Source organism: Luteimonas yanweni (assembly GCF_039548475.1).
In the GTDB taxonomy this organism is placed as follows: domain Bacteria; phylum Pseudomonadota; class Gammaproteobacteria; order Xanthomonadales; family Xanthomonadaceae; genus Luteimonas.
Map to the genome: position 1 here is coordinate 1 of NZ_JBCLVC010000015.1, position 55,109 is coordinate 55,109.

General features: G+C 68.9%; 53 protein-coding genes and 2 pseudogenes. 28 read left to right on the plus strand and 27 right to left on the minus strand.

Annotated elements, in window-relative coordinates; genetic code table 11:
- The first annotated feature begins 152 nt into the window (after positions 1–152).
- The 8 genes and pseudogenes from WCE39_RS12385 (at position 153) to WCE39_RS12415 (ending at position 5,074) form a co-directional block, all read left to right on the plus strand.
- A complete protein-coding gene (locus WCE39_RS12385; protein WP_343276993.1) occupies positions 153–755 on the plus strand; it encodes a hypothetical protein in 603 nt (200 codons plus the stop codon).
- 85 nt (positions 756–840) lie between these two features.
- Positions 841–1,245 (plus strand): GFA family protein, encoded by a 405-nt coding sequence (locus WCE39_RS12390; protein ID WP_343276994.1) that lies wholly within the window; start codon positions 841–843, stop codon positions 1,243–1,245.
- Positions 1,246–1,318: 73 nt separating this feature from the next.
- Positions 1,319–1,543 (plus strand): annotated as a pseudogene (locus WCE39_RS14325) (transposase); the annotation flags it as partial.
- A 71-nt stretch (positions 1,544–1,614) separates the two neighbouring features.
- Positions 1,615–2,346 (plus strand): annotated as a pseudogene (locus WCE39_RS12395) (IS3 family transposase); the annotation flags it as partial.
- A 592-nt stretch (positions 2,347–2,938) separates the two neighbouring features.
- Positions 2,939–3,382: a hypothetical protein gene (locus WCE39_RS12400; protein WP_343276995.1), complete on the plus strand. Its 444-nt coding sequence runs from the start codon at positions 2,939–2,941 to the stop codon at positions 3,380–3,382.
- A gap of 99 nt (positions 3,383–3,481) precedes the next feature.
- On the plus strand, positions 3,482–3,901 hold the full coding sequence (locus tag WCE39_RS12405) for a hypothetical protein (protein WP_343276996.1): 420 nt from the start codon (positions 3,482–3,484) through the stop codon (positions 3,899–3,901).
- A gap of 289 nt (positions 3,902–4,190) precedes the next feature.
- A complete protein-coding gene (locus WCE39_RS12410; RefSeq protein WP_343277082.1) occupies positions 4,191–4,601 on the plus strand; it encodes a low affinity iron permease family protein in 411 nt (136 codons plus the stop codon).
- A gap of 29 nt (positions 4,602–4,630) precedes the next feature.
- Complete coding sequence (locus WCE39_RS12415) at positions 4,631–5,074, plus strand: hypothetical protein (protein ID WP_343276997.1); 444 nt, start codon at positions 4,631–4,633, stop codon at positions 5,072–5,074.
- Between the two features lie 9 nt (positions 5,075–5,083).
- On the opposite strand, the gene WCE39_RS12420 is transcribed toward WCE39_RS12415, so the two are convergent.
- On the minus strand, positions 5,084–5,647 hold the full coding sequence (locus tag WCE39_RS12420) for a lipocalin family protein (RefSeq protein ID WP_343276998.1): 564 nt from the start codon (positions 5,645–5,647) through the stop codon (positions 5,084–5,086).
- Between the two features lie 164 nt (positions 5,648–5,811).
- On the opposite strand from WCE39_RS12420, the gene WCE39_RS12425 reads away from it, so the two are divergent.
- The 8 genes from WCE39_RS12425 to azu all read left to right on the plus strand — a co-directional run bounded on the left by WCE39_RS12425 (position 5,812) and on the right by azu (position 11,715).
- On the plus strand, positions 5,812–6,420 hold the full coding sequence (locus WCE39_RS12425; protein ID WP_343276999.1) for a cold shock and DUF1294 domain-containing protein: 609 nt from the start codon (positions 5,812–5,814) through the stop codon (positions 6,418–6,420).
- Positions 6,421–6,434: 14 nt separating this feature from the next.
- Positions 6,435–6,797 (plus strand): VOC family protein, encoded by a 363-nt coding sequence (locus WCE39_RS12430; protein WP_343277000.1) that lies wholly within the window; start codon positions 6,435–6,437, stop codon positions 6,795–6,797.
- Entirely contained in the window at positions 6,794–7,177 is a 384-nt protein-coding gene (locus WCE39_RS12435; protein WP_343277001.1) for an MAPEG family protein, read from the plus strand. The genes WCE39_RS12430 and WCE39_RS12435 overlap by 4 nt, the downstream gene beginning before the upstream one ends.
- A gap of 18 nt (positions 7,178–7,195) precedes the next feature.
- A complete protein-coding gene (locus WCE39_RS12440) occupies positions 7,196–7,621 on the plus strand; it encodes a YcxB family protein (protein ID WP_343277002.1) in 426 nt (141 codons plus the stop codon).
- Positions 7,622–7,632: 11 nt separating this feature from the next.
- Entirely contained in the window at positions 7,633–8,058 is a 426-nt protein-coding gene (locus WCE39_RS12445) for a DUF1801 domain-containing protein (protein WP_343277003.1), read from the plus strand.
- A 75-nt stretch (positions 8,059–8,133) separates the two neighbouring features.
- The gene (locus WCE39_RS12450; protein ID WP_343277004.1) at positions 8,134–8,634 is read left to right on the plus strand and encodes a TspO/MBR family protein; all 501 of its coding nucleotides are present in this window, start codon (positions 8,134–8,136) and stop codon (positions 8,632–8,634) included.
- Positions 8,635–8,742: 108 nt separating this feature from the next.
- The gene (gene betT, locus WCE39_RS12455) at positions 8,743–10,998 is read left to right on the plus strand and encodes a choline BCCT transporter BetT (RefSeq protein WP_343277005.1); all 2,256 of its coding nucleotides are present in this window, start codon (positions 8,743–8,745) and stop codon (positions 10,996–10,998) included.
- Positions 10,999–11,112: 114 nt separating this feature from the next.
- Entirely contained in the window at positions 11,113–11,715 is a 603-nt protein-coding gene (gene azu / locus WCE39_RS12460; RefSeq protein WP_343277006.1) for an azurin, read from the plus strand.
- Between the two features lie 60 nt (positions 11,716–11,775).
- Here the strand turns inward: azu and WCE39_RS12465 are convergent, their stop codons facing one another.
- The 7 genes from WCE39_RS12465 to WCE39_RS12495 all read right to left on the minus strand — a co-directional run bounded on the left by WCE39_RS12465 (position 11,776) and on the right by WCE39_RS12495 (position 21,019).
- Positions 11,776–12,807, minus strand: coding sequence for an FAD:protein FMN transferase (locus tag WCE39_RS12465; RefSeq protein WP_343277007.1), 1,032 nt, complete (start codon positions 12,805–12,807; stop codon positions 11,776–11,778).
- Positions 12,808–12,817: 10 nt separating this feature from the next.
- Positions 12,818–13,366: a nitrous oxide reductase accessory protein NosL gene (locus WCE39_RS12470; RefSeq protein WP_343277008.1), complete on the minus strand. Its 549-nt coding sequence runs from the start codon at positions 13,364–13,366 to the stop codon at positions 12,818–12,820.
- Positions 13,363–14,187 (minus strand): ABC transporter permease subunit, encoded by an 825-nt coding sequence (locus WCE39_RS12475; RefSeq protein WP_343277009.1) that lies wholly within the window; start codon positions 14,185–14,187, stop codon positions 13,363–13,365. The genes WCE39_RS12470 and WCE39_RS12475 overlap by 4 nt, the downstream gene beginning before the upstream one ends.
- Complete coding sequence (locus tag WCE39_RS12480; RefSeq protein WP_343277010.1) at positions 14,184–15,110, minus strand: ABC transporter ATP-binding protein; 927 nt, start codon at positions 15,108–15,110, stop codon at positions 14,184–14,186. Before WCE39_RS12480 ends, WCE39_RS12475 begins: the two co-directional genes overlap by 4 nt.
- Positions 15,107–16,306, minus strand: coding sequence for a nitrous oxide reductase family maturation protein NosD (locus tag WCE39_RS12485; RefSeq protein WP_343277011.1), 1,200 nt, complete (start codon positions 16,304–16,306; stop codon positions 15,107–15,109). The genes WCE39_RS12480 and WCE39_RS12485 overlap by 4 nt, the downstream gene beginning before the upstream one ends.
- 137 nt (positions 16,307–16,443) lie before the next feature.
- Positions 16,444–18,432 (minus strand): TAT-dependent nitrous-oxide reductase, encoded by a 1,989-nt coding sequence (nosZ, locus tag WCE39_RS12490; protein ID WP_343277012.1) that lies wholly within the window; start codon positions 18,430–18,432, stop codon positions 16,444–16,446.
- Between the two features lie 37 nt (positions 18,433–18,469).
- Complete coding sequence (locus WCE39_RS12495) at positions 18,470–21,019, minus strand: 4Fe-4S binding protein (protein ID WP_343277013.1); 2,550 nt, start codon at positions 21,017–21,019, stop codon at positions 18,470–18,472.
- Between WCE39_RS12495 and WCE39_RS12500 the strand changes: the two genes are divergently transcribed.
- On the plus strand, positions 20,988–21,869 hold the full coding sequence (locus WCE39_RS12500) for a ferritin-like domain-containing protein (RefSeq protein WP_343277014.1): 882 nt from the start codon (positions 20,988–20,990) through the stop codon (positions 21,867–21,869). The two genes, WCE39_RS12495 and WCE39_RS12500, sit on opposite strands and share 32 nt — an antisense overlap.
- A 41-nt stretch (positions 21,870–21,910) precedes the next feature.
- On the opposite strand, the gene WCE39_RS12505 is transcribed toward WCE39_RS12500, so the two are convergent.
- Complete coding sequence (locus tag WCE39_RS12505; protein WP_343277015.1) at positions 21,911–24,778, minus strand: TonB-dependent receptor plug domain-containing protein; 2,868 nt, start codon at positions 24,776–24,778, stop codon at positions 21,911–21,913.
- Between the two features lie 94 nt (positions 24,779–24,872).
- Positions 24,873–25,685 carry a sulfite exporter TauE/SafE family protein gene (locus WCE39_RS12510; protein ID WP_343277016.1) on the minus strand — a complete coding sequence of 271 codons (813 nt, stop codon included), beginning with the start codon at positions 25,683–25,685 and terminating at the stop codon, positions 24,873–24,875.
- Between the two features lie 48 nt (positions 25,686–25,733).
- On the opposite strand from WCE39_RS12510, the gene WCE39_RS12515 reads away from it, so the two are divergent.
- The gene (locus WCE39_RS12515) at positions 25,734–27,794 is read left to right on the plus strand and encodes a lytic transglycosylase domain-containing protein (RefSeq protein WP_343277017.1); all 2,061 of its coding nucleotides are present in this window, start codon (positions 25,734–25,736) and stop codon (positions 27,792–27,794) included.
- Between the two features lie 10 nt (positions 27,795–27,804).
- On the plus strand, positions 27,805–29,079 hold the full coding sequence (locus tag WCE39_RS12520; RefSeq protein ID WP_343277018.1) for a multifunctional CCA addition/repair protein: 1,275 nt from the start codon (positions 27,805–27,807) through the stop codon (positions 29,077–29,079).
- On the opposite strand, the gene WCE39_RS12525 is transcribed toward WCE39_RS12520, so the two are convergent.
- Both WCE39_RS12525 and WCE39_RS12530 read right to left on the minus strand, forming a co-directional pair.
- On the minus strand, positions 29,039–29,461 hold the full coding sequence (locus tag WCE39_RS12525) for a VanZ family protein (RefSeq protein ID WP_343277019.1): 423 nt from the start codon (positions 29,459–29,461) through the stop codon (positions 29,039–29,041). The two genes, WCE39_RS12520 and WCE39_RS12525, sit on opposite strands and share 41 nt — an antisense overlap.
- Positions 29,458–30,642: a class I SAM-dependent methyltransferase gene (locus WCE39_RS12530; protein ID WP_343277020.1), complete on the minus strand. Its 1,185-nt coding sequence runs from the start codon at positions 30,640–30,642 to the stop codon at positions 29,458–29,460. Before WCE39_RS12530 ends, WCE39_RS12525 begins: the two co-directional genes overlap by 4 nt.
- 69 nt (positions 30,643–30,711) lie before the next feature.
- Here WCE39_RS12530 and WCE39_RS12535 point away from each other — a divergent pair, with 69 nt between their 5' ends.
- Positions 30,712–31,464: a pteridine reductase gene (locus WCE39_RS12535; protein WP_343277021.1), complete on the plus strand. Its 753-nt coding sequence runs from the start codon at positions 30,712–30,714 to the stop codon at positions 31,462–31,464.
- A 9-nt stretch (positions 31,465–31,473) separates the two neighbouring features.
- Here WCE39_RS12535 and WCE39_RS12540 read toward each other — a convergent pair whose 3' ends face one another.
- The 5 genes from WCE39_RS12540 to tsaD form a co-directional block, all read right to left on the minus strand.
- Positions 31,474–32,307, minus strand: a complete 834-nt coding sequence (locus tag WCE39_RS12540) for a DUF6159 family protein (RefSeq protein ID WP_343277022.1) — start codon at positions 32,305–32,307, stop codon at positions 31,474–31,476.
- 140 nt (positions 32,308–32,447) lie between these two features.
- On the minus strand, positions 32,448–32,954 hold the full coding sequence (gene folK, locus WCE39_RS12545; RefSeq protein WP_343277023.1) for a 2-amino-4-hydroxy-6-hydroxymethyldihydropteridine diphosphokinase: 507 nt from the start codon (positions 32,952–32,954) through the stop codon (positions 32,448–32,450).
- A 114-nt stretch (positions 32,955–33,068) separates the two neighbouring features.
- Complete coding sequence (locus WCE39_RS12550; RefSeq protein WP_343277024.1) at positions 33,069–34,343, minus strand: mechanosensitive ion channel family protein; 1,275 nt, start codon at positions 34,341–34,343, stop codon at positions 33,069–33,071.
- A gap of 21 nt (positions 34,344–34,364) precedes the next feature.
- Positions 34,365–34,721 (minus strand): dihydroneopterin aldolase, encoded by a 357-nt coding sequence (gene folB, locus WCE39_RS12555; protein WP_343277025.1) that lies wholly within the window; start codon positions 34,719–34,721, stop codon positions 34,365–34,367.
- Between the two features lie 27 nt (positions 34,722–34,748).
- On the minus strand, positions 34,749–35,834 hold the full coding sequence (gene tsaD / locus WCE39_RS12560) for a tRNA (adenosine(37)-N6)-threonylcarbamoyltransferase complex transferase subunit TsaD (protein WP_343277026.1): 1,086 nt from the start codon (positions 35,832–35,834) through the stop codon (positions 34,749–34,751).
- Positions 35,835–36,059: 225 nt separating this feature from the next.
- Here tsaD and rpsU point away from each other — a divergent pair, with 225 nt between their 5' ends.
- The 6 genes from rpsU to WCE39_RS12590 all read left to right on the plus strand — a co-directional run bounded on the left by rpsU (position 36,060) and on the right by WCE39_RS12590 (position 41,677).
- Complete coding sequence (gene rpsU, locus WCE39_RS12565) at positions 36,060–36,275, plus strand: 30S ribosomal protein S21 (RefSeq protein ID WP_343254595.1); 216 nt, start codon at positions 36,060–36,062, stop codon at positions 36,273–36,275.
- 104 nt (positions 36,276–36,379) lie between these two features.
- On the plus strand, positions 36,380–36,826 hold the full coding sequence (locus WCE39_RS12570; RefSeq protein WP_343277027.1) for a GatB/YqeY domain-containing protein: 447 nt from the start codon (positions 36,380–36,382) through the stop codon (positions 36,824–36,826).
- Positions 36,827–36,999: 173 nt separating this feature from the next.
- Positions 37,000–37,935: a YihY/virulence factor BrkB family protein gene (locus WCE39_RS12575; protein ID WP_343277028.1), complete on the plus strand. Its 936-nt coding sequence runs from the start codon at positions 37,000–37,002 to the stop codon at positions 37,933–37,935.
- Between the two features lie 46 nt (positions 37,936–37,981).
- A complete protein-coding gene (dnaG, locus tag WCE39_RS12580; protein ID WP_343277029.1) occupies positions 37,982–39,712 on the plus strand; it encodes a DNA primase in 1,731 nt (576 codons plus the stop codon).
- A 299-nt stretch (positions 39,713–40,011) separates the two neighbouring features.
- Complete coding sequence (locus WCE39_RS12585) at positions 40,012–41,259, plus strand: DNA/RNA non-specific endonuclease (protein WP_343277030.1); 1,248 nt, start codon at positions 40,012–40,014, stop codon at positions 41,257–41,259.
- A gap of 16 nt (positions 41,260–41,275) precedes the next feature.
- On the plus strand, positions 41,276–41,677 hold the full coding sequence (locus tag WCE39_RS12590; RefSeq protein WP_343277031.1) for a hypothetical protein: 402 nt from the start codon (positions 41,276–41,278) through the stop codon (positions 41,675–41,677).
- A gap of 305 nt (positions 41,678–41,982) precedes the next feature.
- Here the strand turns inward: WCE39_RS12590 and cyoE are convergent, their stop codons facing one another.
- Genes cyoE through WCE39_RS12610 form a run of 4 tightly spaced genes read right to left on the minus strand, consistent with a single transcriptional unit; the run spans position 41,983 to position 45,389 of the window.
- On the minus strand, positions 41,983–42,903 hold the full coding sequence (cyoE, locus tag WCE39_RS12595) for a heme o synthase (RefSeq protein WP_343277032.1): 921 nt from the start codon (positions 42,901–42,903) through the stop codon (positions 41,983–41,985).
- 1 nt (position 42,904) lies between these two features.
- The gene (locus WCE39_RS12600; RefSeq protein WP_343277033.1) at positions 42,905–44,083 is read right to left on the minus strand and encodes a COX15/CtaA family protein; all 1,179 of its coding nucleotides are present in this window, start codon (positions 44,081–44,083) and stop codon (positions 42,905–42,907) included.
- Positions 44,083–44,673 carry a hypothetical protein gene (locus WCE39_RS12605; protein ID WP_343277034.1) on the minus strand — a complete coding sequence of 197 codons (591 nt, stop codon included), beginning with the start codon at positions 44,671–44,673 and terminating at the stop codon, positions 44,083–44,085. The genes WCE39_RS12600 and WCE39_RS12605 overlap by 1 nt, the downstream gene beginning before the upstream one ends.
- Positions 44,670–45,389, minus strand: a complete 720-nt coding sequence (locus WCE39_RS12610) for an SURF1 family protein (protein WP_343277035.1) — start codon at positions 45,387–45,389, stop codon at positions 44,670–44,672. Before WCE39_RS12610 ends, WCE39_RS12605 begins: the two co-directional genes overlap by 4 nt.
- Positions 45,390–45,449: 60 nt before the next feature.
- Here WCE39_RS12610 and WCE39_RS12615 point away from each other — a divergent pair, with 60 nt between their 5' ends.
- Complete coding sequence (locus WCE39_RS12615) at positions 45,450–45,668, plus strand: twin transmembrane helix small protein (protein WP_189498142.1); 219 nt, start codon at positions 45,450–45,452, stop codon at positions 45,666–45,668.
- A 119-nt stretch (positions 45,669–45,787) separates the two neighbouring features.
- On the opposite strand, the gene WCE39_RS12620 is transcribed toward WCE39_RS12615, so the two are convergent.
- From WCE39_RS12620 to coxB, 5 genes are read right to left on the minus strand one after another with little or no spacing between them, the layout of a single operon-like run.
- Positions 45,788–46,672 carry a cytochrome c oxidase subunit 3 gene (locus WCE39_RS12620; RefSeq protein WP_343277036.1) on the minus strand — a complete coding sequence of 295 codons (885 nt, stop codon included), beginning with the start codon at positions 46,670–46,672 and terminating at the stop codon, positions 45,788–45,790.
- Positions 46,673–46,694: 22 nt separating this feature from the next.
- Positions 46,695–47,294 carry a cytochrome c oxidase assembly protein gene (locus WCE39_RS12625; protein ID WP_343277037.1) on the minus strand — a complete coding sequence of 200 codons (600 nt, stop codon included), beginning with the start codon at positions 47,292–47,294 and terminating at the stop codon, positions 46,695–46,697.
- Complete coding sequence (locus WCE39_RS12630) at positions 47,291–47,431, minus strand: hypothetical protein (protein WP_343277038.1); 141 nt, start codon at positions 47,429–47,431, stop codon at positions 47,291–47,293. The genes WCE39_RS12625 and WCE39_RS12630 overlap by 4 nt, the downstream gene beginning before the upstream one ends.
- A complete protein-coding gene (gene ctaD / locus WCE39_RS12635; RefSeq protein ID WP_343277039.1) occupies positions 47,415–49,085 on the minus strand; it encodes a cytochrome c oxidase subunit I in 1,671 nt (556 codons plus the stop codon). The genes WCE39_RS12630 and ctaD overlap by 17 nt, the downstream gene beginning before the upstream one ends.
- Positions 49,086–49,108: 23 nt before the next feature.
- Complete coding sequence (gene coxB, locus WCE39_RS12640; protein WP_343277040.1) at positions 49,109–50,080, minus strand: cytochrome c oxidase subunit II; 972 nt, start codon at positions 50,078–50,080, stop codon at positions 49,109–49,111.
- A 253-nt stretch (positions 50,081–50,333) separates the two neighbouring features.
- Here coxB and putA point away from each other — a divergent pair, with 253 nt between their 5' ends.
- Positions 50,334–53,489 carry a bifunctional proline dehydrogenase/L-glutamate gamma-semialdehyde dehydrogenase PutA gene (putA, locus tag WCE39_RS12645; RefSeq protein WP_343277041.1) on the plus strand — a complete coding sequence of 1,052 codons (3,156 nt, stop codon included), beginning with the start codon at positions 50,334–50,336 and terminating at the stop codon, positions 53,487–53,489.
- A 145-nt stretch (positions 53,490–53,634) separates the two neighbouring features.
- On the opposite strand, the gene WCE39_RS12650 is transcribed toward putA, so the two are convergent.
- Positions 53,635–54,975 (minus strand): OmpP1/FadL family transporter, encoded by a 1,341-nt coding sequence (locus tag WCE39_RS12650; protein ID WP_343277042.1) that lies wholly within the window; start codon positions 54,973–54,975, stop codon positions 53,635–53,637.
- Between the last annotated feature and the right edge of the window lie 134 nt (positions 54,976–55,109).

Consider the following 55,109-nt stretch of genomic DNA (forward strand, 5'->3'; position numbering starts at 1 on the left):
TGTACTGTTCGCCTCAGGGGTTGGGCTGCCGCACGTCGGGCGCAGGTGCCAGGGAACGGCGGCCTAACGAGTCGTTCAAGCCGATGCCGCTTCGCGGCACGGCTTAACTCTGGTGTTAGGCCTCAGGTGAGACATCTGAGCAAGGGGGAAACATGAAGAACGTACTCTTGAGCGTCATGATCTGTTGCTTGGTTACGTCGTGCGCTGAGCTGCAAGTCAAAAGAGACTTGGCTCATGCACAGAACGTGCAAAATTACAGAGCAGCTACCTCTTCGGGTGAAGAGTTCGATCCGAGCACACTATGTACGGCCGCTCCTTCGTTTAAGTCGTGGACTAAATTTGAGTTCACGCCAGGCAATACTATTTACGGACTTCCGAATGATTCAAATGCCGCAGCAAGTTGCATAGCGATTCCTGCAGGGGCCAGCGCAATGGAGATTCATGGTGGCTCGAAAGGCGGAATGACCTATTACGAGGCCACAGCAATTCATCCATCCGTGGTGTTTCTGGATCAGAACCACGAAGTCATTCGCGATCTCCAGAAGCCACGATTGAAGGCCGGCGAAGGGTACTTCAGCGGCCTGGGCGTTTCCGCAATCATTCCGCTTCTTGAAGATCTGGCTACTGCTCGGTACGCAGTCATCTACATCCATCCGCTTAGCACGAGTGGAGAGATAGATGTTTACACTGGCTACCAAACAATCCCGGTTCCATACGGTCCTTATGGCACAGTAAAAGCGCGGTTTTTTGACTAGCATGATGCCTAACAGTTCATTCAAGCCGGTTCCGCTTCACGGCACGGCTTAATTCTGGCGTTAGGCCTCAAGGGAGAGTCTACGGGTGCTGAAAGAGATCGACGGCGTGCCCGTCCTAGCCAAGCATCGTGCTACCTGTCACTGCGGCTCTGTGGAGCTTGAGCTTCACCTGCCACAGGGCATCGTAAATCCGAGACGCTGCGACTGTTCCATCTGCCGCCGAAAGGGCGCCGTGATGGCTTCGGTTTCCTTGAGTGGCATTCGAATTGTGAAAGGGTCGGAGCATCTCAAGCTCTACGAGTTCAACACCCATACTGCCAAGCACTATTTCTGTGGCAATTGCGGCATCTACACGCACCACCAGCGTAGATCCAATCCTGACCAGTACGGCTTCAACGTCGGCTGCCTGGAGGGCATCAACCCTTTTGCCATTCCTGAGGTCCCAGTTAATGACGGGATCAACCATCCAGCGGACCGGGTTAAGGCCTAACAATGCGCTCAAGCCGAAGCGGTAGTTCCTTCGCTTCAGTGGACACCCTGACCTAACGATCAGGAGTGTCTTTATGCCTACGCCAGGCCCCCGAACAACCTATCGCTACACAGACCACTTCAAGGCTACCGCAGTACGCCTGAGTGAGCTTCCCGGCGTCTCCGTCGCCGATGTTGCCGAGTCGCTTTACATCCACCCTTTCATGTTGTCTCGTTGGCGCAAGTTGGCCCGCGAGGGAGTGATCGTGACCAAGGGTACGGAGCTGGACAAGACAGTAGCCGCAGAACTCAAGGCGCTGCGGGAAGTGAAGCGGAAGTACGAAAGGTTGCGACGTCCCCCCGCCTTCAGTAGCGGTCGCCCAGCCAGCGCGATCACGACGACGCGGCGTTGGTCGACCGGATCCGCACCGTGCATGCGCAGAGCCGTGAGACCTATGGCAGCCCACGCGTGCATGCAGTCCTTCAGCAGTCGGGCGAACGAGTCGGCCGGCGCCGCGTCGAGCGGCTGATGCGGGAAACAGGCGTCCGCGCCTGTTCGTCGCGCCAGTACCGCCGACGACCAGGGCTTGCCCGTTTCCTCGGCAGCGTTGAAAGTCGCGCGCATGCGGTGGACGTCAGCGCCATCGACAAGGTCTGGGTAGCCGACGTTACCTATCTCAAGGTGCGAGGCGAATGGCGCTATCTGGCGACTGTCATGGATCGCCACTCGCGGCGCCTGCTCGGCTGGGCACTGGGCAAGGATCGAACGACGACGCTGACGCGCCGTGCGCTTGCTGCGGCACTGCGCACACGCAAGCCTGCCGAGGGCACCTTGTTCCATAGCGATCGCGGGATCGAGTTCATCGCTGGCGACTTCAAGCGCCGGCTGCAGCGCGCCGGCCTCGCCCAGTCGGTCAACCGCCCCAAGCGCATGAACGACAACGCGCACATGGAGTCCTGGAACAAGTCCATGAAGTCCGATCTGTATCACCGGCAGACCTTCGCCAGCGACAAGGACCTGCACAGGGCTATCCGTAGTTACGTCGACTTCTACAACCACCAGCGCCTACACTCGGCTCTGGGTTGCACCGCACCTGCGGACTATGAGCGCACATGCACCTAACCAACGGGTGTCCACTTTATCGAAGGAAGTCCCAGCCGCTTCGTTACGCAAACCACATGGCAGATAAAGCTTGCCATGTGCTTCGCTCCACACGCGTCTCCGCTTAATTCTGGCGTTAGGCCGCTGGGGAGGGCTACGGTGAACTTGAACCAAGTGGCGCTTCCGGCGGTGGACATCGACGCATTCGAGTGCCGACGATTCACGCAATGCGACGCCGCTCGGTGGCTCGTCGCCTGACTGAGGTCTTGAGCCCGTGAGAGTTGTGTGCGGTTTACTCGTTCTCCTCACTGCGTGCGACCCAGTACGTCCCTCCGTAGGAGGGTTCACCTGTGACGCTCCAATCGAAGGACCGGACAGCCGGCTGCTTCTCGTTGGAGAAGTCCACGGAACGCGCGAGTCACCGGAGTTGGTAGGCAGACTCGCCTGCTCGTCCGCGTCGAGGGGGCCGACTTCGATCGGTCTCGAGATTCCTGCGAGCGAACAGGACTCGATTGATGCGTTCCTGAAGTCAGACGGGTCAGAGGAATCTCGAACCAGGCTCCTGTCGGGGCCGTTCTGGCAGACGGGGAAAGACGGTCGTGCCAGTGTCGCGATGGTGGACCTGCTCGACTCCGTCAGGGTGCTCATACGGGACGACGCACCGATCACTGTCTTCGCGTTCGAGGTCCCGTCAGCTTCGAGTCGCGATGCCGCACTGGCGAAGGGGATCCGCGACTTCCGTCTGGCCAAACCGGATGCCACGATCATCGCGCTGATGGGCAATGTCCACGCGAGCCAGGCGGTGTTGCAGCCTGGAGATCGACAGTCCACTCCAACCGGCCTGCTTCTCGCCGATCTCGATCCGACGTCGCTGTTGATCGTCCACCGTTCCGGCACGGTCTGGGCATGCATGCCTGATTGTGGCGTGCACCAGGTCGAGGGCAAACCAGGTGATGCGCGGGCGGAGGGCTACATGGAAGCATCGCCGATGCCCGGTTACACGCGCTCATACGTACTTGCGAGGACCACGGCTTCCCCGCCGGCCGTCATGCCGTAGGGCTTCCGGCGGTCGTGGCGAGGCCCGGCGGCAACGTGATATTCGTTCAAGCAGTAATCCAGTTGCCCTTGGCCGTCACAAGCGAGTCCGGAGAGTCGAATGAAAACGCCCACCTGGTTCAAGATCGTCGCGGTGCTGGCACTGCTCTGGAACCTGCTGGGCTGCCTCGCCTTCTTCTCGGACCTGCGCCTTTCACCGGAAGACATCGCCAGGCTGCCGGAGGCCCAACAGGCCCTGTACGCAGCCCGTCCGGGCTGGGCAGTGGCCGCAACGGCCATCGCGGTGTTCGGCGGTGCGCTCGGCTCCATCGGCCTGCTGCTGCGCAGGAGTTGGGCGTTCCCGGCCTTCGTCCTCTCCCTGCTCGGTATCCTGATGCAGGACGTCGGCCTCTTCGTGCTGGCGGACGGCGCGAGCCTTGCGGGTCCTGTCGCAGTCGCCATGCAAGCGGTGGTGCTCGCCGTCGGCATCGGACTCGTCCTGCTCAGCCGCAAGGGAATCGCACGCGGTTGGCTCGTCTAGCCCCGCCAGCGCCCACCCGCGGCACGGGCATCGCGCTCCTCGACTTCGATGGCACGATCACGACGCACGAGACCATGCCGGACTTCCTGCGCCGGTACGCTATGCGGGGCCACAGTGCGTCCGCCGGGAAAAGGTCCGGCGGGTGCGTGGTCGCTACGACCTGGCGACGTTCACCGAGGTCTACGCGTACGGGGACACCGTCGAGGACCACGACCTGCTTGGCGTCGCGACCAGGAAGTACTATCAAGGACGGGAAGTCCTGCCTCTGGCACCCCTGAGGACCATCACGATGGACAAGGGATCGCTGTACGCCCGGTTCGCCAAGGCCGCGTCCCGCTTCTGCGGACGCCCGCGCACCTTCGCGCTGGCCGTGCTGCTCATCGTCGTCTGGCTGTCGAGCGGCCCGATCTTCGGCTTCAGCGACACGTGGCAGCTGGTGATCAACACGGGCACGACCATCATCACCTTCCTGATGGTGTTCCTGATCCAGAACACGCAGAACCGTGACACGGAGGCCATCCAGATCAAGCTCGACGAGCTGATCCGCGCCACCCGCGGCGCGCACAATGCGCTGCTGGACCTGGAGGACATCGAGGAGCAGAGCCTCGACGCCTTCCGGGCCAGGTACCGTGCGCTGGCCGCTTCGGCGCGCGAGGACCTGGATCTCGGCAACGAGGACACCGGCACCCCCGAACCCTGACCCACCCACCGACTCCCGCAAGGATCCGCATGAGCCGCTGCAAGCCGACCCTGTTCGCCGCCCTCCTGATGCTGGGCGGATGTGCATCGCCACTGCCGACCGGCGACGCGCCGTGGATCGATCCGGGCCAGGCCGTGCTGCGTGCCGCCGCGGCGCCGTACACGGGCGTCACCGGCGTGTTCGCGCTGACGGTCCAGGCCACCGGCCGCACCGACAAGGTGCACCTCAACTCGGAACGCGACTTTCGGGATCCGCGCAACCTGTCGATCGCGGTCATGCCCCGCGCGGCTGCCGAACTCGAGGCGCGCTACGGCGCGCCGCCCGAGGTCGCGCTGCGTGGCAAGCAGGTTCAGGTCGTCGGCACCGCGCGGCGCGTCCGCATCGACTTCAGCCATGACGGCAAGCCGACGGACAAGTACTACTACCAGACCCACGTTCGGGTGACGCGGGCCGCGCAGATCCAGGTGCTCTAGTCCGGCCGATTACTGTTCGGTGCGGACCAGGCGCGCAGTGTCGTAGCCCATCGCGTGGGCCTTGGCGACCAGGGCGTCGAGCTGCTCCGGGTCGATGGCCTTGTCACGCGTCAGGAACCAGAGGTACTTCCGGTCCGGCGAGCCGACGATGGCCCAGCGGTAGTCCGGGTCGAGGTCGATGATCCAGTAGTCGCCCCACACGGCGGGCAGGAACGAGAGGAAGGCCGGTGCGAAGCGCACCTCGAGCTTCGAGGTGCTGCCATCGACTTTCCGTGCGATCGCGCGCGCCTCGATGCGCTCGCCCTTGTCGTTGTCGCACTGGTTGACGACGTCGACGCGCCCGTCGTCTCGCAGGCTATAGCTGGCGGTGGTGTTGGCCACGCAGTTGCGCTGGAAGACCAGCGGCAGGTGGGCCTGCTCGTACCAGGTGCCGGCATAGCGCTCGAGGTCGACCACGGTCACGGCTTCGACGGCCTGGCCCCGGGGATCGGGCCTGTCTTCGGGCTGGGTCAGGGCGACGCCGGGTGCGGCGATCAGCGCGAGGATGGCCAGCAGGCTGGTGCGATGGGACATGGCGGATCCGGGTGAATCGGGTGCTCTGGATCGCACGGCGGCCGTGTCGGGCGGATGAAGTCGGCCGCCGGACGGGCGCGCCGCGCGTTGTGCGTGGCGTCGCTACGGGCCTACCATCGGCAGACGCCGCCGGGGGGCGCGGGCAGCAGCACACGGGGACCACGATGAGACTGGCGGGCCGCATCGCCGACTGGAACGACGACAAGGGCTTCGGCTTCGCCACGCCCAGCGGCGGGGGCACGCGCGCCTTCGTCCACATCCATGCCTTCCAGCGCGGGTCGCGCCGACCGGTGGAAGGCGACCTGGTGTCCTGGCTGCCGGTGGTGGACGCGCGTGGCCGGACCAACGCGACCCAGGTCCGCCATGCCGGCCAGAAGGTCGCGGCCCCGCGGCAGCCCTCGGACGTTCCGCGCGCGGCGCTGGGCACGCTGGCCCTGCTGCTGGTCGCGGTTGCGGGCATCCTGGGTTGGTTGCCACTGGTGCTGGTGGGCGCGTACGCGGCGGCGAGCCTGCTGGCCTTCCTCATGTACCGGAGCGACAAGGTCGCCGCCCAGCGCGAGCGCCAGCGCACGCCGGAAGCCAACCTGCACCTGGTCGGCCTGCTGTGCGGCTGGCCCGGTGCGCTGATCGCGCAGCAGCTGTTCCGGCACAAGACGGTCAAACAGCCGTTCCAGTTGGTGTTCTTGGCCACGGTGGCGCTCAACGTGGCGGCCGTGGCCTGGATGCTCCGTTCCGGATTCGCCCAAGACCTGCTGGCCGCGTTTGCCCACTGAAACGGAGAGGTCCCATGTCGCGGCACGAAAAGATCAACTATGTCGAGTTCCCGTCCCTGGACCTCGACGCCAGCAAGCGCTTCTTCGCCCAGGCCTTTGGCTGGGGCTTCATCGACTACGGCCCGGACTATGCGGCGCTTGCCGATGCGGGCCTGGACGGCGGGTTCTTCCGCGCGGAGGCTGCCGGCCGCACGGACCACGGCAGCGCGCTGGTCGTCCTGTACAGCGATGCGCTCGAGGCGACGCTGGCCAAGGTCGAGGCCGCGGGCGGCGAGATCGTGAAGCCGGTCTTCGCCTTCCCGGGCGGGCGGCGCTTCCACTTCGTCGAGCCGGGCGGCAACGAGCTGGCGGTGTGGACGGAGGCCGACGCGCCATGAACCCGGTCGATCTCGTCGCGCTGCTGGCGGTCGCGCAACTGGTGTTCTTCGCGGTGCTGGTCGGCCGCGCGCGCGGCCGTTACGGCGTCAAGGCGCCGGCGGTCACCGGCCACGAAGGCTTCGAGCGCGCCTACCGCGTGCAGATGAACACGCTGGAGCTGATGGTGGCCTTCCTGCCGGTGCTGTTCATCGCGGCGAAATACTGGCCGCCGGGCTATGTCGCGGGCGTCGGCGCCGTGTACCTCGTGGGCCGGATCCTTTACTGGCGCAGCTACGTCTCGGCACCGGCCAGTCGCGGGCTGGGCTTCGCGCTGTCGATGTTCCCGATCCTGGCGCTGCTGATCGCCGGGATTGCCGGCGCGTTGCGCGGCGCAGGCTGAGCCGGAACGAGCCGCATCATGGACACCGGCCCCATCACCTTCTCGGTCCGCTACCGGCTGGGTGAGTACCTTCGCTTCGTCACCGAGCATGGCTTCGATAGCGAGGCCTCGCTGCGCGACCTTCGCGGCATCCGGCGCCTGCTTGCCCACCTGCTGCTGCGAACGGCTGGCACGGTCGGCTTCGCGTGGAAGGCCGCGCGAGTGGGCCGCTGCCGGTTCGAACTCGATGGCGAAGGCATCCGCCGGCACACCCGGCGCGGGCCGGGGACGCTGCCCTGGTCGCGGGTCAAGGCGCTGCACACCTACACCGCGGGCTTTCTCATCGAACTGGAGGAAGGCGCGCTGCCGATCCCGTTCCGGGTGCTCGGCGCCGGCCAGCGCAACGGCATCCTGCGGCTGGCCACGGCAGCCGGCGTGGCTTGCCCGACTCCTGCCCCACCGTGACCGGAGCCATCATGGCCGCCAACAAGACCGCACCCACCGGCGCCAGCGTCGTGCAGTACCTGGACGCCAAGGCCACCTCCGCTGCGCAGCGCGCCGACGCCGAGGCGCTGATCGCCCTCATGACCCGCATCACCGGCGAGCCGGCCACGCTGTGGGGCCCGAGCATCGTCGGCTTCGGCCGCTATCGCTACACCTATCCAAGCGGGCGCAGTGGCGAAGCGCAGCTGGCGGGCTTCGCCGTCCGCGGGCGCGACCTGGTGGTCTACCTGGACTGCGAGGGCGAAGACGGGGCGCAGCAGTCGCTGCTGGCACGGCTGGGCAAGCACAGGATGGGCAAGTCCTGCCTTTACGTCCGCCAGCTGGCCGAGGTGGACATGGCCGTGCTGGAAGCGCTGGTCCGCGACTCCATTGCACGGGTGCGACAGCGCTACGGCTGAGCGCGCGGCCACCTTGCCGCCCTGTTCACGCACCGCGCCCTTAGCGTGGCGACTTCACCAGCCAGGGGCGCCACCATGCACAGGATCACGGGGAAACAGCAGTTCGTCGGCCTGTTGGCCTGGCTGGCGGTCACCGGCGTCGCTGCCTATGCCGGCAGCATGAGCATGGCCTCGCGGCGCTCGCAGGATTTCTACGGACTGCTGGAGCAACCCGCCTGGGCGCCGCCACCGGAGGTGTTCGGTCCGGTGTGGACGGTGCTCTACATCATGATGGCCGTGGCGGCCTGGCTGGTCTGGCGCGTCGGCGGCTTCGACCACGCACGCACGGCGCTGACGCTGTACCTGGTGCAGCTGGTGGTCAATGCGCTGTGGAGCTGGCTGTTCTTCGCCTGGCAGATGGGCGCCGCCGCGCTGGCCGACATCGCGCTGATGTGGGTGCTGGTGGTGGCGACGATGCTGGCCTTCTGGAAGCACAGCCGGGTGGCCGCGCTCCTGCTGCTGCCCTACCTCGCCTGGATCAGCTTCGCGGCCATGCTCAACCTGCGGCTGTGGCAGCTCAATCCGGGCGTGCTCTGACCGCGGAGCGTCACCGCGGTCGGGGCGCACGCCCAGTCACGTGTCATCGGGTTAAAAAGGTCCGGCGGTCCGTCACCACGTGGCGTGGCCCACTTCAGGAAGGCGCGCATGTCCACGGAAACCCCAGGCGAACCGGCACCGGAGCAACCTGCGCAGCGGCTACCAACGCTGGAGCGCACCCGTTTCGGCGGCAGCGGTCGGCGCCCTGACCGGCACGACGACGACGCGCCGGTCTCGCGCAGCGACCTCAGCAAGGGGCCGCAGGAGCTGATGGAGCACCGCACGGCGCGGATCAACTGGGGCGTGCTGTGGACGGCCTCGGCGGTAATCGTGGCCTTCTCGATCTGGGCGATCCTGCTGCCAGACCAGGCGCGCGTCACCATGAAGGCGATGGTCGATTGGATCGCCTGGAACCTGGGCTGGTACTACGTGCTGACGGTCACGGTGGTCATCGTGTTCGTGCTCTGGGTGGCGCTGTCGAAGGAAGGCAGCGTGCGCCTGGGCCCCGACCATTCGCGGCCCGAGTACGGGCTGGGGACCTGGGTCGCGATGCTGTTCGCCGCCGGCGTCGGCATAGACATGCTGTTCTATTCGGTCACCGGTCCCGTGGTGCAGTACCTCTCGCCGCCGGCGGGCGACCCGGGCTCGGCGGCGGCGCTGCAGGACGCGGTGGTGTGGACGATGTTCCATTACGGCGTGGCCGGCTGGGCGATGTATTCGCTGCTGGGCATGGCGATGGGCTATTTCGCCTACCGCTGGGGCATGCCGCTGTCGATCCGCGCGGCGCTGTACCCGCTGTTCGGCCGCCGCGTGCGCGGGCCGCTGGGCGATGGCATCAGCATGCTGGCTCTGGTCGGCACGGTGTTCGGCGTGGCCACTTCGATGGGCATCGGCGTGGTGCTGCTGAGCGTGGGCTTCTCGCTGATCTTCGGGCTGGAGCAGGGGCTGGCGCTGCAGATCGCGCTGGTGGGCGGCGCCGTGCTGCTGACCATCGCCGCCACCACCTCGGGCGTGGACCGCGGCATCCGCTGGATTTCCGAGCTCAACCTCTGGAGCGCGGTGGCAATGATGGTCTACATCCTGGTCACCGGGCAGACGGCGTTCCTGTTGAACGCGCTGGTGGAGAACATCGGCCGCTTCCTGTTGACCCTGCCGGCGCGCACCCTGCAGACCTTCGCCTACGAACCCGGCGGCGCCGACTGGATGGGCGGCTGGACGCTGTTCTTCTGGGCGTTCTGGATGGCCTGGGGGCCATTCGTGGGCGTGTTCCTGGCGCGCATTTCGCGCGGGCGCACGCTGCGCGAGTTCGTGATCGCGGCGATCACCGCGCCGGTGCTGTGCGATTTCATCATCGTGTCCCTGTTCGGAAACTCGGCGCTGTTCGAGGTACTTCAGGGCAATACAACTTTTGCCGAGCTGGCGGTGCAGAGCCCGGAACAGGGCTGGTACGCGCTGCTCGGCATGTTCCCCGGCGCGATGTTCCTGATCGGGCTCGCGACCCTGTCGGGCCTCCTGTTCTATCTCACCAGCGCCAACTCCGGCGCGATGGTGATGTCGAACTTCTCGGCCTCGATCCCGGAACCCTCGCATGACGGACCCAAGTGGCTGCGCGTGTACTGGGCCGTGCTGACCGCGGTGCTGACGGTGGCGATGCTGCTGGCCGGCGGCGTGACCACGATGGAGTACGCGACGCTGATCTTCGCGCTGCCGGTGACAGTGATCGCGTACCTGGTGATGGCCTCGTTCCACAAGGTGCTGCGCATGGAGCGGGCCGAGCGCGAGGGTCAGGTGCTGCGCCGGCCGACGATCGCGCCGATGGGCGGCGCGATGCCGGAGCGCTCGTGGAAACAGCGCCTGGAGCATCTGCGCGCGTATCCATCGCTGAAACAGGTCACCCAGTTCATGGACCGCACGGCGCGGCCGGCGCTGGACGAGGTCGGGGCCGAGTTCCGCAACCAGGGTTACGACGTCAAGCAGAGCACGATGCCAGACGCGCTGGGCGTGGACGAGCCGCTCTTGCGGGTGTCGATGCAGGGCTTCCGCGACTTCCACTACCAGATCGCGGTGGTGGAGGCGCCGGTGCCGATGTTCAGCGGGCGCATGTCGCGCGAGACCGACGTCTACTACCGGCTGGAGGTGTTCACGCAGACCGGCTCGGGCGGATACGACCTGATGGGCCTGGACCGCCGCCAGGTGATCGACGACGTGCTGGACCGCTACGAGGCCCATCTGGCCTTCCTGACCGTCTCCAGCGAACGCGACACGGCATCGGTGCTGACGCCGGCGATCCTGCCCAGCGAAGAGCACGCCACGGTGCCGCGCGATGCCGGGGACGTGCATGACCTGGGGGATGCCCCACGCTGACAACGAGCGGCTTGACAGGCCGTAACGGCGGCGGGCGTATCATGCGCGATGGCATGCGCCCCCGAAGTGGCGCAGCGTCGTTCCCGGCAGATGCCCCCTTACTGGAGTTTTCGCATGAATATCAAACTGACCGTCCTGACCGCCGCGTGCGCACTGGCCCTGTCCGCCTGTGGCGACAATTCCGCGCCGACGCCGGCTTCGACGGCCACGCCGCCGCCGGCTCCTGCTGACACCACCCCGGCGCAGACCCCGCCGGCCGCTCCGGCCGAAGCCGCCACTCCGGCCGACACCGCCCAGGCGCCCGCGACCGCCGGCACCGACCCGGCCGTCACCGGCTGCGAGATCGTGATCGAGAGCAACGACGCGATGCAGTTCAACACGAAGTCGATCGCCATCCCGTCCTCCTGCAGCGACTTCAAGATCACGATGAACCACGTGGGCAAGATGCCGGTTGCGGCCATGGGTCACAACGTGGTGATCACCACCGCTGGCGACATGGCCGGCGTGGTGGCCGACGGCATGGCCGCCGGCCTCGACGCGGACTTCCTGAAGCCCGACGACGAGCGCATCATTGCGCATACCGAAATGATCGGTGGCGGCGAGACGACCTCGGTCAGCTTCTCGGTCAGCGAGCTGCAGGCGGGCGAATCCTACAAGTTCTTCTGCAGCTTCCCCGGCCATTCGGCGCTCATGAACGGCACCGTTTCCGTCGAGTAACCATCGGCGGGCACGTCGAAAAGGCGGGAGCATGTCTCCCGCCTTTTTCATGCCTGGCCGTCAGGCCTGGTCCGTCGGCTCACCGGCGGGGCCGGTGACGCGGCCCGCGGAATCCACGAACCAGGTGCGCACGGACGGGTAGTGCGCAAGCAGCGGCAAGCGCTGTGCGGGCGCGAGGACCGAAAGCGTCGTGGAGAGGCCGTCGGCGAGCGTGGCCCGCGGGGCCGCCACCGAGACCGCCGCATGATGGTTGGCACTGCGGCCGGTCCGGGGATCGATCAGGTGATGCAGGCCCGGGTCCGGCCCGAAGCGCGTGCCATAGCCGCCGGAGCTCGCCAGCGCGGGATGCTGCCCGCGAGCGCTGCCCAGGGGGAGTTCAAACAGGGTGCGTCCCGGCTCGGCAGGATCGGTGACGGCGGCGCGCCAGGGTCCACCGTCGGGACGCCGGCCAAGCGCGCGACCTTCGCCCAGGTCGATCAGCACATCGTGGAAGCCTTCGGCTTGCAGCAGCTCCGCCACGCGGTCGGTGATGAAGCCCTGAGCTGCGCCGTTGAGCGTGATCGCGGCGCCGGGGCGGCCGAGGCGTATCCGGTCCATGTCCACTTCGACGTCGGCAAAGCCCACCCGCTGCCGGACGCGGGCGATGGCCTCGGCCGAGGGACCCTGCGGCGAGGCGTCCGGCTTCGCGAAATGGTCGAAATACAGCCGCAGCAGCGGCTGCACGCTCGGATCGAAGGCACCGCCGCTGGCCTGCGCCAGGGACAGCGCGAACGCGAGCAGCTCGACCAGTTCGGCCGGCGGATCATCCAGGCGGCCGGCGGCGTTGAGCCTGGAGAGGTCCGAATCCGTCCGATACAGGCTGAAGATCGATTCCAGCCGTTCGACCTCCGACATGCAGCGCGCGATCATCGCCTGGGCATGCGCACGGTCCGGGTGCACCAGCGTCATCGATGCCAGCGCACCCATCGCCACGCCCTTCCAGACGGTGGGCGCCGGCGATGCCGACGACGCGGCGAGTGCAAACCTGCCTGGCGCCGATCCCAGCACGGCAGCGGTGGCGGCGATCGAAAGAAAACGGCGGCGTTTCAGCATGACCGGATCCTCAATGGTCCTGGTGTGCGTCCGGCATCGAGGATGACAGATCCACCGGACCGAGCACGTAGTCGTCGGGAATATCGTCCAGGCGGACAAGCCGGCCGCCGTGGGTGGCGCGGAATTCCTCCGCGCCCGGCTCGGTGGCGAAGGGCACCGCCTCTGGCGCGCCCATGCCGCCGACCATGGAACTCTCCACCACGAACCACGCGTTGCGCGCATCCACCCAGGTCCCGGCTTCGGGCTGGCTCCAGTTCCGGGCCTGGCCCATGTCGTTGACGTAGACCGCGGCCACGTCGCTGGCTTCCTCGGGCAGGCGCAGGAAGGCGATGGTGTCGCGTACCGACGAGAACCAGATCGGGGCGTCCCGGCTCTCGAGGTGGATCTGTCCCTTGGGGCCTTCGTGAGTGGAGAGCAGCATCCCGCAGTAGTAGCCGGTGGCGTCGTCGGGCACCTCGGCGGCGACCGGCGCCGGCGCTGCGGGAGCCGCCCTGTCGCACGCGGTGGCCAGCAGCATCGCCAGGCCGATCGCGGCCCATGCCATCCGTCCAGTCTTCATATCGGCCTTCTCCTGAATGCGAATATCGCGAGCGCCAGGGGAGCCACCACCCAGGCCGCCAGCACCGCGAACAGTACGCCCGGTTGAAGCGGCGCCGCGTTGCCGGGACCGGCCAGGCCACTGTAGATCGCCACGCCGTCGTTGGCTGTCATGTTGAAGATCCGGTAGACGTCCGCGGGATTGAGCAGCAGCAACACGTCCAGTACGCCCTGGGTCACGCGCTGCCCCTGGTCCGCGACCAGGATGCCCAGCAGGGCCGTATCGTAGAGGAGCACGAAGAACAGCCATGCGCCCACGGCCAGGCCGGCCGCGGTCGCACGCTCGCGCACCAGGGTGCTGGCCAGCACGCCCATCGACACGAAGGACGCACCCAGCATGATCGACGTGAGCACCATCATCGCGAAGGCGTTCCACGCCAGGCCACCGGTTTCATTGCCCATCGCCAGCGCGCCCGCCGCGACGCCGTAGCCGAGCAGCGTGGCGATGCCCAGGATGCAGACCTGGCCCAGGGCCTTGCCCACCACCACCTGCCAGCGCGCCACCGGGTAGGACAGCAGCAGCATCAGGGTGCCGCGCTCCTGCTCGCCGACGATCGCGTCGAACGACAGCAACAGCGCGATCAGCGGCACCAGGAAAATCGTGAGGCTGGCCAGGCTGACGACCACCACCGCAAGCGGGTCGGCCTTGACCGCACCGGTGGGTGCGCTGCCCAGCAGCACCAGCGACAGCGACAGCGCCGCCAGCAGCAGCGTGGTCGCGACCACCCAGCGGTTGCGCAGGCCGGCGCGGATCTCCTGCATCGCAAGCTTCAACACGTTCATGCCGCGCCCGCCTCCCGCCCGACCAGGTGCCGGTAGAGGTCCTCGAGGCCGGGCGTCGCGGTGTGGATGTCCTCGACGCCGTCGGTGGCCGCGAGGATCCGCAACGCGGCCATTTTTTTCGAAGCCGGCACGGTGAGCACCAGCGTGTCATCGGTATGTAGCGTGCACCGGCTTCCTGCCGGAAGCCCTGCAAGCAGCTGCGCCGGGTCGCGGCCGCCCTCGCGCATGCGCAGGCGCAGGCGCACATCCGGAACAGCGCCCTCGCGCAGCTGGTCGAGGGTGCCGGCCGCCAGCAGCTGGCCGCGATGCATGACCGCCACCCGGTCCACCCGGTTCTCGACCTCGGCCAGCGCGTGGGTACAGACCAGCACCGTGGCGCCGCTGCCGCGCAGCATGTCGATGGTGTTGAAGACATCGACGCGCGATGCCGGATCCAGGCCACTGGTCGGCTCGTCGAACAGCAGCAGCCGCGGCTCGCCGATCAGGGCCTGGGCGATGCCCAACCGCTGGCGCATGCCCTTGGAGTACGTGGAGACCCGCCGGTTGGCAGCGTCGGCGATCCCGACCATGGCCAACAGTTCATGGTTCCTGCGTGGCGAATGGCGCTTCAGCCTCGCATAGAACGCCATCAGTTCAGTGCCCGTCATCGCGCCGTGGAATGCCACGTTCTCGGGCAGGAAGCCAAGCGTGCGGCGCGCCTCCGCACCGCGCGCACCGGCCGGGTCGACGCCGGACACGCGCACCGTACCGGCGTCAGGGCGCACGAGCCCGAGCAGCAGCTTGATCAGGGTGGTCTTGCCGGCGCCGTTGTGGCCCACCAGCGCGGTGGCTTCACCGGCGTGCAGGGCCAGGGTGACGTCCCGGACCGCGACCACGTCCCCGTATCGCCGGGTCACGTCGCTCCACTGTGCGATGGCGCTCATGGCAGATCGTCCCGCGGCATCCGCGGCGGACGCATGAGCGGCGCACTGTCCACCACGCCGCCCGTGGACAGCGCGGGGAAGCGCGCCTGCGCCCAGCGCACCATCTGCACCGCCGGGCTGCTGACCAGCACCTTGGCCTGCGGCAGGGTCCATAAAATCTCGTCCATCACGTCGTTGGGCCGGTACGGCCGGTCGCCGATGCCGTCGCCATCGAGGTCATAGGCCGGGTTGTCGCTCCAGTAGTTGCCGCGCCCTTCGGACGCCCAGTCCAGGTAGCGCGTGCCCACGTATTTGATCTGCATCCGGTTGGCCACGAATGCGTTGCCGACGAGCGCGTTGCCCTCGGACCCGGCGGTGAAATGGACGCCGATCGGGCAGCCCTCGAACCAGTTCCCATCGAACCGGTTCTGGTTGGCGTTGTAGATGAACACGCACTTCTCCCCGCCGTCGCGGACGGTGTTGCCGACCACCTGCGAATCATTGGTGGCGTTGAGCATCAGGCCGTGGTCGCGGTCGCCGAGGGACACGTTGTCGCGGATCTCCAGCCCCTTGGAAAACATGATCGCCCAGCCGACGTGGTTGCCGCGGGACGTGTTGCCGATGATCCGGCTGTCGTGGGTGTACATGTAATGGATCGCGAAGCGCAGGTCGGAGAAGGTGTTGCGTTCGAACGTGTTCCGGTTGCTGACCCTGACGTAGATGCCATCGCGACCATGGCTGATGGTGTTGCCGATCACCGCCGCGCCGGGAGCATTCCAGATCGAGACGCCGTTGCCGGCCTCGGCCAGGCGCATGTCCTTGCGTCCGGTGATGACGTTGTCCTGGACGACCGAGTCGCCGGCTCCGTGCAGGTAGACGCCGAACAGGTTGTCGACCAGGTGGTTCTCCCGCACGTCGGCCCGCGGCGCGGACTCGCGCACCAGGATCGCCGAATCCATCGCCGCCAGGTCGAAGCCGGACCCGCTGATCTCCAGTCCCTTGATGTGGACATCCGGCGCCGTGACCGTGACCACGCTTCCGCTGCCGGGACCGGTGAGCACCGCGCCAGGCTCGCCAACGAGCGAGAGCGTCCTGTCGACGACGACCGGGCCTGCGTGCCGCCCGGGCGCCAGGCGGATGGTGTCGCCCGGCGCCGCGGCTTCGATGACCGGCTGCAGCATGGTGCCCGGCGCCACCCGGTGTTCGGCGGCAGGCACCCCGATCGACGCCACGAGGCAGACCGTCGCCAGGCCACAGACAAGCGCCCGCCGGAACGCCGGGACGGAATGCCCGCCCCGGCCGAACGGGCGCCACCGGCTGCGTCGAGGCGCCGGATGGGCACTACGCGGCACGCTTACGCCTCGACCAGCATCCGCCCCTTCATTTCCATGTGCATCGCATGGCAGAACCACTGGCAGTAGTACCAGTAGACGCCGGCGCGGTCGGCGGTGAAGGTGACCGACGCCGTTGCCTGCGGGCCGACTTCCATGGCCACGCCGTAGTTGACGATCGTGAAGCCGTGGGTCAGGTCTTCCACGGTGTCGTTGTTGGTCACGTAAACGGTGACTTCATCGCCACGCTTGACGGTGAAGTCGGTCAGGCTGAATGCCGGGGCCACCGAGGTCATGTAGACGCGCACCTTGTTGCCGTCGCGGATCACCTGCGCCGCGGCCTCGAGGGTGACGCCGTCCGCCTCGGCCTGCCGGCGCGCGTCTTCCCACATCGGGTCGTTGCGGTCCCAGACGTTGACCGGATTGACCTTCGAGCGATGGATGATCTCGATGTCGTGCGGCTCGGCGAAGGACGGGCCGTCGTGCACCAGGACCATCTCGTCACCGGAGATGTCGATCAGCTGGTCGTTCTCGGGCTTCAGCGGGCCGACGTTGAGGAACCGGTCCTTTGAGAACTTGTTCAGCGACATCAGCCACTTGCCGTCGGCCTCCTTGCTCTCGCCCATCGAGGTGTGGTTGTGGCCGGGCTGGTACTGCACGTCGAGCTTCTGGATGATCGGGTCGACGTCTTCGCCGTTGTACAGCTGCACGGCCTTGGCGATATCCCACTTGACGATCTGGCTGTCGATGAAGAGGGTGGTGTAGGCATTGCCCCGGCCATCGAATGCCGTATGCAGCGGCCCCAGTCCGAGTTCCGGCTCGGCGACGACGGTGTCACGCGGCTGGATCTTGCCGGCGAACAGGTCGGGGAACTTGCGCACGTCGAACACGGTGGCGGTCGGCGACAGCTTGCCGTTGGCGACGGCGTGGATGCCGTCGGGCGCCATGTTCATGCCGTGCGGGCTGTTGGACACGGGCACGTAGCGGGTGAACGCCGAGTTCGCCGCCTTGCGGCCGTCCACGACCGGCACGCCGTTGATCATCTCGGCCTCGCCGTTCGCGACCGCGGCCTCGATCGCCTTGATGTCGAAGATGACGACATGGTCCTGTTCGGAGGCGCTCATTTCCGCCAGCGTCATGCCTTCCTCGGAGTTGTAGCTGGTCGAGAAGGCGTACAGGCCGTCGTAGTCGGCATCGACGTTGTCCAGGTTGCCGCTGACCATCACCTGCCAGGCGACCTGCATCGTCTCGCCATCGACCGCGGTGAAGATGTAGCGGTACTGCTCCAGGTCGTTCACGTTGGTGCCGTTGTTCTGCAGGGGCACGCTGTCTTCGCCGTTGCAGAAGACGTAACCGGTCTTCGGGAACTTCTGCAGGCGCAGGCCGTGGACCGTGTGCTGGTTGGGCAGCTCGATGATCCTGTCGCACTTCATGACGTCGCAGCGGATGCGCGCCACGCGGGTGTTGGCCTTGTCGTTGATGTACACGTAGCGACCGTCGTGGGCGCCGTCGGTGAACGACATGTGCGGATGGTGCGCGTCGCCGTTGAGATAAGTGCCGCCGCGGGTCTTCAGGAATTCCCTCGTCCCCGGCGTCAGGCCTTCGGTGAGGATCTTCAGGCTTTCGTTGGTCAGGCCCCAGCCGGTGGCGCTGCAGCGGTTGAAGACCGGGATGCGCATCAGCTCGCGCATCGAGGGCATGCCCATGATGCGGATTTCGCCGCTCTGGCCACCGGAGAGGAAGCCGTAGTACTCGTCGAGCTCGCCCGGCGCGATGTGGATCTTGGCCGCGGAGGCCCCCGCCGCAGCCGTGCCGCCGGCAGCCGGCGCGCCTGCAGGCGTGGATGCTCCGTTGCCCGGCGCGCTCCTGTCGCCGCAGCCGGCCAACAGGCCCGTGGCCGCCGCACCGGCGGCCAGGGCGACGCCGCCGGTCAGCACCGCCCGTCTACCGGAGTCCGGCTTTGCCGACGTGTCGGCCGTCGGGGCCATCGATTTTTTCCTGTCGTCACTCATACTCGTTCTCCGGTCATTGATCGGTGCGCGGCCAGCTTCACGGGCTGGCGTCGGCTGCTGCGGCCTGCCCGCCGTCCGCGGACATGACCGCAAGCGGGATGGATTTCCCGGCCGCCGCGCGCCGCTCTCGCTTGAGCCGACGCTGGATCTGGACCGGGCATTTCTTGTCGCTGTGGTAGAGCACCTGGCAGTGCAGGCAGGAGATGCATTCGTTCGGATTGATGTGGCCTTCGGGGTGGATCGCCTCCACCGGGCACTCCTTGAAGCAGCGCATGCACGGATTGCCGCATTCGCGGTAGCGCTTCAGCCAGTCGAACATCCGCATCCGCCCCGGAATCGCGAGCGCCGCACCCAGCGGGCACAGGTACCGGCAGAAGAAGCGCTCGACGAAGAGCCCGGCGACGAGCAGGGCCACCGCAAACAGCACGAACCACCATTCGCGCATGAAGCGCAACACGATCGCGGTCTTGAAGGGCTCGATCTCGGCCAGCTTTTCGGCAAAGGCGAGCGACCCCAGCGAAACACCGAACAGCGCGAGGAAGATGATGTACTTGATCGGCCACATGCGCTGGTGGATGGCCCACGGGATCTTCAGCTGCGGCACCTTCAGCGCGCGCGCCGCGCGGTTGCTCAGCTCCTGCAGCGCTCCGAAGGGGCACAGCCAGCCGCAGAACGCTCCGCGCCCCCAGAAGATCAGCGCCACCGCCACCGAACACCACAGGATGAAGATCAGCGGATCGATCAGGAACGACGACCAGGTGAAGCCCGAGCGCAGGGAACTGGTGAATGTCAGGACGTTGACCACCGACAGCTGGGCCTGGGCGACCCAGCCCAGCCAGACCAGGGTGAGCGCAAGGTAGACCAGGCGGATCCGGTCGAAGAGCTTCTCGTGCTTGACCAGCGCGTCCTGGAAGAAAAAGATCAGGGTCAAGGCGACCAGCATCGCGCCGAGCATCGCGATGGAGAGGATCTTGCTTTGCCACAACCGCTTCCACAGCGGATCCTCGTCGTCTTCGAAAAATGCGTGCGAGTCCGTAGCGGCGGCCAGCCCGGATGCGACGGGCGCAGGGGCCGGCGCGGCATGCCCGGATGCGACAGCCGCTCCCTCCGGCTGGACGGCCCGGGTATAGCGTGACGGGATCGAATAGGGCAGATCGAAGGACACGAAGGCCTTGCTCAGCGCGCCGGTGGCCCGCTGGACGAGAAGCTGCAGGCGCCAGGGCTGCGCCGGGTCGAAATCGACGCCTTCAGGAATCACGAAGATGCCGACTTCCTTCAACGGCGGCGCATCCGCGGCGGCGATCGTGCCCACGCGCCGGTGCAGCTTGTCGCGGAAACGGATCGTCTCCGCACCCTGGATCAGCTCGATGCGGTCGAAGATGCCACCGCGCACGTAGCCGGAGCCCTTGAAGGAATAAAGCCCTTCACCCGCGACCAGGACCGCCTGCTGCCCGGGTGAGAGCATCCGCAGCATGCTCGCGTATTCGCTTTCGCCGAGCAGGCTGCGGCCGATCGCCGGCTGCGACACCAGGGCCGCGTACAGGTCGATGAACCGGTCGCCAGGCGCGCCTGCGTGCGGGCGCCGCACGGCCTCCGGGTCGCCCGCTTCGGCAAAGCTGCGGTTGACGTCGCCCACGGTCAGCGCCAGATGGGCGACCGCGCCCTCATCGACCAGCTGCGGCCAGGCCGCGATGCTGCCGGCCTCCGGATCGAGGACACGCGTCGCCGTCACGGGGGCTGCGCTGGTCGCGCCAGTCGTGGCCGGCCTGCCGCTGCCATCCAGGCCAAGCAGCCTCGCCACTCTCGCTGCCGAGCGGGTGACGCTTTCGCCCATCACCAGCACGGTCACGGTGGCGCCGCTGACCAGGTCGACCCGCGGCGGTCCCTCTCCGCTCGCCGCGGCCTTCAGCGGGTTGTAGCCGACGAAAGCCGACAGGTAGTCGACGACACGCTCTTCGGAGATGCCCACCAGCACGATCGGTTCGCTGTGTTCGACCAGCTCGATGCCGACGATGGTGCCCGTGGTGTCCAGTCCGACCAGGACGTGGATCGGCTTGCTGGAATAGCCGGCCGAATTGACGTACTGGGAGTTGAGATAGGCGTAACCGACCAGCTGGTCGCCACGGAACACCTGGGCGACGGGCGGCGTCTGCTGCGTGGGTCCGAAGCGATCAGCACCGGGAACGAGGTCGGTCGGCGTCACCTGGTTGACGAAGGTGTCGAACGTCGCCGCGGACTGCGCAGCCGCCGGCAGCCACGACATCGCGCAGAGCAGGATGGTCGCGAAAACCACACGCCACCAGACACTGGCCGGATCGCTCAAATCTACCCTCGCGAATGCATGTGGGATGATTGGTGCGGTGCACCCTGCAGGGGTGCTGCCGCGAACGAGTATAGGCGAGGTGTCTGTCATGCGTCGAACCACTCCCGGGATCGTTTTCCAGGACCCGTCTGCGCCTGATCGCGACAGGCGGGACCCGCATCTTCCAGGGCGCGCGCGAGGCGCCGGGCGGCGCTCGCTCCTGCGCGACGACCCGGACATCGACGTGGTCGACATGGCCACGCTCGTGGAGATCGCCCGCGCCATCGAAGACGAAGCGGTCCGGCGCTACGCGCTGCTCGCCAGGCTGATGGACCAGCGCGGCGAGGCTGCGACCGCCGCGGCGTTCCGGGTGATGCTGGAGGAGGAGCGCAGCCACGTCGCCGCCGTGGACCGGTGGGCCGCCTCGGTGGGCGAAACTGCATCAACACCCCGCGAATTCGAATGGCGCCTGCCCGCCGACCTGTCCAGCTCCTGGGACGACATCGCCGGGAGCGCATTGCTCACGCCGTACCGTGCATTCGCCGTGGCGGTCGAGAACGAGGAACGCGCATTTTCCTTCTATGCCTACCTCGCCGCCCGCGCCGAGAACGCGCAGATCAGGGCGGAGGCCGAGAAGCTTGGCGGCGAGGAGCTGCGGCACGCGGCGCTGCTGCGCCGATGGCGGCGCCAGGCCTACCACCGGGAGCGCGGCAGCGCGCGGGCCGGGCGTCCGCAGCCCGAGCGGCCGCGGATCGAGTCGGTCGCGATGCTGCGCGAGTTCCTGGCCCGGCAGGAAGCGGAGATCGCGCAGAACCACCTTGCCCTGGCGCAGCGGCTGGCGCGTGCCGGCGACAGCGCAGGCGCGCGCCTGCTGGAGCGCTCCATCCCCGGATCTGTCCGACCCGAAGAGGCGGCTGCCATCCCGGATCCGGGAGCCCCGGGGGTGGGCAGCGCAGGCGGAGCCGGTGAGGATCCGCGCCACCTGCTCGTCGATGCGCAGAAGCCCCTGGAAGCGCTGGCCGATGTGCTCGAGAGCGTCATGGCCACGGCCGAGGGGGAGCTGTTCGAGGAGGCGGCGACCGCGATGACCGGCGTCATCGAGCGCATCGCCCGGATCACGCTGGGGGCCGACTGAAGACGCCGGCCGGGCGAAGATGCGCCCGGCCGCCGTAGCCCTCAGAACTTCAGCCCCACGCGCGCGTAGAAGAAGCGCCCCGGCAGGTCATAGGTCGCCGCGTCATAGCCGTTGAGCGAGCAGCTCAGGCAGATCGGCGGGTCCTCGCCGGTCAGGTTGTTGACGCCCAGGGTCACGCGCATCCCGCGCATCCAGGCATCGCTGTTCCAGGACGCCTGCAGGTCGTGGTACGTCGTCGCGTCCAGGTGGTTGATGTCGTTGGCGCTGTCGTCGCAGATGGCGAAGCCGTTGGCGCCGCCGCAGGATTCACGCAGGTCGTCGATGTGGCGCACGTTCCAGGCGATCGCCCATGGCCCCCTGCTCCACTGCGTGGACAGGCTGGAGGTCCACTCGGGGATGGCGCTGTTGTTGACTTCGACGCCGGGCGCGCGCGGCTCGGCCTGACCGGATTCGTTCACCAGCTCGTACTTGCCGACAAACGTCGCCTTGGCGTCGAAGCGCAGCTGGCCCCAGCCCTGCTCGGGCAGCAGCCAGCCCAGGCTCAGGTCCCAGCCGTCGGTGCGGATGGTGCCGAGGTTGTCGAGGATGTCGTCGAAGCGGACGATCTGGCCGCGCTCGCTGCGGTCGTAGGACGCGCAGGAGAACGGATCGTTTTCGAACACGCAGCGGTTGAGGATGACCTGCGCGTCCGGCGCCTGGATGGCGTCCTCGATGGTGTGCCTGTAGAAAGTGAGGCCCAGGTCCATGCGCTCCGACCAGGAGGCGCCGGCCGCGAACGAGGGGCTCCAGACAGCGCCCAGGTTCAGGCTGCGGCTGGTCTCCGGCTGCAGGTCGGCGTTGCCCGAGGTCACCACCGAGATCTGCGAGTTGGTCTGCACGTAATCGGCCGGCACGCCCTGGGCCACGCACTCCGGACGCACGGCGTTGGCCGCGCCGGAGCAGGGATCGACCAGGGTGGCGTCGAAGCGCGACAGCGTGCCGTACAGCTCGCCGATCGACGGTGCGCGGAAGCCCTGCGCGAACGAGCCGCGCAGCACGAACTCTTCCGCCAGCTGCCAGCGCAGCCCCAGCTTGCCGGTGCTTTCGCCGCCGAAGGTGGAGTAGTCGGAGTAGCGGCCGGCGATGCTCATGTCGAGCGCGCTGCCGCGTTCGGCATTGGCCATCAGCGGCACGGCCAGTTCAAGGTAGACCTCGTTGACGTTGTAGTCGCCTGCGGTCGGGCCGGACGGCACGCCGTTGTATTCGCCGGCCACGGTGATCGGGTCGGGCTGGTAGCGCCCTTCGTACTTGCGGTATTCGTAGCCGGCGGCGAAGCCCAGCGGCCCCGCCGGCAGCTCGGCCAGCGCGCCGGTGACGTTCGCCGAGGCCAGGGTCAGGCTGTTCTCGCTTTCATCGCGCACCACCGGCTGGATGAAGTCGAGCATGTCCGGCGTGATCGTGCCGGCGCCGCCGAACACGTTCAGCGGCACGCAGCCCGGGATCGCGGCGCAGGCCGCGGGATCGCCCAGGGCCTCGTTGATGCGGCGCAGGTTGTAGCTGCCGAAGTTGGTCTGCTCGGCCTTGCTCTCGCTGCGGACCAGGTTGACGTCCCAATCCCAGGGGCGCTCGCGCACGCTGAAGCTGCCGTCCAGGCCCGCGGCCACGTACCAGGTCTCGACGTCCTGCTCGTAGCGCCGCGGCCCGCCCTCCACCGGGCGACGGCCAAGCAGGAACAGGTTGGCGTCGTCGCCCACGGTGGTGAGGTCGAAGCCGAAGGGGTTGTAGGGATTGAGCGCCGAGATCACCAGGCTGCTTTCGCCCCAGTGGTTGTAGATGCCGGCATCGGTGCCGAGGAAGAACGGCTCGGGCGCGGCCTGGTTGGCCGACTGGCGCTCGTTGTACAGGGCGCGCACGTAGCCGCCGAGGTTTTCGTTGAAGGCGAAGCGTACCTGGCCGAACACGGTTTTGCGCTCCGACGGCGTCAGCAGCAGGTTGTAGGGCGCGAAATTGAAGCGGTCGGCGGTGGCGAAGCAGTGATAGTCGTCGCTGCGGTCGCAGTCCTGGCCGGGCGTGAAGCCGGGATCGCTGACGCCGGTGTCGGGCGTGAGGTCATGCACGAGTCCGGTGTTCGGATCCATGAACACGAAGCGTCCCTGCGGCGTGGCCGAGCTGCCGTTGGACAGGCCGGTGCCGGGCACCGGGACGCTGGCCGGGCCGTACTCCAGGGATGACACCTCGTCCTGCTTGAAGTACGACGCGCCCGCGTACCACTGCACGCGGTCGTTGCCGCCACCGTAGCCCATGTCGGCGCCCCAGGTGTCGCCGCCAAGATCGTCATAGGTGCCGTAATGCAGTTCGATGTCGCCGCCCCGCACGTTGCGGCGGGTGATGATGTTGACCACGCCGGCGATGGCGTCGGAGCCGTAGATCGACGAGGCGCCGTCCTCCAGCACTTCGATGCGGTCGACCAGGGCCAGCGGGATGGTGTTGAGGTCGACCGCGGAGCCGACGCCCGAGCCCGAGGACTCGTTGACCCAGCGGATGCCATCCACCAGCACCAGCACGCGCTTGGGGCCGAGGTGGCGCAGGTCGACCGTGGCCGCGCCCGCGCCCACGCCGCCGCCATCGGGCGGGAAGCCGAAGTTGCCGCTGGAGTTGAATTTGGTGTTGAGCGCCGCGCCGCTGGCGGTCAGGTTCTGGACGACATCGGCGACCGACTTGAAGCCACTGCGGTCGATGTCCTCGCGGCTGAGCACCTGCACCGGGACGTGGGTTTCCAGCGCGGACTGCTTGATGCGCGAGCCGGTGACCGTGACCGAATCAAGGGTGGTGGCCTCGGACACATCCTGCGCGACAGCGGCGAAGGGCGAGGCAAAGGGCAGTGCAGCGCAGACAGCGACTGCGAGCAGGCGACGCGGGGGCATGGCCATGGAGCTCTCCTGATGGCGGTGTGCCGTCCCGTTGCCCCCAGGCCGTCGGCAGCCCAGTTGTAAACAAAATGTAAAACAGCAGCAAGCCCCGGGTTTACCCCAGGGGTGCCCTGCCCTGCAGCACCAGGCTCAGGCCGACCGCCACCAGGAACAGCGCGAACACCCGGCGCAGCGTCGGGCCGCTGATGGCATGCGCCAGGCGCGTACCCCAGGGCGCGGCCAGCACCGAGGTCAGGGCGACGCCGATCGCGGCCGGCAGGTAGACATAGCCGACCGCGCCTTCGGGCAGTCCGCCCGGCGGGGCGTTGAGCGCGTAGCCCAGCGCGCTTCCGATCGCGATGGCGACGCCGCAGGCCGACGACGTGCCGACCGCGCGCACCGGACGAACGCCGCGCCAGACCAGCAGCGGCACGGTCATGCTGCCGCCGCCTATGCCGACCACCGCCGACAGCGCGCCGATGCCGGTGCCGGCCGCGGTCATCGACAGGCCGGTGGGCACGATGTCGCGGCCGCTGTCCGCGCGGGCGCCGCTGAAGGCCATCTGCGCGCCGGCAAGCAGGCAGTAGCCGGCCACGATCCAGCGCAGCACCATGCCGTCAAGGCCCACGGCAACCTGGCTGCCAAGCACGCCGCCAAGCGCCAGCCCCGGCACCATCCAGGCCACCGTGGGCCAGAGCACGCTGCCGCGCCGGTGGTGCGACCACGCCGAGGACAGCGCGGTGAACACGATGCTGGCCATGGAACTCGCAAGCGCGGCGTGCATCGCCGTGTCCACCGGCACGCCCTGCAGCGGCAGCAGCCAGGCCAGCGCCGCAACCAGCACCAGGCCGCCGCCGATGCCCAGCAGGCCGGCCAACACGCCGACCAGGATGCCGAGCAGCGGGAACATCCAGAACCCTTCGATCACATCGACTCCTTCAGCATGGGCGCCCGCACCATTGGATATAGTCCCCGCATGCCGCACGGAACGTTCGCCATCCTACTGTCCGCGGCGTTCGCGCTGTCGGCCCCCATCGCAGTCGTGGCGCAGGCGCTGCCCGACGACGACCTTGCACGGCGCGCGCTCACCGCCGCCGAGATCGGCCAGCCGTTGCCGCCGCTGCGCGCCGACCACCCGCTGCAGGGCTGGATCGGCTACGCGCGCTTGCATCGCGACCTTGCCAAGCTGGCGCCGGCGCAGGCGATCGATTTCCTGGACCGCCACCGGGGCCAGGCCGTGGCCGACACCTTCCGCGCAGCGTGGCTGGGCGAGCTGGCGCGGCGCAAGGCCTGGGGTCCGTTCCGCGCGGCGTGGGTGCCGGGCACGGGTTCGGCGGCGCTTGCGTGCAGCGAACTCGAGGCGCGGCTGCGCACCGGCGCCGCCGATGCCGGGTGGACGGCGGAAGTACAACAGCTCTGGCGCAGTGCCGGGCGTTCGCAGCCCGATGCCTGCGATCCGGTGTTCGATGCCCTGGCCGAACGCGGCGGCATGGACGACGGCCTGCGCTGGGCGCGCATCGAGGCCGCGATCGCCGAGGGCCAGCCGGGCGTGGCGCGCGCCGCTGCACGTGGCCTGCCCGCCGAGGCGCGCCGCCAGGCGGAGGCCTACGCGGCATACCTTGGCCACGCCGATGCCGGCGCAGTGTCCTGGCCCAAGAACGCGCGCAGTCGCCTGGCGGCTTCGCACGGCCTCGCCACGCTGGCACGTTCCAATCCCGACGCCGCCGAAGCATTGCTGCCCCAGGTAGCGCAGGCGCTGCAGTTCACCGATGCCGACCGCGCGCGGGTGCTGTACCAGATCGCGCTGTGGACGGTGGCGTCCTACCACGAGGGCGGCGCGCGCCGGCTGGCCGCGGTGCCCGAAGCAGCCTATGACGAGCGCCTGCACGAATGGCGCGCGCGCGAGGCGATGGCCCGCTCCGACTGGCCGGCGGCGCTGGCGGCGATCAAGCGCATGGGCGACAAGCAACGCAGCGATTCCCGCTGGACCTACTTCGCCGCGCGCCTGCACGAGCTCATCGGCGACCGCGCCGGCGCGCGGCCGCTGTACGCCGCCGCGGCGCGCGATCCGGAGTTCCACGGATTCCTTGCAGCGGACCGCATCGACCAGCCCTACGCGCTGTGCCCGATCGAGCACGGCGGCAGCGCGGCGGAGAAGGCCGCCGTCGCCGCCGACCCGGCGATGCAGCGCTCGATGGCGCTGTTCCGCATCAATCGCGCCGCATGGGCGACGCGGGAATGGCGCGACGCGCTGACGCGCTTCAGCGACCGGCAGCGTCAGATGGCGGTGGAGATCGCACAGGCCAACGGCTGGTTCGACCGTGGCGTGTTCGGCCTGGTCAACGCCGGCGGCGAGCGCAAACCCGACGAGCTGCGGCTGTACACGCTGCGCTTCCCGCTGCACCACGACCTGCTGATCCGCGGCGAGAGCGCGCGCAACCAGCTTGACCCGGCCTGGGTCGCGGCCGAGATCCGCGCCGAGAGCGTGTTCAACCCGCGCGCGCGGTCACCGGCCAACGCGCGCGGGCTGATGCAGGTGCTGCCCGAGACCGGCGCCGGCGTCGCGCGCCGGCTGGGCATCCCGTGGTCGGGCGCGGAGTCGCTGTTCGATCCGGCCACCAACGTCCGCATCGGCACCGCCTACCTGCGCGAGATGAAGGACAAATACACCCTGCCCTACGTCGCCATCGCCGCCTACAACGCCGGCCCCACGCCAACCGCACGCTGGCAGGCGGACCGTCCGGGCATGGACGCCGACTTCTGGATCGAGACCATCACCTACAAGGAAACCCGCGACTACGTGGCGCGCGTGCTGGCCTTCAGCGTGATCTACGACTGGCGCCTGGGAGACCGCGCGGTGCCGGTCAGTGATCGCATGCACGGGCGCAGCGGTCCGGTGCGCAAGGCGTTCGCATGCCCGTCTGCAGCGACCGCGGGGATTTCCGTCGGAAATCCCGTGGGTGCGGCTACAGCCGAGATCGGTTACCGCACGACGATCGCGGCCATGGCCGCTCCCACAGCGGCTGCGGAAGGCTGAGGTCACGGACGTGGAGACCTATCTGGTCGGAGGTGCGGTGCGCGACCGCCTGCTGGGACTGCCGGCAGGGGACCGCGACTGGGTGGTGGTGGGCTCGACGCCCGAAGCGATGCTGGCCACCGGCTTCCGTGCGGTGGGCCGCGACTTCCCGGTGTTCCTGCATCCCGAGACCGGCGAGGAACACGCGCTGGCGCGCACCGAGCGCAAATCGGCACGGGGCCACCGCGGCTTCGTGGTCGACGCCGCGCCGACGGTCACGCTGGAAGAAGACCTCGGGCGCCGCGATTTCACCATCAACGCCATCGCCGAGCGGGACGACGGTCGCCTGACCGATCCGTACAACGGTGCGCACGACCTCGAGATCCGCGTGCTGCGCCACGTCGGTCCCGCGTTCGCCGAGGATCCGCTGCGCGTGCTGCGCGCGGCGCGGTTCATGGCGCGTTTCGCCTCGTTGGGCTTCAGCGTGGCCGACGAGACCCAGGCGCTGATGCGCGACATGGTCGCCGGCGGCGAGCTCGCCGACCTGGTGCCCGAGCGCGTCTGGCAGGAGCTGGTGCGCGCGCTGCGCTCGCCCAGGCCGTCGGCCTTCCTGCGCACCCTGCGCGACTGCGGCGCGCTGGCCGTCGTGCTGCCCGAAGTCGATGCGCTCTACGGCGTGCCGCAGCGCGCGGAATACCACCCTGAAATCGACACCGGCGTGCACGTGGAACTGGTCTGCGACATGGCCGCGCAGCTTGCACCGGGCGATGACCAGGTCGGGTTCGCGGCCCTGGTGCACGACCTCGGCAAGGCGCTGACGCCGGCCAACCAACTGCCGGCGCACGTCCAGCACGAGCAGCGCGGCGTGGCCCCCGTGCGCGCGCTGTGCGAGCGGCTGCGGGTGCCAGCGGCGCACCGCGACCTGGGCGTGACCACCTGCCGTGAACACCTCAACGTGCATCGTCTGGCGGAGCTTCGCGACCAGACCGTGCACGACCTGCTCGCGCGCTGCGACGGCTTCCGCAAGCCGGACCGCATCCGCCGCATGGCCACGGCCTGCGAAGCCGACAAGCGAGGCCGCGCCGGGCTGTCCGAACGCGCCTATCCGCAGGCGCGCGAACTGGTCGCGCTGCGCGACGCCGCCGCCGCGGTGACCGGTGCCGACATCGCCGGCGAGGGGCTGGAAGGCCCCGCCTTCGGCGCCGCGCTGCGCAAGGCGCGCATCGCCGCGATCGGGGCTGCACGCACGCTGCGCAAGGGCGAGGTCAACCCCTGGCCCGGGACAGCACCCGCGCCTCCAGCCTGAGCAGCAGGTCATGCATCGGCGTCAGCCGCGTCGCCAACCCGGCGACGACCCCCAGGGTATTGGCCAGCGCGTCCCAGCGATCGGGCATGCGGGAGCCGGTCAAGGCACCCTGACCGTGCTCGAGGCCGATGCCCAGCAGCACCAGCCCGAGGCCCGCGCCCAGCAGCGCCGGCCAGCGCGCGAACAGCTGCACCGCGCTGGCCGCGAGCGCGAAGTAGGCGATGAAGTGGTGCAGCTTGTCGCTGCCCGGTGCGTCCGGCAGGTCCGGTGCGGGCAGCAGCGAAAACACCACCACCGCGGCGATCGCCAGGCACCACAGCGCGCACCACGCCAGGGGATGGCGAAGCGGCTTGAGCGAGCGCCCCACGCGCGGACGGCTCACAGGCGGAAACTCAGGTCACCTGCAAGGAAGGCGGCTTCGAAGGGAACGCCGAGCTCGAAGCCCATGGCCTGGAAGCGCTCGCCCATCGCCGTGGGCAGGGTGAGCTGCTGCACCTGGCGGCGCAGCGCGTAGCGCGCGGTCTCGTTGGCGGCCACCGCCTCATGCGCCGCCAGCCGCTGCTCCAGGCCGTTGCCGATCAGGAACATGGCCTGGCTGCAGTAGCCGGCGAAATCGAAGCCGGCGCCGGTGCCGGCCTCGGCCAGCGCGGTGAAATCCACCGACGCGGTGATGTCCTGCAGGCCCACGCGCGCGAACACATCGTCGACTACATGGTGACGGTGGAAAGCGCGCAGGGTGCCGCGGTCGCGGGTGGCGGCGTAGTACTCGCGGCGCGGATGGCCGTAATCGATGAACAGCATCGCCCCCGCCTGCATCCGGCCCATCACCGCCTGGATCCAGTAGGGCAGCTGCGGCAGCAGTTCGGAGCGGTAGCCTTCCGGGAAGGCGCCTTCGTCGCGCTGGCGCTCGACGTGGCGCACGGCCGCAACCATCAGCGCATCGGCGGGGACTTCGACGATGGCGAAGCTGCCGTCGGCGGCCACCGACACCCCTTCCTCCATCACCTCGCCGCCGCGGATCACGAAGCGCGGCGTGGGCAGCGCGTCGATCACCTCGTTGGCGAACAGCACGCCCTGCCAGGGCTCGTCGAGCGGGCGGTCGAGCCACTCCACGCGGGCGCTGAGCGCTTCGGGCAGGCGCGCCTGCAGGCGCTCGCGCTGGCGCTCTCGCAGGTCGGCGCTGGGTTCCAGGATGGCATAGCGCGCGGGCAGCGCGTCCAGCGTCGCGAGGTGCCTGAGCGCGGCCTCGGCGAATGCGCCGCTGCCGCCGCCGATCTCGAGGAAGCTGCTGTCCTCGCCCAGCTGGCGCAGCGGCGGCGCGAGCGCTTCGGCCACGCATTCGGCGAACAGGCTGCCGAGCTCCGGCGCGGTGACGAAGTCGCCGGCGCGGCCGAACTTTGTGCTGCCCGCGCTGTAATAGCCCAGGCCCGGCGCATACAGCGCCAGCTCCATGAAGCGCGAGAACGGGATCGCGCCGCCGGCATCGGCGATCACGGCGTGGATGAGGCTGCGCAGGCGCTCGCTGTGCGCCTGCGCGGCGGGATCAAGCGGGGGAAGGAGCATGGGGGATTCCGTTGCGTAACGCGCGACAGGATACGGAACCCGGCGGCGCGGAACGTTATGGTGTCGGTCATGAGTACGCAGCCAGTCATGCCGGGAGGCCATCCCGTTGCGCTTGTCACCGGCGCCGCGCGCCGCCTGGGCGCGGCCATCGCGCGCCGCCTGCACGCCGAGGGCTACGACCTGGTGCTGCACTACCGCGACTCGGCCGACGAGGCTTTGGCGCTGACGGCCGAGCTGGAGTCCGCGCGCGCTGGCAGCGTGCTGCCGCTGCGGGCGGAGCTTGCCGGGTTCGACCGCCTGCCGGAACTCGTGGCGCGCAGCGTGGGCCGCTTCGGCCGGTTGGACGCCCTGGTCAACAACGCCTCGGCGTTCGCTCCCGCCACCTTCGGCAGCATCCATCCCGGCCACTGGGACGCGATGATGGCGGTCAACGCCCGCGCACCGTTCTTCCTTGCGCAGGCAGCAGCGCCGCACCTGCGCGCGGCCGGCGGCGCGATCGTCAACATCTCCGACATCTATGCGCGTGCGCCGCGCGCCGACCTCGCGGCCTACGTCGCCAGCAAGGGCGCGCTGGAGGCGGCCACCCGCGCCCTGGCCGTCGCACTGGCGCCGGAGGTGCGCGTGAATGCGGTAGCGCCGGGCGCGATCCTGTGGCCGGACGAAGGCATCGATCCTGACCTCCAGGAGCGTCTGCTGGCGATGACGCCGCTGGGCCGCACCGGCACCCCCGAAGAGATCGCCGGCACGGTGCTGTGGCTGCTGCGCGATGCCGGCTACACCACGGGCAGCGTGCTTTCGGTGGATGGCGGTCGCGGCCCGTAGCGTGACGCCTCAGTGCTTCGGCGCGAATGCCGTTGCGATGGCGGTGTCGCGGAACGCGTCCGGCACTTCATGCGAGACCGCATAGCGGTACAGCACCGCCGAGTAGATGGCGGTCAGCGCCGCCTGGTACACGCCCAGCATGAGCACGGCCACCAGGCACAGCACCCCGACCGCTATCGCCAGCGCCACCGACGCCTGCGCTGCCAGCACCACCAGCAGCACCGAGACCAGCACGGCGCCACCGGTCAAGAGGCCGAACGCAGCGCCGATGCCGACCTGGCCAACGGCGTTCTCGCCCCAGGTGCGCTTGAGCAGGGTCGCGCTCTGCTTCAGCGCATCGACCGGACCGATGTCGCGGCTGACCAGCACCGGCACCACCAGGAAGGTCGCCAGGGTCCAGGCGAGCCCCAAGCCGCTGCCGACCAGGCGCACGAGGAAGTTGTTGTCCTTCGCCTTCATCGACTGCAGCAGCACGCCGACGGTGGCCGCGATCGCGGCATAGCCGAAGATCGCACCCAGGCGCGAGCGTGCGGCGGCGAAGCCGTCGGCCAACGTGGGATCGCCGCCGTCCAGGCGGATCATCGCCGCGCCCACCAGCGCGCAGTTGAAGAAGATCATCACGCTGTAGGTGCAGAAGTAGAAGGCGAAGCCCAGCAGGACGCCGCCAACGCCGAGGCCGCTGCTGAACAGGCGCAGGGCAAGCGTGGGCAGCGCGAAGCTCGCCAGCACCAGCAGCGTCGCCAGCCCGGACAGCACCGGGAACAGCATCAGCTCGCGATCCGAGCGCAGCACCGCCGCGCTTGCCTTCACCATTTCCCAGCTGCGCGAGAATTTGTCGAACATGGCCCCTCCTTCCGTCTGCGTGCTGCGCCCCGAAACCGCCGATTGGCCGCTTCGTCCAGCGCATGTCCCCATGACGGCGCCAGCGCGCGGAGTGTGACCGACCGGACAGGTGCCGTGTCAGTACCGGTTGTCAGCAGCGATCACGCGGGAGCATCGCTCTGCACCGGCAGCGTGACTTCATGCATGGCCACGTTGCGCTCGGCCGATGCCGCCCACAGCTCGGCCAGCGTGCGCCCACTGGTCGGCTCGACCACCTCGGGCGCGATCTCCGCCAGCGGCCGCAGCACGAAGGCGTGGCGCAGCTCCCCGCGCGGCAGGCGCAGGTTGCCCGGGCCGCTGCAGACCAGGTCGTCGAACAGCACGATGTCGATGTCCAGCGTACGGTCGCCGAAGCGCGGGCCGCTGCGGTCGCGGCCGTGCGCGTCTTCAAGCGCGTGCAGCCAGTGGTTCAACGCATGCACATCGAGGTCGCTGTCGATGACGGCGGCGGCGTTGACGAAGTCCGCCCCCTCGAAACCCACCGCCGGCGTCCGGTAGGCAGCCGACGCGAGGATGTCGCCGAAGCGCGCGCGCAGCGCCGCGAAAGCGATCGCGATATGGCGTTCGGGATCGATGTTGCTGCCGAGGCTGAGGCAGGCGATGGGCATGGGCCGCACTCCGTGGGGGTGCTCATGATCGCGCACCGGGCGGCCCGCGCGCGAGCGGCGGGCACACCCGGCGGCGCGCGCGACAAGGCTCGGCGATCGGGTCGGTTGCGTCCGTCAGTCGACGGCGGTGGCCGGCCCTTCCTCGCGGCGCAGGCGCACCTCCACCGGCGCATCGCTGTGCGCCTGGAACACGCGCAGCCCGAACTCGGGAAGGATTGCCAGCAGGTGGTCGAAGATGTCGCCCTGCACGCCCTCGTAGGCCGCCCAGGCGGTGTCGTTGGTGAAGCAGTAGATCTCCAGCGGCAGCCCGGCCTGGGTGGGATCGAGCTGGCGCACCAGCAGGGTCAGGTCCTGGTGGATGCCCGGATGGTTGCGCAGGTACTGCAGCACATAGGCGCGGAAGGTGCCGAGGTTGGTCACGCGACGCCGGTTGACCGCCTCGCGGCCGCGCTCGCCCAGGGTCTGGTTCCACGCCTCCAGCTCGCTCGACTTGCCACCAAGATAGTCGTCGAGCAGGCGGAAGCGCCGCAGCCCCGCGATCTCGTCCGGCGTGAGGAAGCGCGTGCTGTGCTGGTCCAGGTAGATCGCGCGCTTGATGCGGCGCCCGCCGGCTTCGGTCATGCCGCGCCAGTTCTTGAACGAGTCGCTGATCAGCTTGCGCGTGGGCACCGTGGTGATGGTCTTGTCCCAGTTCTGCACGGTGACCGTGTGCAGGGCGATGTCGATCACATCGCCGTCGGCGTTCTGGCTGGGCATTTCGATCCAGTCGCCGATGCGCACGCGGCCGTCGCCGCTGATCTGCAGGCTGGCCGCGAACGACAGGATGGTGTCCTGGAAGATCAGCATCAGCACCGCGCTGGCCGCGCCAAGCCCGGTCAGCACGTGCACCAGGTCCACGCCCGCCAGCAGCGCCACCGAGGCCAGCGCCGCCATCACCAGGGCGATGATCTTGGCAACCTGCAGGTAGCCCTTGATCGGCTTGTTGCGCGCGTCCGGGCGGCGCTCGTAGACCTCGTTGGCGACATCGAGCGCGTGGCCGAAGGCCAGCGCCACGGTGAAGATCACGAACACCCGGCACAGGCCGGTGATGAAGGCCACGAGCCCCGGCGACAGGTCCGGCACCAGCGCGATGCCGCTGCCGATCACCAGCGCAGGCACCACGTTGGCCAGGCGCGAGACCACGCGCATGCGGCTGATCGAGCCGTTTCCGGCGTGCCCGGCAAGTGCCGCGACGCGCATGAGCACCTGGCGCAGGCCGCGCAGCAGGATCCGCTTGGTCACGAAGTTGGCCAGCCATGCGACCAGCAGCAGCGCCGTCAGCACCAGCAGGGAATAGGCCCAGGGATACGGCGCCAGCGTCTCGCGCAGGGCTTCAAGTCGAAATTGCATGGAATCTCCAGAGTGGACGAATCAGCCCGCCCGGTGGCGCTCTATGACCACGCCGACCGCGCGCGCGCCGCGCACGGCGCCGGGCTTGCCGAGCTTCAATCGTAGCGAATCGACGTTGAACTCCTGCAGCACGATCGCCGCGCATCGTTCGGCCAGCGTCTCCACCAGGCCGAAATCCGACTGCGAGACATACTCGACCAGTCGCTTGCTGACGGCCTTGTAGTTGAGCGTGTGGGCGATGTCGTCGCTGGCGGCGGGCACGCGGTTGTCGAAGCGCATCTCGAGGTCGAACACCAGCGTCTGGCGGATGCGCCGCTCCCAGTCGTAGATGCCGATCAGGGCCTCGATCTCGAGGCCTTCGATGAAGACGTGGTCCATGGCGCGCGGTCCGGACGGCGGGCCAGCTTAACGCGGTGGCGCGGTGGCCCCGGTTGCGCCCGGAGCGAACAGCGTCGCCGGCACCGAAGTGACCTCGGGCAGCGTGGCCATGTCCCAGCGCGGCGTGACGTGCACCGCGTCGGTCGCGCGCTGCCCCGCTTCCAGGCGCAGGGCGCCGGCGAAGGCGATCATCGCGCCGTTGTCGGTGCACAGCTCGGGGCGTGGGAAGCAGGCGCGCCCGCCGCGCTTCGCGGCCATCGCCTGCAGGCGCACGCGCAGGCGCCGGTTGGCGCCGACGCCGCCGGCCACCACCAGGGTGTCGCAGCCGGCCGCGTCCAGCGCGCGCTCGCACTTGATGGCCAGGGTGTCGACCACCGCATCCTCGAAGGCGCGGGCGATGTCGGCGCGGGTGGCCTCGGACTGGTCGCTCGCGCGCCAGGCCAGCATCACCTGGGTCTTCAGGCCGCTGAAGCTGAAATCCAGGCCCGGGCGATTGGTCATCGGCCGCGGGAACGCATACCGGCCGGGCGTGCCGGTTTCGGCCAGTGCCGCCAGCTGCGGCCCACCCGGATACGGCAGGCCCATGAGCTTGGCGGTCTTGTCGAAGGCCTCGCCGGCGGCGTCGTCCAGGGTCTCGCCGAGCAGGCGGTAGCGGCCGATCGCGTCCACCGCCACCAGCTGGGTATGGCCGCCCGACACCAGCAGGGCCACGAAGGGCGGCTCGGGCGGATCGACCTCCATCAGCGGGGCGAGCAGGTGGCCCTCCATGTGGTGCACGGCGACCGCCGGCAACTCCAGTGCCCAGGCCAGTGCGCGCGCCACCCCGGCGCCGACCAGCAGCGCCCCGACCAGCCCGGGACCCGCGGTATAGGCCACGCCGTCGAGATCGCCGACCTCGAGCCCGGCTTCGGCCAGGGTCTGGCGGACCAGGGGCAGCAGCTTGCGCACGTGGTCGCGGCTGGCAAGCTCCGGGACCACCCCGCCGTATTCGGCGTGCAGGGCGATCTGGCTGTAGACCGCGTGCGCGCGCAGCCCGTCGGCACCCGTCCGCGCGGTGTCGTAGACGGCGACGCCGGTTTCATCGCAGCTGGTTTCGATTCCGAGGACGATCATGGGGCTTGGGCGGGTGGGTCTGTGGGGTGGGTCCGGGAGCGAATGGTGCGGGTGGGCCTCGACGGGGGGCGGCCGCAGCCATAGCGGCTCCTACAACATCCGCCGGCCCCGCAGAGCAGCCATAGCTGCGACCCGGACCGGCACATTTGCGCCGCGTGGGAGACGGGGCTATCATACGCGGCTCGCCGGGGGGAAACCGGCGCACCCCGAACCCAGAGATTCCCAATGCCCAGCGTCAAAGTCCGCGAAAACGAGCCCTTCGAGTTTGCCCTCCGCCGCTTCAAGCGCACCTGCGAAAAGGCCGGCGTGCTGGCCGAGACCCGCAAGCGCGAGTACTACGAGAAGCCGACGCAGGAGCGCAAGCGCAAGGCCGCGGCCGCGGTGAAGCGCCAGGTCCGTCGCACCTCGCGCGACGTCACCAAGCGCCAGCGCATGTACTGATCCGGCCTGCCGGCGCGTCCTGCGCCGCGGTCGTGATCCATCCCTGAAGCCGGCACGCGCAAGCGTCGCCGGCTTCTTGTGTTGACGCAAATGGAGAACCAGCGATGAGCCTCAAGCAGCGCCTCACCGAAGACATGAAGGCCGCCATGAAAAGCGGCGACAAGGCCAGCCTGGGCGTGATCCGCCTGGTCAACGCCGCGATCAAGCAGCGCGAGGTCGACGAGCGCGTCGAGCTCGACGACGCCCAGGTGCTGGCCGCCATGGAAAAGATGGTCAAGCAGCGCAAGGACTCCGTGAGCCAGTTCGAGGCCGCCGACCGCGAGGACCTCGCGGCCATCGAGCGGGCCGAGATCGAGGTCATCCAGCGCTATCTGCCCGAGAAGATGGGCGAGGCCGAGGTCCAGGCCGCCATCGATGCCGCGATCGCCGAGACCGGCGCCGCCGGCCCGGCCGACATGGGCAAGCTGATGGGCGTGCTGAAGCCGAAGCTCGCCGGCCAGGCCGACATGGGCCAGGTCTCGGCGCTGGTAAAGAAGTCCCTCGCCGGCTGATCCACCAGGGTCCTTGCGGACCTCTTGCCGGGCCCCTTGCGGGGCACCTGTGGGAGCGGCTACAGCCGCGAACGGGCTTGCGCGATACCGGATCGCGGCTAGAGCCGCTCCCACCGAAACATTCGAACGCACCGCCACGGCACGTGCACAGCACCGGTCGCATCCTGCGCGCCATGGCTGAATTCATCACCGGGCGCCTGAAGGCGGGTTTCGAACGCCTGCAGCAGTCGCTGCCGTATGCGATCGCGCAGCGTTTCGTCGAAGTCGACATCCTGACCCACGCCGCCTCGCTGACCTTCTTCGCACTGCTGTCGCTGGCACCGCTGCTGGTGCTGCTGCTGTGGCTGACGGCCTCGCTCTACCCGGCCGCCCAGGACGCGCTGCTGGAGCAGGTGCAGGTGATCGCCGGGACGGGCGCGGGCGAAGTCGCCAATACGGTGCTGCAGAACGCACGCGCCGAGCCGGACGTCGGCTCCCTGGCCGGGTTGTGGAGCACCGGGCTGCTGTTCTTCGGCGCCACCGCCGTGTTCGCGCGCCTGCAGGGCACGTTGAACCTGGTGTTCCACACCTCCGGCGACAAGGTCCGCGGCGGACTGCGGGCCTGGCTGCGCAAGCGCGTGTTCTCCTTCGGCGTGGTGCTGGCGCTGGGCTTCCTGCTGCTGGTCTCGGCGGCCCTGACCACTGCGCTGGAGGTCATGTTCGGCGGTTCGCCGACCCTGCCGGTCCTGGGCAACCTGGCGGCGCTGGCGCTGTATGCACTGGCATTCGCGCTCATGTACCACTACCTCCCCGACCGCCGCGTGCGCTGGCGGCAGGCGCTCTGGGGCGGCCTGCTGACGGCGCTGCTGTTCGTGCTCGGCCGCTGGGCCATCGGCCTGTACATCGCGCAGGCCGCACCCGGAAGCGCCTACGGCTCGATGGGCACGCTGGTAGTGCTTCTGGTGTGGCTGTACTACGCGGCGGTGGTGTTTTTCGTGGGCGCGATGATCACCGCGGTGATCGATGAGCGCTGGCGGCTGTCGGACGTCCGCAGGCGGCTGGACGAGCGCGCGACGCGGCGGCGCGGATCGCTCGCCCGGGAACCACTGCAAGCCCGGTCACGGCCGTAGCCGCTCCCGCAGGAGCCCGGGTACGCATGCGATCATGGCGGGAGCCATGGCACGCCTCTCAGACGCTTTCATCGACGACCTTCTCGCCCGGACGGACATCGTCGAGGTGATCGCCGCGCGCGTGCCGCTGAAGCGCCAGGGCCGCGAGTATTCGGCGCGCTGTCCGTTCCATGACGAGCGCTCGCCATCGTTCACGGTGTCGCCGAACAAGCAGTTCTACCACTGCTTCGGCTGCGGCGCGCACGGCACCGCGATCTCGTTCCTGATGAACTTCGACCGGCTCGAGTTCCTTGATGCGATCGACGAACTCGCCAAGCGCGCCGGCATCGAAGTGCCGCGCGAGACGCGGCAGCACAATGAAAACCCGGACACCCGCGACATGTACACGGTGCTCGATGAAGCGGCCCGCTTCTATCGCGGCGCGCTGATGTCCGGGAACGAAGCCCGGGATTACCTCGACGCGCGCGGCGTGGACGCCTCGATCCGCGAGCAGTTCGGCATCGGCTACGCGCCCGGCGGGTTTTCCGCGCTCAAGGATGCGCTCGGCAGCGACGCGCGCCGCACGTCGCTGCTCGAGCGCACCGGCATGCTGTCGAAGAACGACCGCGGCCACGTCTACGACAAGTTCCGCGACCGGGTGATGTTCCCGATCCACGACCGCCGCGGGCGCGCGATCGCATTCGGTGGGCGCGTGCTGAAGGCCGAGGATTCGCCCAAGTACCTCAACTCGCCCGAGACGCCGCTGTTCCACAAGGGCCGCGAACTTTACGGCCTGTGGCAGGTGCGCCAGGCCAACCAGAAGATCGAGCGCCTGATCGTGGTTGAAGGCTATATGGACGTGGTGGCGCTGTTCCAGCACGGCATCACCCAAGCGGTGGCCACGCTCGGCACCGCGACCACGCCCGACCATGCCGAGCTGCTGTTCCGCAACGCGCCCGACGTCTACTTCTGCTTCGACGGTGACGCCGCAGGCCGCCGCGCCGCGACGCGCGCGATGGAGTCGGTGCTGCCGCGGATGAAGGACGGCCGCCAGGCCTTCTTCCTGTTCCTGCCCGACGGCGAGGATCCCGACACCATCGTCCGCAACGAGGGCGCGCCCGGCTTCGACGCGCGCCTGGCCGATGCCACGCCGCTGTCGCAGTTCCTGTTCGACAGCCTGGCCGGGGACGGCATCAACCTGGCGACGCTCGATGGCAAGGCGCGCTTGGCCGAGCGCGCCAAGCCGATGCTGGCGCAGCTGCCCGACGGCGCCTTCGCCGATCTGATGCAGCAGCGGCTGACCGAACTCACCGGCGTGGGCGCCCGCGCCGCGGCGCCGAACGTGCACGTCCCGGCCGCGCGCGCGCGCCGGGCACCCGCTGGCAATACGCCACGCCGCAGCATGGTGCGCGGCGCGATCACCCTGCTGCTGCAGCGCCCGCAGCTGGCGCTGGAGCTGCAGCCGCCCTACCGCTTCGTCGCCCTGCGCCAGCCAGGCATCGAACTCCTGACCGAACTGGTGGCCATCGTCAGCGCGCGCCCGGACATCGGCACCGGCGCCCTGCTCGGCCACTTCGAGGGCCGTGAGGAAGCCGGCGCCCTGCAGAAGCTGGCCAGCCTCGACCTTCCCGGCGACGAGGCCGGCTGGCGCCTGGAGTTCATCGACGCCATCGCCCAGCTCGACCGCCAGACCCTGGCCCAGCGCGTGGACGAGCTGCTCGCCAAGCAGCGTGAAGAAGGCCTGGACGCCGCCGACAAGGCCGAGCTGCGCGAACTCCTGCAAGCCCGCAACGCCTGAGTCCCGAAGGCCCGCCGCGCCCGTGGCCCGGCGGCCAGCCCGTGGCCACGATCGCCGCTATAGCGGCTCCCACAAACGCCACCGGGACCCTGTAGGAGCAGCTATGGCTGCGATTGCCCGCACTGTGGGAGCGGCCATACCCAGCTCCAGGCTGGCTGGCCGTATCGCCGCTATAGCGGCTCCTACAAGGGCAGTCAGGGCCAATGTGTCGTGCGGAAGACAGGGGTTTTCCCCAATGGTGGCGATGGGTACGGCTCCGTATTGTCATGGAGACGCTATCGCCTACCGGTGCCTGACGCATGTCGTTCGAAACCCGCAGCCTGCTCGCTCCCCTGCCCCCGCCGCAGTCCTGGTGCGAGGGGCCAGGCAACGCGCTGCGCCCCGATGCCGGCAAGCCGGCGCTGGATCCGGCGCTGCTGGACGCACGCCCCGGCGACGTCGCCTTCGAGCTCGACCCGGGAAGCGTAGTGACCGGCAACGAACGGTCCGACCAGTGGAATACCCACTACGAGGCCAGCGGCAAGATGACCGTGCACGGTCCCTCGGGCGCCGCCACCGACGTGCCGGTGCGCTACGAGGTCACCCTGCGCAACGAGGAAGCGACGCCGGCGGCGATGGCCTCGGTCAATCCCTTCGATCCCGCGACCATCCCGCTGCGCACCCGCATCGAGGTACACGGCGCCGACTATGCCGGCACCGCGCTGGAGCCCGCCTTCCGCGAACTCGCCGCGGCCAATGACCTGGCCTCGATCGACGACCTGCGCCTGTCGCTGGAGATGACCGAAAAGAAGGGCCTGCGGGTGATGACCGGCCCGGAGCAGCTGTTCGACGCCCCGCGCGACGGTGGCCCCGGCTCGCCGGCGCTTGAGCGCGAAGACTTCACCCGCCACACCAGCATGCTGTCCGATCCGGCAGGCACCGACCTCGCGCAGTACAACCGCATGCTGCTGACCGGCCAGGTGCCCGACGGCACCGTGACCGTAAGCGAGGACGTAGAGCCCGGCGAAGTGCGCGGCACCGTGGCCGAGGCCGGCTCCGGCGAGGTCAACGACATCACCTGGACGCTCGACGCCGAAGGCCGCCCCACCGGCGCCGAGGCCGTGCTGACCTGGGAGCCCTCCAGCCGCGGCCGAGACTCCGACCGCATCGAGGGCAACGCGCAGAGCCGGTTCCGCACCGACAACGACATGAAGGGCAGCGGCGACGACGTGGGCCACCTCATGGCATACCGCTTCGCCCAGGGCCATGGCGAGGTCAACATGTTCCCGCAGTTCAGCAACTTCAACCAGGGCGCCTACGCCAGGATGGAGCAGGAATGGAGCGACTGGCTGGGCGCGGGCATGGACGTGCGGATCGACATCGACCTGGTGCGCAACGACGCCGCCCGCCCCGACGAAGTGCACGTCGACTACGAAGTGATCGACCCCGTCACCGGCAGCGTCGTGTACGACCCCTCGCTGCTCGCCTTCGGCAACAGTGCGGGCCAGTCCTTCGACGCCATCGCCTCCACGCGCATGCCCGACATGATCGACAGGGCCGCCGCCTGACGGCAGACTGCCCCGCATGCACGCAGGCCCGCTGCTCGACCGCAATGAACTGATCGCCCGCATCGGCAAGCTGCTGGTGGCGGACCCGGCCGTGTCCGACGGCGAATGGCAGGCCTATGCGCTGATCGTCCGCTACGGCGACGGCGCCCTCGCCCGCCGAATGAGCGGCTTTCGCTACGACGCCGACGGCGGTTACGCCGCCGCCACGCCGGACGACGACACGCTGGGCCCGACCCTCGATGATCTTCGCGAAGCCACCCGCCTGCCCGGCAAGGAACCCTGGAACGCCTGCATCCTGCGCGTCTGGCGCGACAGCGGACGCATGGCCGTCGAATTCGACTACGACACGCCGGAACAGTGGGACATCACGCCGGCCACGCTGACCGAAGTCGCGGCGCGCGCGCGGCCGGCGGAATAGCCGGCCCCAAGAGCCTTTTTGCCACGGATTTACGCGGAAAGGGCGCGGATTTACGCGGATAGAGCGGGCAGAGGAAAAAAGCGGAGGGCGTTTTTGGCCACGGATTTACGCGGATTACGCGGATTTGGCCGAGGCAAGGTTGCAGCCGCTAATCCATTTGAAATAAAGACTGGCGCAGGGCGTGGTGCGTGGGCTGGCCTCGGCCAAATCCGCGTAATCCGCGTAAATCCGTGGCTGAAAAAAAGCTCTTGCCCTATCCGTGTAAACCCGCGCCCTTTCCGCGTAAATCCGTGGCAAAAAGCTTCTCACCCCACCCGCTGCAGCTCGAACAGCGGCGAGGGCTGCAGGTAAGGCAACAGCCAATGGTCGATGAGCAGGAACGCGAACAGCGCCATCAGGTACACCACCGAGTAGTTAAAGACCCGCATGGCGAAGAACTCGTCCGGCGGGTCCATCAGCTTCCACGCGTACCAGAGGAACACCAGGCCCAGCACCAGCGCACCGCCGAGGTAGAACAGGCCGCTCATGCCCACCGCCCAGGGCAGCACCGTCACCACCAGCAGCAGCACCGTGTACAGCAGGATCTGCCAGCGCGTGTACTCGACGCCGTGGGTCACCGGCAGCATCGGCACCAGCGCGCGCGCGTAGTCCTCGCGGCGGAAGATCGCCAGCGCCCAGAAGTGCGGCGGCGTCCACACGAAGATGATCAGCACCAGCAGCAGCGCGTGCGCCCAGTCCCACTCGTTCTGCATGCCGGTGACCGCCGACCAGCCCAGCAGCGGCGGCGCCGCGCCGGCGATGCCGCCGATGACGATGTTCTGCGGCGTGGCGCGCTTCAGGAAGCCGGTGTAGACGATCGCGTAGCCGATCAGCGAGGCGAAGGTCAGCAGCGCGGTGATCACGTTCACCAGCGCCACCAGGAGCGTCATCGACAGCGCGCCCAGGAACACCGCGAACGCCAGCACCTGCACCGGCGCCAGGCTGCCTGTGGCCAGCGGGCGGTTGGAGGTGCGCACCATGACCTTGTCGATGCGCTGGTCGATGAGGTGGTTGATCGCCGCGGCCGAGGCCGCGGCCAGCCAGATGCCGATGAAGCCGGCCACCGATTCCTGCAGCGGCGGCAGCCCGGGTACCGCCATGAACATGCCCACGAACGCGGTGAACACGATCAGCGCCACCACGCGCGGCTTGGTCAACTGCCAGTACTGGCCGAACTTCGCGGTCATGTCAGTCCACCCCGCGCAGGCGCGCCAGCAGCGAGACCAGCACGAAGACCAGCAGGGCAGCGCCGCCGTTGTGCATCACCGCCACCGGCAGCGGCAGCGACAGCTTGACGTTGAGGATGCCAAGCGTGACCTGGGCCACGGTCAGGAGCGCCAGCAGCGTCCCCCAGCCGCGCAGGCCCGGCGTGCGCAGCATGCGCACCGCGGCCCACAGCAGCACGGCCGCGGCCACCACCGCGCCCAGGCGGTGCGCGACGTGGATCGCGATACGCGCGGTGCCGTCGAGCACGCCGCCCTCGTAGTCCACGCCGATGCCGCGCCAGAGCACGAAGCCTTCGCTGAAATCGGTGGGCGGGAGCCACATGCCGGCGCACTGCGGGAAGTTCGCGATCGACCAGCCGCCGGCGCCGCAGGAGAGTGCCGCATAGTTGGCGCTGACCCAGCCACCCAGCGCCACCTGCACGCCCAGCACGGCAAGCGCGCCCCACAGCAGCCGGCGCAGCCGCCCGGCATAGGCCAGCACGATCGGCCGGTCGAGGGCACGCCAGGCCATCCACGTGAGCAGCGAGAAGGTCAGCAGCCCGCCCAGGAGGTGCCCCATCACCACCACCGGTTTCAGCAGCCAGGTCACCGTCCACATGCCCAGCAGGGCCTGGAAGATGATCACCGCGAGCGTCACCGAGGCTTCGCGCGCGAGGTCGCCGCCGCGCCAGCGCAGCGCGGCCGCGAGCAGGATGGCCTCGCCTGCCACCGCCAGCACCGAGGCCGCCACGTGCGCGCCCGACATGTACACCGGGATCGCCACCGCCACCACGCCCGCGGCGGCCAGCACCTGGGTGATGCCGCGCGGGCGCCGGCGCGCGGCCAGCAGCGCCATCGCCAGGACCAGCAGCCCCAGGATCGCGGCAGCGTGGCGGTGCACCTGCTCGCGCCAGGCCTTGTGGTCCTCGAACTCGCGGATGCTGCTGGCGGCGTGGTCGGCGACGTGCTCCGCCGCCTGCGGCCAGGTGGCGCGGCCGTAGCAGGTCGGCCAGTCGGGACAGCTCAGGCCGGCGTGCGACAGGCGCACGAAGGCGCCGAACACGATCACGCCCAGCGCCAGCGCCACCGCCAGCCAGGCGATCCGGTGGAAGTTGCGGTGGATGTGGCGGGATCCGTGGTGCGTGGCGTTGCCGTTGGTCATCACTTCAGCTTGAGCAGTCGCGCCAGGTCGGTGCGCAGGTGGCCGGCATCGAAGCCCGGCGCATAGCGCAGGATGACGAAGCCGTGGGGGTCGACAACATACACCGGCACGCCCTGCGAACCGCCGGCCTCCAGGCCCGGGAGCTGCGCGTTGAGCGCCGGCGCCGGTTCGATGACGTGCCAGACGCGGTTCTGCAGCGCGCCCTCGGGCGGCGCGCCGACCCAGAGGATGTGCACATGGTCGGCGTTGTGGCCGAACAGGCGCCAGACCTTGTCCAGGTCCCGGGACAGGGCCACGCAGGCTGTCGTGCAGTCCGCGGGCGGCGCGACCACGATCCGCCAGGTGCGTTCGACCGGATTCCAGAGGTATTCGCCGCCGTCGACCAGCCGCGGCACGACCTCGCGCAGGTCGCCCGGCGGCTGCAGCAGCTCACCGTGGTTCTTCATGCCCGCCGGGCGCCAGCCGGAGAAGCGCAGCGCGCCGGCCACCAGCGCGCTGCCGAAGAACACCGCCACGATCAGCAGCAGCAGCGTGCGGTTGCGGTTGCGCTGGTGCGGGGTCACCGGCGGTCGGGTCGTGGGGTCGGTCATGTGCGGGGCCTGCGGAAAGTGAGGACCAGGGCGGTGGCGAACACCGCGAGGGCAAGCGCGAACCACTGCACGGCATAGCCGAGGTGGCGTTCGGGCGGCAAGGTATTGGGCAGCACGTCGAGGTCGCGGGCGTAGCCGAGTTCGATCGCGGGATCGAGCTTCAGCACCCGCGGCGCGAGTCCGGGCTGGTGCAGCGGCGCCGCCAGCGAAGCCGGATCCAGCCCGATCGCGAGCAGGGTGCCGTCGGGCTGCGCGGCGAAGCCGGCGGGCCCGATGCCGTGCGAGGGTGGTGGCGCCAGCAGTCCGGCCAGCGTCTGGGCACCGACCGGGCGCAGCACCTGCGGCAGCGTGCGGTCACCGGGCAGCGGCAGCCAGCCCAGCTCCACCAGCAGCGGATCGCTGCCCGCTTCCGGCACGAACACGCGGTAGGCGCGCACGCCGGCGCGGCCGCCGCGCTGCTGGTTGTCGAGCAGTACCGCGGGCACCTCGGCGAAGTGGCCCGGTCCGGCGACCCAGTCGTATCCACGCACGCGCGCGGGATCGGCCGCCGCCGACAGCGCCAGCGGCGCGCGCGCGGCCACGGTCGCAGCCACTTCATCCAGCATCGCCTGCTTCTGGTGCTGGCGGCCGAGCTGCCACTGGCCCAGCGCGCTGAAGCCCGCGATGGCCAGCAGCGCCAGCGCCCAGCCGAAGGACAGCGTCGCGTTGCGGCTCATCGCGCAGGCCACCCCGGGTGCGATACTGCGGAGATCGCACGGGCCCGCTGGAGGCCACGCATGAGTGATTCGCTGAAAACCCTGCTCATCATCGGATTCCTGATCCTGATCGTATGGAACCTTGGCGCCGGCCTGTATTACATGCTGGTCGACAAGGGCACCACCAAGCGCACCGTCAACGCGCTCACCAGGCGCATCGCGCTGTCCGTGGCGCTGATCCTGATCGTGCTCCTGTCGATCTGGATGGGGTGGATCACGCCCCACGGCATCCAGGGCTGAGCGCAGTCGACCGGATGGCGCCGTCCCGCGGCGTCGAGCCGGTCCGGCGACGCAGACACGAAGGCCGGCAATCGCCGGCCTTCGTCATTCCATGACGGCCGCCCTGGCGGGCGCGCGCCTCAGACCACGTAGACGAACAGGAACAGCGCCAGCCAGACCACGTCGACGAAGTGCCAGTACCAGGCCACGGCCTCGAAGGCGAAGTGGTTGTCCTTGGTGAAGTGGCCCTTCAGGCAGCGGAACCAGATGATCGCCAGCATGATCGTGCCCAGCGTCACGTGCGCGCCGTGGAAGCCGGTGAGCATGAAGAAGGTCGAACCGTAAATGCCCGAGCCCATGGTCAGGTTGAGATCGCGGTAGGCGTGGATGTATTCCTCGACCTGGAAGAACAGGAAGGTGCAGCCCAGCAGCACCGTCAGGCCCAGCCACACCAGCAGCTGGCGGCGGTTGTCGGCCTTCAGCGCGTGATGGGCGATGGTCAGCGTCACGCCCGAGGTCAGCAGGATCAGGGTGTTGAGCAGCGGCAGGCCCCAGGCCGGGATGGTCTGGAAGGCACCGCCGATCGCGCCGGGACCGGACGACGGCCAGGCCGCGCTGTAACCCTCCCACAGCAGGGCGTTGGTCATCACGCCGTCGCCGGCGCCGCCAAGCCACGGCAGCGACAGCGCGCGCGCGTAGAACAGCGCGCCGAAGAACGCGGCGAAGAACATCACCTCGGAAAAGATGAACCACACCATGCCCATCCGGAACGAGCCGTCGACCTGGCGGTTGTGATAGCCGGAGACCGACTCGAGGATCACGTCGGCGAACCACTTGAACAGGATCAGGATCAGGCCCGCGGCACCGACGAAGAACATCGTCCTGCCCCAGGAGACCTCGTTGAACCAGCTCGCGAGCCCGAAGAAGAGGACGAACAGCGCCATCGACGCGAACACCGGCCACTTGCTGTCGTGCGGGACGAAATAGACGTTCGGGTCTTGGTGGTCGGCTTGGGCCTGTGCCATGTCGGTATCCGTTGTTGCTGGGTCAGGGTGCCGCGTGCGGCACGGTGGTCGCTGCCGCGGCGGCGGCGGTGGCCTGTTCGCGCTCGGTCAGGACGTCGTTCTTGTAGAAAGTGTAGGACAGGGTGATGGTCTTGACGTCGGCGGGCAGCGAGGGGTCGATGATGAAGCGAACCGGCATGTCGCGCGTCTCGCCAGCGGTCAGCGTCTGCGCGGTGAAGCAGAAGCATTCGGTCTTGGCGAAGTAGCCCGACGCGCGCGCCGGCGCGACCGACGGCGTGGCCGTGCCCACGATCGCGCGCTCGCTGTCGTTGTGCGCGTAATAGGTGGTTTCGTACTGCTGGCCGACCTGCACCTGCATGCGTGCCTGGTTGGGCCGGAACGACCACGGCAGCGAGGAGTTCACGCCGCCGTCGAATTCCACCGTGACCATCCGCGCTTCGGCCGCGGCACCGGCCGTGGCCGCGGTGCCGGCATCAACCGCGGTGTTGTCCAGGCGGATGCCGAAGACCTTCTCGCAGGCGATCCGGTACAGCGGCACCAGCGAGAAGGTGAACGCGAACGCCACGCCCGCGGCCAGCACCATCTTGCCGATGCCCGCGGTATTGGAGCGCTTGCCGGTCATGACGCCAAGACTCCTGAAAGGATGAACGCGATGTAGATCGCCAGCGCGACGGCACCAAGCACGAGCGCCAGGCGCAGCGCGCGCCGCCGCTGGGCGGCAACGCGATCGGGATCGTGCTGGTCAGGCGCGGCTGGCATCGTTGACAGGCTCGACTTCATGGCCTTCCGGATCCAGGTCGCCGTGGGCAAGGTCACCCGGGCGGATCACCGGCGGCGTGGTGAAGGTGTGGTGCGGCGCCGGCGACGGCACGGTCCACTCCAGGCCACGCGCGCCTTCCCACGGACGCGCAGGTGCCACGGCACCCTTCTTCAGCGAATGGAACAGGATGCCGAACATCATGAAGGGCGTGACGAACATGCCGAACGCACCGATCGAGCTGATCAGGTTCCAGTCGGCGAAGACCACGTTGTAGTCGGGGATGCGGCGCGGCATGCCGGCCAGGCCCAGGAAGTGCTGGGGGAAGAACAGCAGGTTGACGAAGACCATCGTCCACCAGAAGTGGAACTTGCCCCAGGCCTCGTTGTACATGCGGCCGGTCCACTTCGGCCACCAGTAGTAGACCGCGCCGATCAGCGCCAGCACCGAGCCGGTGACCAGCACGTAATGGAAGTGTGCGACCACGAAGTAGGTGTCGTGGTACTGGAAGTCGGCCGGGACGATCGCGAGCATCAGGCCCGAGAAGCCGCCGATCGAGAACAGGATCACGAAGGCGATCGAGAACAGCATCGGGGTTTCGAAGGTCAGCGAGCCCTTCCACATGGTGCTGACCCAGTTGAAGATCTTCACGCCCGTGGGCACGGAGATCAGCATGGTCGCGTACATGAAGTAGATCTCGCCGCCCAGCGGCATGCCCGCCGTGAACATGTGGTGCGCCCACACGATGAAGCTCAGGAAGGCGATCGCGGCGGTCGCGTACACCATTGCCTGGTAGCCGAACAGCGGCTTGCGGCTGAAGGTCGGGATGATCTCCGAGACCACGCCGAAGGCCGGCAGGATCATGATGTAGACCTCGGGGTGCCCGAAGAACCAGAAGATGTGCTGGTACATCACCGGGTCGCCGCCGCCGGCGGCGTTGAAGAAGCTGGTGCCGAAGAACTTGTCGGTCAGGAGCATCGTCACCGCGCCCGCCAGCACCGGCATCACCGCGATCAGCAGGAAGGCGGTGATCAGCCAGGTCCACGGGAAGATCGGCATCTTCAACAGGTCGACGCCCGGCGCGCGCATGTTGAGCACGGTTGCGATGACGTTGATCGCGCCCATGATCGAGCTGATGCCCATCATGTGGATGGCGAAGATGGCGAAGGCCATGCTGGAGCCGCCCTGCAGCGACAGCGGCGGGTACATGGTCCAGCCGCCGGCCGGTGCGCCGCCCGGCAGGAACAGCGTCATCAGCAGCATCGTGAAGGCGAACGGCAGGATCCAGAAGGACCAGTTGTTCATGCGCGGCAGCGCCATGTCGGGCGCGCCGATCTGCAGCGGGATCAGCCAGTTGGCCAGGCCGACGAAGGCCGGCATCACGCCGCCGAAGATCATCACCAGCGCGTGCATCGACGTCATCTGGTTGAAGAAGTGGGGGTCGACGTGCTGCAGCCCCGGCACCGCCAGCTCGAGGCGGATGACCACGCTCATCGCCGCACCGATGATGAACATCATGAAGCTGAAGAGCAGGTACAGCGTGCCGATGTCCTTGTGGTTCGTGGAGAAGAACCAGCGCTGGACGAAGCCCTGCCTGTGGGCGTGGTCGTCGTGGCCTTGTTCGTGCGGAGCAGCGGCGGTGGTGTGCGTGGACATGGGTGTCGGCCTTTCGTGTTCGGTCAGCCGGCGCTGGAAGCGTCGGCGGGGGCGGCGGCGGGCGCCTGCGGGGCGGCGGGCTCCTCGCCCTGCAGCACGTCTTCGACCATGTCGGGGTCGACCGAGCTCGGGGCATTGCCGTCACCGCCCTGCGGCACGGCCGAAGGCTCGCTCGGCACGCCGGCGCCGGACTGCTTCATCGACGCGAGCCAGCTTGCGTACTCGTCCTTCGGCACCGCGCGCACCACGATCGGCATGAAGCCGTGGTCCTTGCCGCACAGCTCCGCGCATTGGCCGCGGTAGACGCCGGGTTCGCGGATATCGGTCCAGTGCTCGTTGACGATCCCGGGCACCGCATCCTGCTTCCAGCCCAGCGCCGGCACCCACCAGGAGTGGATGACGTCGTCGGCGGTGATCACGAAGCGGATCTTGGTGTCCACCGGCAGCACCAGCTCGTTGTCGACGTCGAGCAGGTAGTAGGGATTGGCGGCCAGGTCGGGGCGCTCGCCGGACTGGCGGATGCGGTCGCTCTCGCGGTCCAGGCGGCTGGTGATGGAGACGTCCTCGCCGAGGTAGTCGTACTTCCACATCCACTGGTAGCCGGTGACCTTGACGGTCATCGCCGACTCGCGCGTGTCGTACATCGCGATCAGCTTGGCGGTGGCCGGCCAGGCCATGATCACCAGCAGGACCACCGGGATCACGGTCCAGACCACTTCGGCCTTGAGGTTGTGGCTCCACTTGGCGGCCACTGCGCCCTTCGACTTGCGGAAGGCGAAGATCGCGTAGGCCATCGCACCGAACACGACCACGCTGATCGCCACGCAGATCCACAGGACCAGCATGTGCGCGTCGTAGGCGTTCTGCGACGAGGAGGTGACTCCGCGCCCCATGTTCAGCTGCCATCGCGTCGGGTCGGCCGCCTGTGCCAATGCCGCTGCCGGCGCCGCGGCGATGACCGCCAGAATCCACCGCAAGAATCGCGCCTGCCTCATGCGTGCAACCCCAAATGTCGTCGGTGGCGGCCGCGTGGCCGCCTGCTGGAACCGTTGTTCGGAAAATCCCCGGCCGGCATGTCTCCCCGGCAAGTGGACCAGCCACGCCCCCAGCGGGACGCGCCTGATCAACGGGATGTTAGCCGTCGCGCCACCTGACCGGCAAGCGCGGCGGCTTCGCCGCTGCCCCGCGGGTGCGCTTCTGGCACGTCGCGGCAGCTAGAATCCGTGTCCCTCCCCGCGCATGATCCCAGTGAACGACTTCCCCCCGGTTGCCCCGCTCCCGCCGTCCGATCCGCTGCGCGCGGACATCACCCGCCACTGGCTGGCGGACGAGGCGACACGGGTCCGCGCCCTGCTCGACGAAGCCCGCCAACCGCCCGCGGACGCGGCCGCGATCGCCGCCACCGCCGGGGACCTGGTCCGCCGCGTGCGCCTGCGCGCGCCCGACCAGGGCGTGGTCGAGTCCTTCATGCGCCAGTACGACCTGGGCAGCGAGGAGGGCGTGCTGCTGATGTGCGTGGCCGAAGCCCTGCTCCGCATCCCGGATGGCGAGACCACCGACCGCCTGATCCGCGACAAGCTGGGCGAGGCCGACTGGAAGCGGCACCTCGGCCAGTCGGAATCGGTGCTGGTCAACGCCTCCACCTGGGGCCTGATGCTGACCGGCCACCTGGTCGACCTGGCCGACGGCACCAAGCGCGACGTGCACGGCGCCTTCAAGCGCCTGGTCGGCCGCGCGGGCGAGCCGGTGATCCGCCTGGCCGTGCGCCAGGCGATGAAGATCATGGGCCACCAGTTCGTGATGGGGCGGACCATCGGCGAGGCGCTCACGCGCGCCCGGAAGGGCCGCAACGCACACTACCGCTATTCATTCGACATGCTCGGCGAGGCCGCGCTGACGCAGCACGACGCCGATCGCTACCTCGAGGCCTACCGGGCCGCGATCGATGCCATCGGCCGCGACGCCGGCCGCCCCGCCGACGCCATCGTCGCACCCTCGATCTCGGTCAAGCTGTCGGCCCTGCATCCCCGCTATGAACACGCCAAGCACGCGCGCGTGCTTGCCGAGCTCGCGCCGCGCCTGCTGGACCTCGCGCAGCGTGCGAAGCAGCACGGCATCGGCCTGACCGTCGATGCCGAGGAAGCCGACCGCCTGGAGCTGTCGCTGGACGTGATCGAGGCCGCCTGGCTCGATCCGTCGCTCGAGGGCTGGACCGGCTTCGGCATCGTCGTGCAGGCCTACCAGAAGCGCGCGCCTTTCGTGATCGACTGGATCGCGGGCCTCGCCCGCCGCGGCGGGCGCCGGATCCCCGTGCGCCTGGTCAAGGGCGCCTACTGGGACGCCGAGGTCAAGCGCGCCCAGGTCGAAGGCTTCCCCGGCTATCCCGTATTCACGCGCAAGCCCAATACCGACGTCAGCTACCTGGCCAATGCCCGCCGCCTGCTCGACGCCGGCGATGCGGTGTACCCGATGTTCGCCACCCACAACGCGCAGACCATCGCCGCGGTGCACCGGCTTGCCGCCGGGCGGCCGTTCGAGTTCCAGAAGCTGCACGGCATGGGCGACGACCTCTACGACGAGGTGATCCCGGCCGACCGCCTGGGCGTGCCCTGCCGCGTGTACGCGCCGGTGGGCAGCCACGAGGAGCTGCTGCCCTACCTGGTGCGGCGCCTGCTCGAGAACGGCGCCAACTCCAGCTTCGTCAACCGCATCACCGACACCGACGTGCCGGTCGACGACCTGGTCCGCGACCCGGTCGACGTCGTGGCCGCGTTCGACAGCATTCCGCATCCGCGCATTCCGCTTCCGGCCGACATGCTTCGCAGCCAGGGCACCGACAGGACCAATTCCATGGGCATCAACCTCGCCAACGACGACGACCTGCGCAGCCTGGCCGCGGCGATGGCCGCCGAACCCGGCAACTGGCAGGCCACGCCGCTGGTCCCGGGAGCCAGCAGCGCCGGCGACTGGATCGACGTCACCAGCCCCGCCGACCGACGTCGCACCGTCGGTCGCTGGCAGCCCGCCGACACCGCCACGGTCGAGCGCGCGATGGCCAATGCGGTCGCCGCGCAGCCCGCCTGGGACGCAACGCCCGTGGCCAGCCGCGCCGCGCTGCTCGAGCACGCAGCCGACCTGCTGGAGCAGCGGATGCCGCGCTTCATGGCGCTGTGCACGCTGGAAGCCGGCAAGACCATTCCCGACGGCGTTGCCGAAGTGCGCGAGGCGGTCGACTTCCTGCGCTACTACGCCGGCCAGGCGCGCAGCCTGTCCGCGCCGGAAACCCTGCCCGGCCCGACCGGCGAGACCAACACGCTGCAGCTGGCCGGGCGCGGCGTGTTCGCCTGCATCTCGCCGTGGAACTTCCCGCTGGCGATCTTCATCGGCCAGGTGGCCGCGGCCCTGGTCACCGGCAACAGCGTGCTTGCCAAGCCGGCCGAGCAGACCAGCCTGGTCGGCTTCGAGGCGGTGAAGCTGCTGCACGAGGCCGGCGTCCCGGACACCGTGCTGCAGTTCGTGCCCGGCGATGGCGCAAGCGTGGGCGCCGCGCTGACCGGCGACCCGCGCATCGCCGGCGTGGTGTTCACCGGCTCCAACGGCACCGCGCTGGCGATCAACCGCGCGCTGGCCGCGCGCGACGGCGCCATCGGCACCCTGATCGCCGAGACCGGCGGCCAGAACGCGCTCATCGCCGATTCCTCGGCGCTGCCCGAACAGCTGGTCAAGGACGTGATGACCTCGGCCTTCACCTCCGCCGGCCAGCGCTGCTCGGCCGCGCGCGTACTGTTCGTGCAGGACGACATCGCCGACAAGGTCATCACCATGCTGGCCGGCGCGATGGCCGAGCTCAAGGTCGGCGACCCCGGCGAGCTGTCGACCGACGTCGGCCCGGTGATCGACGCCGACGCGCTGGGCATGCTCGATCGCCACGCCGCGCGCATGCAGGACGAGGCGCGCCTGATCGCGATCGCCGCGATGGGCGACGACACCGCGCACGGCACCTTCTTCGCCCCGCGTGCCTGGGAGCTCAAGTCCTTGTCGCAACTCCACCGCGAGAACTTCGGTCCCGCGTTGCACGTGATCCGCTGGAAGGCCGACCAGCTCGACCAGGTGATCGACGCCATCAACACCACCGGCTACGGCCTGACGCTTGGCATCCACTCGCGCATCGACGACACCGTCGAACTGATCGCCGCGCGCGCGCGGGTCGGCAATGTCTACGTCAACCGCAACCAGGTCGGTGCGGTGGTCGGCGTGCAGCCATTCGGCGGCCAGAGGCTGTCCGGCACCGGGCCCAAGGCCGGCGGCCCGCACTACCTGCCGCGCTTCACCACCGAGAAGGTCGTCACCATCAACACCACGGCGGCCGGCGGCAACGCGTCGCTGCTGACGCTGGGCGACTGACCCGGGAGCAGCCACGGCTGCGACGCGAACCCGCCTGGCCCATGACAGGCCCCGCACACGCGGGGCCTTTCCTTTTCGTACAGCCTGAAACGAAGAAGCCCCGCTTGCGCGGGGCTTCCTCGTGGTCAGGCCTGGCGGCCCGCGGTCAGAACCGGTACTGCGCCGACACGCCGAACAGGTTTGCATCGCCCGCGTAGGGGCCGCTGATGGTGCTGCCGCCACTGGTGAAGTCGACCTTCGGATCCTTCGGCTTCAGGTGGGTGAAAGCGAAATCGACGTCCAACGCGTCGCTGACGTTCCAGGTGGCGCCGATCGAGTACCAGCGGCGATCGTCGTCGGGCAGGCGCGGGGTGCGGTGCTCGATGCTGGTCGGGGTTTCGTCATGCGCGACGCCGCCACGCAGGGTCCAGGCGTCATTGAGCTTGTACTCGGCGCCCAGCGACACGAACGCGCTGTCTTCCCAGCCGAAGGGCTCGACCGAATCCGGGTCGGCGTTGTCGAACTCGACGCGCACTTCGCGCAGCGACGACCAGCCGGTCTCGGTCCAGTTGGCCATCATCGCGAAGCGGTCGGTGAAGTCGTAGCGCGCGACGACCGCGAAGGTCGACGGCGTGGTCAGCTTGGCGCCGGCGCCGCCGTTGTTGAACAGCTGCGCGGTCATCGGGTTGCTGTTGAACACCGCGCGCACATCGCCGGGCACGGTCCACTCGGCGGTGCCACGCAGTTCGTAGTCGATCTCGGACTGGTAGCTGACGCCGATCGCGAGGCGATCGGTCGGGCGCAGGTTGAAGCCGACCAGCCAGCCGAAGCCGGTGTCGTCGCCCTCGATCTCGGCGTGGCCGTCGCGGGCCTGCGGCAGTGCGAACGGCAGCGGGCGGGTGGCCGGGTTGGAGAACAGCAGGGTGCCGAAGTCGACGGCCTTGGACAGGGTCACGTCGGCCTTGGAGTACACCGCGCCCACGCCCACCGACAGGTGGTCGTTGAGGTCCAGCGCCGCCGACAGCGTCAGGTTCACAACCTGCACGTCGGAGGTGTCGGCGAAGTAGCGGCCCTGCCAGTCAGGGTCGTACTCGGTCTTCAGGCCGAACGGAGCGCCGACCATGGCGCCCAGCGCCAGGCCGTTGTCGAGCTTGTGGATCACCGAGAACGCGGGGATCGGGGTGACATCGCCGGCTTCGCCGCCGTCGCCGCCGTTGAGCGGGCGGCCGAGCGCGTCGTTGCCGCTGCCTTCGAAGCGGTAGCTCAGGTCGATGACCGAAAGATCGGCCTGGACCGTGGTGCCCTCGAAGGAGGTCATCGTGGCGGGGTTGTTGACTACGACCGAGGCGTCGCCTTCGTTGACGCCGGAGCCTGCGAACGCGGCGCCGAGGCCCTTGACGCTGTTTTCCTTGAGCTGGAAACCGGAGGCATGGACGGGGGCGAGGGCCAGCGCGCCGAGGATGCCGAGCGCGAGGGCCGAAGCCTGCAGAGTGGGGGAGATGCGCATTGCTGAAACTCCTGACAGAGGGCTTGCGGGAACGGATGTGGCGCGCACTATACCGTGGCGGATGGTGATCACACAGGGTCCCGCGTCACGGCTGACGCCGGTTATCGTTGTGAATCCGCCCCGCCCCGGCCCGC

Excerpts from the sequence above, each read along its gene's own strand:
- WCE39_RS12470 (WP_343277008.1), bottom strand. The coding sequence starts at position 13,366 with ATGAAGACTGGACGGATGGCATGGGCCGCGATCGGCCTGGCGATGCTG.
- cyoE (WP_343277032.1), bottom strand. The coding sequence starts at position 42,903 with ATGACCGCGAAGTTCGGCCAGTACTGGCAGTTGACCAAGCCGCGCGTG.
- WCE39_RS12495 (WP_343277013.1), bottom strand. The coding sequence starts at position 21,019 with ATGGCGCGGGCGATCTCCACGAGCGTGGCCATGTCGACCACGTCGATG.
- WCE39_RS12500 (WP_343277014.1), top strand. The coding sequence starts at position 20,988 with ATGGCCACGCTCGTGGAGATCGCCCGCGCCATCGAAGACGAAGCGGTC.
- folK (WP_343277023.1), bottom strand. The coding sequence starts at position 32,954 with ATGCCCATCGCCTGCCTCAGCCTCGGCAGCAACATCGATCCCGAACGC.
- tsaD (WP_343277026.1), bottom strand. The coding sequence starts at position 35,834 with ATGATCGTCCTCGGAATCGAAACCAGCTGCGATGAAACCGGCGTCGCC.
- WCE39_RS12430 (WP_343277000.1), top strand. The coding sequence starts at position 6,435 with ATGTCGCGGCACGAAAAGATCAACTATGTCGAGTTCCCGTCCCTGGAC.
- WCE39_RS12575 (WP_343277028.1), top strand. The coding sequence starts at position 37,000 with ATGGCTGAATTCATCACCGGGCGCCTGAAGGCGGGTTTCGAACGCCTG.
- WCE39_RS12530 (WP_343277020.1), bottom strand. The coding sequence starts at position 30,642 with ATGCTCCTTCCCCCGCTTGATCCCGCCGCGCAGGCGCACAGCGAGCGC.
- coxB (WP_343277040.1), bottom strand. The coding sequence starts at position 50,080 with ATGAGGCAGGCGCGATTCTTGCGGTGGATTCTGGCGGTCATCGCCGCG.
- WCE39_RS12405 (WP_343276996.1), top strand. The coding sequence starts at position 3,482 with ATGAAAACGCCCACCTGGTTCAAGATCGTCGCGGTGCTGGCACTGCTC.
- azu (WP_343277006.1), top strand. The coding sequence starts at position 11,113 with ATGAATATCAAACTGACCGTCCTGACCGCCGCGTGCGCACTGGCCCTG.
- WCE39_RS12480 (WP_343277010.1), bottom strand. The coding sequence starts at position 15,110 with ATGAGCGCCATCGCACAGTGGAGCGACGTGACCCGGCGATACGGGGAC.
- WCE39_RS12415 (WP_343276997.1), top strand. The coding sequence starts at position 4,631 with ATGAGCCGCTGCAAGCCGACCCTGTTCGCCGCCCTCCTGATGCTGGGC.
- WCE39_RS12420 (WP_343276998.1), bottom strand. The coding sequence starts at position 5,647 with ATGTCCCATCGCACCAGCCTGCTGGCCATCCTCGCGCTGATCGCCGCA.
- WCE39_RS12605 (WP_343277034.1), bottom strand. The coding sequence starts at position 44,673 with ATGACCGACCCCACGACCCGACCGCCGGTGACCCCGCACCAGCGCAAC.
- WCE39_RS12450 (WP_343277004.1), top strand. The coding sequence starts at position 8,134 with ATGCACAGGATCACGGGGAAACAGCAGTTCGTCGGCCTGTTGGCCTGG.
- WCE39_RS12615 (WP_189498142.1), top strand. The coding sequence starts at position 45,450 with ATGAGTGATTCGCTGAAAACCCTGCTCATCATCGGATTCCTGATCCTG.
- WCE39_RS12625 (WP_343277037.1), bottom strand. The coding sequence starts at position 47,294 with ATGACCGGCAAGCGCTCCAATACCGCGGGCATCGGCAAGATGGTGCTG.
- WCE39_RS12570 (WP_343277027.1), top strand. The coding sequence starts at position 36,380 with ATGAGCCTCAAGCAGCGCCTCACCGAAGACATGAAGGCCGCCATGAAA.
- ctaD (WP_343277039.1), bottom strand. The coding sequence starts at position 49,085 with ATGTCCACGCACACCACCGCCGCTGCTCCGCACGAACAAGGCCACGAC.
- WCE39_RS12505 (WP_343277015.1), bottom strand. The coding sequence starts at position 24,778 with ATGGCCATGCCCCCGCGTCGCCTGCTCGCAGTCGCTGTCTGCGCTGCA.
- WCE39_RS12620 (WP_343277036.1), bottom strand. The coding sequence starts at position 46,672 with ATGGCACAGGCCCAAGCCGACCACCAAGACCCGAACGTCTATTTCGTC.
- WCE39_RS12435 (WP_343277001.1), top strand. The coding sequence starts at position 6,794 with ATGAACCCGGTCGATCTCGTCGCGCTGCTGGCGGTCGCGCAACTGGTG.
- WCE39_RS12385 (WP_343276993.1), top strand. The coding sequence starts at position 153 with ATGAAGAACGTACTCTTGAGCGTCATGATCTGTTGCTTGGTTACGTCG.
- WCE39_RS12400 (WP_343276995.1), top strand. The coding sequence starts at position 2,939 with ATGGTGGACCTGCTCGACTCCGTCAGGGTGCTCATACGGGACGACGCA.
- WCE39_RS12425 (WP_343276999.1), top strand. The coding sequence starts at position 5,812 with ATGAGACTGGCGGGCCGCATCGCCGACTGGAACGACGACAAGGGCTTC.
- dnaG (WP_343277029.1), top strand. The coding sequence starts at position 37,982 with ATGGCACGCCTCTCAGACGCTTTCATCGACGACCTTCTCGCCCGGACG.
- WCE39_RS12550 (WP_343277024.1), bottom strand. The coding sequence starts at position 34,343 with ATGCAATTTCGACTTGAAGCCCTGCGCGAGACGCTGGCGCCGTATCCC.
- WCE39_RS12600 (WP_343277033.1), bottom strand. The coding sequence starts at position 44,083 with ATGACCAACGGCAACGCCACGCACCACGGATCCCGCCACATCCACCGC.
- nosZ (WP_343277012.1), bottom strand. The coding sequence starts at position 18,432 with ATGAGTGACGACAGGAAAAAATCGATGGCCCCGACGGCCGACACGTCG.
- WCE39_RS12610 (WP_343277035.1), bottom strand. The coding sequence starts at position 45,389 with ATGAGCCGCAACGCGACGCTGTCCTTCGGCTGGGCGCTGGCGCTGCTG.
- WCE39_RS12590 (WP_343277031.1), top strand. The coding sequence starts at position 41,276 with ATGCACGCAGGCCCGCTGCTCGACCGCAATGAACTGATCGCCCGCATC.
- WCE39_RS12440 (WP_343277002.1), top strand. The coding sequence starts at position 7,196 with ATGGACACCGGCCCCATCACCTTCTCGGTCCGCTACCGGCTGGGTGAG.
- folB (WP_343277025.1), bottom strand. The coding sequence starts at position 34,721 with ATGGACCACGTCTTCATCGAAGGCCTCGAGATCGAGGCCCTGATCGGC.
- WCE39_RS12650 (WP_343277042.1), bottom strand. The coding sequence starts at position 54,975 with ATGCGCATCTCCCCCACTCTGCAGGCTTCGGCCCTCGCGCTCGGCATC.
- rpsU (WP_343254595.1), top strand. The coding sequence starts at position 36,060 with ATGCCCAGCGTCAAAGTCCGCGAAAACGAGCCCTTCGAGTTTGCCCTC.
- WCE39_RS12475 (WP_343277009.1), bottom strand. The coding sequence starts at position 14,187 with ATGAACGTGTTGAAGCTTGCGATGCAGGAGATCCGCGCCGGCCTGCGC.
- WCE39_RS12630 (WP_343277038.1), bottom strand. The coding sequence starts at position 47,431 with ATGCCAGCCGCGCCTGACCAGCACGATCCCGATCGCGTTGCCGCCCAG.
- WCE39_RS12535 (WP_343277021.1), top strand. The coding sequence starts at position 30,712 with ATGAGTACGCAGCCAGTCATGCCGGGAGGCCATCCCGTTGCGCTTGTC.
- WCE39_RS12540 (WP_343277022.1), bottom strand. The coding sequence starts at position 32,307 with ATGTTCGACAAATTCTCGCGCAGCTGGGAAATGGTGAAGGCAAGCGCG.
- WCE39_RS12515 (WP_343277017.1), top strand. The coding sequence starts at position 25,734 with ATGCCGCACGGAACGTTCGCCATCCTACTGTCCGCGGCGTTCGCGCTG.
- WCE39_RS12410 (WP_343277082.1), top strand. The coding sequence starts at position 4,191 with ATGGACAAGGGATCGCTGTACGCCCGGTTCGCCAAGGCCGCGTCCCGC.
- WCE39_RS12585 (WP_343277030.1), top strand. The coding sequence starts at position 40,012 with ATGTCGTTCGAAACCCGCAGCCTGCTCGCTCCCCTGCCCCCGCCGCAG.
- betT (WP_343277005.1), top strand. The coding sequence starts at position 8,743 with ATGTCCACGGAAACCCCAGGCGAACCGGCACCGGAGCAACCTGCGCAG.
- WCE39_RS12445 (WP_343277003.1), top strand. The coding sequence starts at position 7,633 with ATGGCCGCCAACAAGACCGCACCCACCGGCGCCAGCGTCGTGCAGTAC.
- WCE39_RS12465 (WP_343277007.1), bottom strand. The coding sequence starts at position 12,807 with ATGCTGAAACGCCGCCGTTTTCTTTCGATCGCCGCCACCGCTGCCGTG.